Origin of the sequence: Streptomyces sp. NPDC058459 (assembly GCF_042721685.1) — a bacterium.
GTDB lineage: Bacteria > Actinomycetota > Actinomycetes > Streptomycetales > Streptomycetaceae > Streptomyces.
In genome coordinates this window covers 1-45,510 of the sequence record NZ_JBHXLV010000025.1, presented here as the reverse complement: position 1 = coordinate 45,510, position 45,510 = coordinate 1, and the positions used below count along the sequence as shown (strand labels likewise).

Annotated in this window: 44 protein-coding genes, 1 tRNA gene and 2 pseudogenes; 22 read left to right on the top strand and 25 right to left on the bottom strand. The window is 73.0% G+C overall.

Annotation, left to right across the window (positions count from 1 at the left end; translation table 11 throughout):
- The first annotated feature begins 271 nt into the window (after positions 1 to 271).
- Together ACFWN1_RS07795 and ACFWN1_RS07790 are read left to right on the top strand one after the other, a co-directional pair.
- Positions 272 to 814 (top strand): GntR family transcriptional regulator, encoded by a 543-nt coding sequence (locus ACFWN1_RS07795; protein ID WP_384359234.1) that lies wholly within the window; start codon positions 272 to 274, stop codon positions 812 to 814.
- Positions 815 to 957: 143 nt separating this feature from the next.
- Positions 958 to 1,060, top strand: a pseudogene (locus ACFWN1_RS07790) (GntR family transcriptional regulator); the annotation flags it as partial.
- Here the strand turns inward: ACFWN1_RS07790 and ACFWN1_RS07785 are convergent.
- The 4 genes from ACFWN1_RS07785 to ACFWN1_RS07770 all read right to left on the bottom strand — a co-directional run bounded on the left by ACFWN1_RS07785 (position 1,036) and on the right by ACFWN1_RS07770 (position 5,229).
- The gene (locus tag ACFWN1_RS07785; RefSeq protein ID WP_384359233.1) at positions 1,036 to 2,478 is read right to left on the bottom strand and encodes an FAD-dependent monooxygenase; all 1,443 of its coding nucleotides are present in this window, start codon (positions 2,476 to 2,478) and stop codon (positions 1,036 to 1,038) included. The pseudogene ACFWN1_RS07790 and the gene ACFWN1_RS07785 overlap by 25 nt on opposite strands.
- A gap of 104 nt (positions 2,479 to 2,582) precedes the next feature.
- Positions 2,583 to 2,828, bottom strand: a complete 246-nt coding sequence (locus ACFWN1_RS07780; RefSeq protein ID WP_384359232.1) for a hypothetical protein — start codon at positions 2,826 to 2,828, stop codon at positions 2,583 to 2,585.
- A 70-nt stretch (positions 2,829 to 2,898) separates the two neighbouring features.
- Positions 2,899 to 5,001 carry a 4-alpha-glucanotransferase gene (malQ, locus tag ACFWN1_RS07775; protein ID WP_384359231.1) on the bottom strand — a complete coding sequence of 701 codons (2,103 nt, stop codon included), beginning with the start codon at positions 4,999 to 5,001 and terminating at the stop codon, positions 2,899 to 2,901.
- A complete protein-coding gene (locus tag ACFWN1_RS07770) occupies positions 5,002 to 5,229 on the bottom strand; it encodes a hypothetical protein (RefSeq protein WP_384359230.1) in 228 nt (75 codons plus the stop codon).
- 126 nt (positions 5,230 to 5,355) lie between these two features.
- Here ACFWN1_RS07770 and ACFWN1_RS07765 point away from each other — a divergent pair, with 126 nt between their 5' ends.
- The 5 genes from ACFWN1_RS07765 to ACFWN1_RS07745 are packed head-to-tail and all read left to right on the top strand — an operon-like array spanning position 5,356 to position 9,533.
- The gene (locus tag ACFWN1_RS07765) at positions 5,356 to 5,946 is read left to right on the top strand and encodes an RNA polymerase sigma factor (protein ID WP_384359229.1); all 591 of its coding nucleotides are present in this window, start codon (positions 5,356 to 5,358) and stop codon (positions 5,944 to 5,946) included.
- Positions 5,943 to 6,785, top strand: coding sequence for a zf-HC2 domain-containing protein (locus ACFWN1_RS07760; protein ID WP_384359228.1), 843 nt, complete (start codon positions 5,943 to 5,945; stop codon positions 6,783 to 6,785). The genes ACFWN1_RS07765 and ACFWN1_RS07760 overlap by 4 nt, the downstream gene beginning before the upstream one ends.
- A gap of 17 nt (positions 6,786 to 6,802) precedes the next feature.
- Positions 6,803 to 7,573, top strand: a complete 771-nt coding sequence (locus tag ACFWN1_RS07755; RefSeq protein WP_384359227.1) for an ABC transporter ATP-binding protein — start codon at positions 6,803 to 6,805, stop codon at positions 7,571 to 7,573.
- The gene (locus tag ACFWN1_RS07750; RefSeq protein ID WP_384359226.1) at positions 7,570 to 8,889 is read left to right on the top strand and encodes a hypothetical protein; all 1,320 of its coding nucleotides are present in this window, start codon (positions 7,570 to 7,572) and stop codon (positions 8,887 to 8,889) included. The genes ACFWN1_RS07755 and ACFWN1_RS07750 overlap by 4 nt, the downstream gene beginning before the upstream one ends.
- The gene (locus tag ACFWN1_RS07745; RefSeq protein ID WP_384359225.1) at positions 8,886 to 9,533 is read left to right on the top strand and encodes a hypothetical protein; all 648 of its coding nucleotides are present in this window, start codon (positions 8,886 to 8,888) and stop codon (positions 9,531 to 9,533) included. Before ACFWN1_RS07750 ends, ACFWN1_RS07745 begins: the two co-directional genes overlap by 4 nt.
- A 100-nt stretch (positions 9,534 to 9,633) precedes the next feature.
- Here ACFWN1_RS07745 and ACFWN1_RS07740 read toward each other — a convergent pair whose 3' ends face one another.
- A complete protein-coding gene (locus ACFWN1_RS07740; protein ID WP_384359224.1) occupies positions 9,634 to 10,170 on the bottom strand; it encodes an HNH endonuclease in 537 nt (178 codons plus the stop codon).
- 289 nt (positions 10,171 to 10,459) lie between these two features.
- Here ACFWN1_RS07740 and ACFWN1_RS07735 point away from each other — a divergent pair, with 289 nt between their 5' ends.
- From ACFWN1_RS07735 to ACFWN1_RS07690, 10 genes are all read left to right on the top strand, one after another.
- Positions 10,460 to 11,581 (top strand): mechanosensitive ion channel family protein, encoded by a 1,122-nt coding sequence (locus ACFWN1_RS07735; RefSeq protein ID WP_384359223.1) that lies wholly within the window; start codon positions 10,460 to 10,462, stop codon positions 11,579 to 11,581.
- Positions 11,582 to 11,699: 118 nt separating this feature from the next.
- Positions 11,700 to 12,965 carry a 6-phospho-beta-glucosidase gene (locus ACFWN1_RS07730; protein WP_384359222.1) on the top strand — a complete coding sequence of 422 codons (1,266 nt, stop codon included), beginning with the start codon at positions 11,700 to 11,702 and terminating at the stop codon, positions 12,963 to 12,965.
- Positions 12,956 to 13,948, top strand: coding sequence for an N-acetylglucosamine kinase (locus ACFWN1_RS07725; protein ID WP_384359221.1), 993 nt, complete (start codon positions 12,956 to 12,958; stop codon positions 13,946 to 13,948). Before ACFWN1_RS07730 ends, ACFWN1_RS07725 begins: the two co-directional genes overlap by 10 nt.
- A 176-nt stretch (positions 13,949 to 14,124) precedes the next feature.
- Complete coding sequence (locus ACFWN1_RS07720) at positions 14,125 to 15,540, top strand: hypothetical protein (RefSeq protein ID WP_384359220.1); 1,416 nt, start codon at positions 14,125 to 14,127, stop codon at positions 15,538 to 15,540.
- 14 nt (positions 15,541 to 15,554) lie between these two features.
- Positions 15,555 to 16,589 carry a glutamate ABC transporter substrate-binding protein gene (locus ACFWN1_RS07715; RefSeq protein WP_384359237.1) on the top strand — a complete coding sequence of 345 codons (1,035 nt, stop codon included), beginning with the start codon at positions 15,555 to 15,557 and terminating at the stop codon, positions 16,587 to 16,589.
- Positions 16,590 to 16,636: 47 nt separating this feature from the next.
- The gene (locus ACFWN1_RS07710) at positions 16,637 to 17,950 is read left to right on the top strand and encodes a hypothetical protein (protein ID WP_384359219.1); all 1,314 of its coding nucleotides are present in this window, start codon (positions 16,637 to 16,639) and stop codon (positions 17,948 to 17,950) included.
- A 53-nt stretch (positions 17,951 to 18,003) separates the two neighbouring features.
- A complete protein-coding gene (locus ACFWN1_RS07705) occupies positions 18,004 to 20,394 on the top strand; it encodes a tetratricopeptide repeat protein (protein WP_384359236.1) in 2,391 nt (796 codons plus the stop codon).
- A 2-nt stretch (positions 20,395 to 20,396) separates the two neighbouring features.
- Entirely contained in the window at positions 20,397 to 21,698 is a 1,302-nt protein-coding gene (locus ACFWN1_RS07700) for a PP2C family serine/threonine-protein phosphatase (protein ID WP_384359218.1), read from the top strand.
- A gap of 140 nt (positions 21,699 to 21,838) precedes the next feature.
- Positions 21,839 to 23,152, top strand: a complete 1,314-nt coding sequence (locus ACFWN1_RS07695) for a VWA domain-containing protein (protein ID WP_384359217.1) — start codon at positions 21,839 to 21,841, stop codon at positions 23,150 to 23,152.
- 57 nt (positions 23,153 to 23,209) lie between these two features.
- Entirely contained in the window at positions 23,210 to 25,036 is a 1,827-nt protein-coding gene (locus tag ACFWN1_RS07690; protein ID WP_384359216.1) for an FHA domain-containing protein, read from the top strand.
- 13 nt (positions 25,037 to 25,049) lie between these two features.
- Here the strand turns inward: ACFWN1_RS07690 and ACFWN1_RS07685 are convergent, their stop codons facing one another.
- On the bottom strand, positions 25,050 to 26,027 hold the full coding sequence (locus ACFWN1_RS07685; RefSeq protein ID WP_384359215.1) for a methyltransferase domain-containing protein: 978 nt from the start codon (positions 26,025 to 26,027) through the stop codon (positions 25,050 to 25,052).
- Between the two features lie 97 nt (positions 26,028 to 26,124).
- Here ACFWN1_RS07685 and ACFWN1_RS07680 point away from each other — a divergent pair, with 97 nt between their 5' ends.
- Positions 26,125 to 26,529 (top strand): globin, encoded by a 405-nt coding sequence (locus ACFWN1_RS07680; RefSeq protein WP_384359214.1) that lies wholly within the window; start codon positions 26,125 to 26,127, stop codon positions 26,527 to 26,529.
- Positions 26,530 to 26,547: 18 nt separating this feature from the next.
- Here ACFWN1_RS07680 and ACFWN1_RS07675 read toward each other — a convergent pair whose 3' ends face one another.
- The 5 genes from ACFWN1_RS07675 to ACFWN1_RS07655 form a co-directional block, all read right to left on the bottom strand.
- Positions 26,548 to 27,231, bottom strand: coding sequence for a hypothetical protein (locus ACFWN1_RS07675; protein WP_384359213.1), 684 nt, complete (start codon positions 27,229 to 27,231; stop codon positions 26,548 to 26,550).
- Entirely contained in the window at positions 27,228 to 27,644 is a 417-nt protein-coding gene (locus ACFWN1_RS07670) for an acyl-CoA thioesterase (protein WP_384359212.1), read from the bottom strand. The genes ACFWN1_RS07675 and ACFWN1_RS07670 overlap by 4 nt, the downstream gene beginning before the upstream one ends.
- A 7-nt stretch (positions 27,645 to 27,651) precedes the next feature.
- Entirely contained in the window at positions 27,652 to 29,316 is a 1,665-nt protein-coding gene (ettA, locus tag ACFWN1_RS07665) for an energy-dependent translational throttle protein EttA (protein ID WP_384359211.1), read from the bottom strand.
- A 195-nt stretch (positions 29,317 to 29,511) separates the two neighbouring features.
- Positions 29,512 to 29,688, bottom strand: a complete 177-nt coding sequence (locus ACFWN1_RS07660) for a hypothetical protein (RefSeq protein ID WP_384359210.1) — start codon at positions 29,686 to 29,688, stop codon at positions 29,512 to 29,514.
- The gene (locus ACFWN1_RS07655; RefSeq protein WP_384359209.1) at positions 29,685 to 30,101 is read right to left on the bottom strand and encodes an ATP-binding protein; all 417 of its coding nucleotides are present in this window, start codon (positions 30,099 to 30,101) and stop codon (positions 29,685 to 29,687) included. Before ACFWN1_RS07655 ends, ACFWN1_RS07660 begins: the two co-directional genes overlap by 4 nt.
- A 119-nt stretch (positions 30,102 to 30,220) precedes the next feature.
- Here ACFWN1_RS07655 and ACFWN1_RS07650 point away from each other — a divergent pair, with 119 nt between their 5' ends.
- A complete protein-coding gene (locus ACFWN1_RS07650) occupies positions 30,221 to 31,321 on the top strand; it encodes a helix-turn-helix domain-containing protein (protein WP_384359208.1) in 1,101 nt (366 codons plus the stop codon).
- A gap of 13 nt (positions 31,322 to 31,334) precedes the next feature.
- Positions 31,335 to 32,003, top strand: a complete 669-nt coding sequence (locus ACFWN1_RS07645; RefSeq protein ID WP_384359207.1) for a YdcF family protein — start codon at positions 31,335 to 31,337, stop codon at positions 32,001 to 32,003.
- 137 nt (positions 32,004 to 32,140) lie between these two features.
- Here ACFWN1_RS07645 and ACFWN1_RS07640 read toward each other — a convergent pair whose 3' ends face one another.
- From ACFWN1_RS07640 to ACFWN1_RS07625, 4 genes are all read right to left on the bottom strand, one after another.
- Positions 32,141 to 33,490: a Cys-Gln thioester bond-forming surface protein gene (locus ACFWN1_RS07640; RefSeq protein WP_384359235.1), complete on the bottom strand. Its 1,350-nt coding sequence runs from the start codon at positions 33,488 to 33,490 to the stop codon at positions 32,141 to 32,143.
- A 322-nt stretch (positions 33,491 to 33,812) separates the two neighbouring features.
- Entirely contained in the window at positions 33,813 to 34,289 is a 477-nt protein-coding gene (locus tag ACFWN1_RS07635; protein WP_384359206.1) for a single-stranded DNA-binding protein, read from the bottom strand.
- Between the two features lie 351 nt (positions 34,290 to 34,640).
- Positions 34,641 to 36,497, bottom strand: coding sequence for a YfjP family GTPase (locus ACFWN1_RS07630; RefSeq protein ID WP_384359205.1), 1,857 nt, complete (start codon positions 36,495 to 36,497; stop codon positions 34,641 to 34,643).
- A gap of 3 nt (positions 36,498 to 36,500) precedes the next feature.
- Positions 36,501 to 38,111, bottom strand: coding sequence for a dynamin family protein (locus tag ACFWN1_RS07625; protein ID WP_384359204.1), 1,611 nt, complete (start codon positions 38,109 to 38,111; stop codon positions 36,501 to 36,503).
- A gap of 271 nt (positions 38,112 to 38,382) precedes the next feature.
- Here ACFWN1_RS07625 and ACFWN1_RS07620 point away from each other — a divergent pair.
- Positions 38,383 to 38,455: transfer RNA gene (locus tag ACFWN1_RS07620), tRNA-Arg, on the top strand.
- Positions 38,456 to 38,632: 177 nt separating this feature from the next.
- Here the strand turns inward: ACFWN1_RS07620 and ACFWN1_RS07615 are convergent.
- The 10 genes and pseudogenes from ACFWN1_RS07615 to ACFWN1_RS07570 form a co-directional block, all read right to left on the bottom strand.
- A complete protein-coding gene (locus ACFWN1_RS07615; RefSeq protein WP_384359203.1) occupies positions 38,633 to 39,187 on the bottom strand; it encodes a hypothetical protein in 555 nt (184 codons plus the stop codon).
- 13 nt (positions 39,188 to 39,200) lie between these two features.
- Positions 39,201 to 40,604, bottom strand: coding sequence for a replication initiator protein RepSA (repSA, locus tag ACFWN1_RS07610; RefSeq protein WP_384359202.1), 1,404 nt, complete (start codon positions 40,602 to 40,604; stop codon positions 39,201 to 39,203).
- Between the two features lie 88 nt (positions 40,605 to 40,692).
- On the bottom strand, positions 40,693 to 41,007 hold the full coding sequence (locus ACFWN1_RS07605; protein ID WP_356102711.1) for a SpdD-like protein: 315 nt from the start codon (positions 41,005 to 41,007) through the stop codon (positions 40,693 to 40,695).
- A 23-nt stretch (positions 41,008 to 41,030) separates the two neighbouring features.
- Positions 41,031 to 41,186 (bottom strand): hypothetical protein, encoded by a 156-nt coding sequence (locus ACFWN1_RS07600; protein ID WP_199587223.1) that lies wholly within the window; start codon positions 41,184 to 41,186, stop codon positions 41,031 to 41,033.
- Between the two features lie 12 nt (positions 41,187 to 41,198).
- A complete protein-coding gene (locus ACFWN1_RS07595) occupies positions 41,199 to 41,390 on the bottom strand; it encodes a mobile element transfer protein (RefSeq protein WP_199587224.1) in 192 nt (63 codons plus the stop codon).
- A 19-nt stretch (positions 41,391 to 41,409) separates the two neighbouring features.
- Complete coding sequence (locus ACFWN1_RS07590; protein ID WP_384359201.1) at positions 41,410 to 42,072, bottom strand: DUF2637 domain-containing protein; 663 nt, start codon at positions 42,070 to 42,072, stop codon at positions 41,410 to 41,412.
- Entirely contained in the window at positions 42,072 to 42,269 is a 198-nt protein-coding gene (locus tag ACFWN1_RS07585) for a hypothetical protein (protein WP_350900247.1), read from the bottom strand. The genes ACFWN1_RS07590 and ACFWN1_RS07585 overlap by 1 nt, the downstream gene beginning before the upstream one ends.
- 76 nt (positions 42,270 to 42,345) lie before the next feature.
- Positions 42,346 to 43,694 (bottom strand): annotated as a pseudogene (locus ACFWN1_RS07580) (FtsK/SpoIIIE domain-containing protein).
- Positions 43,695 to 43,696: 2 nt separating this feature from the next.
- A complete protein-coding gene (locus ACFWN1_RS07575) occupies positions 43,697 to 44,053 on the bottom strand; it encodes a hypothetical protein (RefSeq protein WP_031182347.1) in 357 nt (118 codons plus the stop codon).
- A 138-nt stretch (positions 44,054 to 44,191) separates the two neighbouring features.
- Positions 44,192 to 44,971 carry a GntR family transcriptional regulator gene (locus ACFWN1_RS07570; protein WP_384359200.1) on the bottom strand — a complete coding sequence of 260 codons (780 nt, stop codon included), beginning with the start codon at positions 44,969 to 44,971 and terminating at the stop codon, positions 44,192 to 44,194.
- An 18-nt stretch (positions 44,972 to 44,989) separates the two neighbouring features.
- On the opposite strand from ACFWN1_RS07570, the gene ACFWN1_RS07565 reads away from it, so the two are divergent.
- Positions 44,990 to 45,454 carry an NUDIX hydrolase gene (locus ACFWN1_RS07565; protein WP_384359199.1) on the top strand — a complete coding sequence of 155 codons (465 nt, stop codon included), beginning with the start codon at positions 44,990 to 44,992 and terminating at the stop codon, positions 45,452 to 45,454.
- Positions 45,455 to 45,510: the final 56 nt, after the last annotated feature.

Below are 45,510 nucleotides of genomic sequence, written 5' to 3'. Positions count from 1 at the left end.
GCCCGGCCTTACGCCGGGCGCCCCTTTCGTCACCTTGACACTGATGGCATGACCCTGAGCGCAACGCTCCCGCCTACCCTAGGGCGCCCGACGAGGAGTCCTCGGCCGGCGCACTCATCAAGTCCGCCCGCTTCGACCACCGGCGCTCCACCGCCTCTGTCACGCACTTCGACGCGGATCGACGCACTGTCTGATCTGTGTGAGCGCGGAACTCGTCACTCGGACGGGTCGCCTAACGTGTAGCCCGGAGAGCCCGATTGAGGAGGACGCCGTGAGTGACAGCAGGTGGGTCAGCGCCTCGATGCCGTATCTGACGCCGCGCAACCAAGGGCAGACCGATGCCTGGGGTGCGGAGGCGGCTGCGCGGGGTGGGAAGGGTGGCCAGCGGATCGTGCATGCCGGTGAGGTGCCCTCATCGGACGAGGTGGCCGCCCTGTTGGGGATGACTGCCGGAGAAGCGGTCGTCACGCGTCGTCGGGTCATCGAACTGGACGGGATGCCGGTTGAGTTGACCGATACCTACTACCCGACTGCCATCGCGCGGGGCACCCCTCTCGCTGAGCGGGGCAAGATTCGTGGCGGGGCGGTGACGCTGCTCGCTGAACTCGGTCATCTTGGCGTCCGTGTGCGCGAGGACGTGACGGCCCGACTGCCTGACCCGGAGGAGCGCGAGGCGCTGCGTCTGGATACTGGCGAACCTGTCCTGTGCTTGAGCAGGGTCACCTTTGACGACGCCGACCGGCCGATTCAGGCGGACCTCATGCTGATGCCCGCCGACCGTCAGCAGCTCCGCTACGAGATTCGGATCGGATGACCGTGCCCATCAACGACACCGGCGCCTCTGATCGACGGTCGCTGCGCGAGCGGATCGGCGCCGACCTGCGCGACGAGATCATGAGCGGCGAGCTGGCGGCGGTAGCCAGCCCGCCCCGACCGTCCAGCTCGAAGAGCGCTTCGACGCTTCCCGGTGTTCAGCGACGACGACCGGCCCATCGAAGCGACCGTCATGGTCAAGGCGGGCCACCTCTACGAGCTTCAGTACGAGTTCTTCGCGGAGTGAGTCAGTCGGTCCGGTGAACCCACGTGTTCGAGCAAGGCCCGCTCCAGCTGCGTTGGGGACGGGGACTTCGCTGTCCACGCGATGTACCCGTCCGGGCGGATCAGCAGGGTCCGGGGGCCCCTCCACTCGGAGGTCGTGAGGTGGGGGTGGGCCGGGGGCTCGTGGGGGCCCTGGGTCAGGAGGACGAAGTTGCCTGTGCGGAGGGCCTCGTAGAGGCGGGTAGCGCCCGGTAGCGGGATGTCCGGGGCTCGTCTGCCGGTGAGGGGGCCGGGGCCGTAGGAGTAGCCGAGGCCCGTGACCTGGTGCATCGCCCTGCGGCGGAGGGCGGGGGCGTGGGTGATCAGGGTCGTCAGGGCGGAGCGGAGTCCCCGCGTCCACGGCCGGTTCGCCATCGCCAGGCGGATCAGCGCACCGCTGCTGCGCAGGACGGTGCGGCCCACCGGGTGGCGTTCGGTGTCGTACGTGTCCAGCAGGGACGCGTCCGCGCGGCCGTCCAGCACCGCCGCCAGTTTCCAGCTCAGGTTGGCCGCGTCCTGGAGGCCGGTGTTCATGCCCTGGCCACCCGCCGGCGAGTGGACGTGGGCGGCGTCGCCGGCGAGGAGGACCCGGCCGGCGCGGTACGAAGGGGCCTGGCGTTCGTCGCTGTGGAAGCGGGACAGCCAGCGTGGGTCGCGCATGCCGTGGTCCCGGCCGAGGGCGGCGCGGACGATGTCCTTGATCTCGGCGAGGTCGAGAGGCGCGTCGTCGGGGACGTCGTGGGAGCGGTGCCAGCCGATCACCCGGTGGTAGCCGTCGCCGAAGGGGATGAGGAGGGCGAACGCGTCCCCCGTGGTGCCGGCGGTGAAGAGGTCGGGCGGGGCCTCGGCCAGGCGGACGTCCGCCAGCACGACGGAGCGGATGACCGACCGTCCGGGGAAGGGGAGGCCCACCGCCTGCCGTACCGCGCTGCGCATGCCGTCCGTGCCGACCACGTAGGAAGCCCGCAGCGGCTCCATGCCCCGCCCGAGGACCGTCACCCCGGACGCGTCCTGGGTCAGTGCGGTCACCTCCGCCTCGTGGACGAACCGCACGCCCGCCTCGCGGGCCCGTCGCTCCAGTGCCCGTTCCACCTCGTACTGCGGGATCACCAGGACGTGCGGGAAGCGGGTGGGGAGGCCGGAGAGGTCGAGGGAGAGGCCGTCGAAGAGGCGGACGCGGGTCAGGGGGTGGCCGAGGGACTCGAGTCCGTCGGCGAGACCCCGCATGTCGAGCTGCTCCAGCGTACGGGCGTGCAGCGCGAAGGCCCGGGTGAGGTTGCTGATGCCGCGCGGCCGCTTCTCCAGCACGGTGACCGGGATGCCGGCCTCGGCCAGATCACCGGCGAGGAGCAGTCCGGTGGGGCCGCAGCCCACTACGGCGACGCCGTTGGTGCCTGCCATCCGCGGCTCCTCGGGGGAACGGGGAAAGAAACACGCCGGGGCACGGTCCGGGCCCGCTCACGCGGGAGGACCGGCGTCCCCGGCGGTCAGGACCTTGAGGTCCGTCAGCTCTTCGAGGCGGACGAGCCGGCCCGCGACTTGTCCAGCGCGATCACCAGACCGGCGATCACGGCGAACAGGGCGAGCGGGATCAGCACGTACAGGCCGATGGTCTGCCACGCGGAGAGACCGGGACCGGGGTCGTCGCCGTCGTCGCGGGCGACCGCGAGCGCGGGGGACGACATGAGCAGCATCATCAGCGTCGTGCCGGCCGCCAGGGCTCCGGCGCGCAGGGGGTTCTTCTTGTCCACGTTCCCCAAGTTAGCGAACCGCCGCACCGGCCGCGCGCCCGGGGTGCCGAACGCGCGGCCGGTGCGGGCCTCAGGTACGGCTGTGTTCCAGCCCCGCCCGCACGGAGGCCAGCAGCGCCCGTAGCCTCGGGGACGCGGTCAGCTCCTCCAGGGGTACCGGCCGCCCCTGGGGGTCGGACACCGGCAGGCGCCAGTTGGGGTACTGGTCCCAGGTGCCGGGCACGTTCTGCGGGCGCCGGTCCCCGATGCCGTCCGGGAGCCACACGCCGACCAGCCGGGCCGGGGTGCGCAGCAGGAACCGGTGGAAGCCCTCGATCTCGGCCTCCTCGTCGCTGCCGGGCGGCCCGGCGGCCGGGAGGTCCAGCAGGCCGAGGCTGCCGAGCAGGGCCAGCCACTCGGCGGTGTCCGCGACCGCGTCCGCCCGCTCCTCGGCGCCCGACTTCAGGAGCAGGCCGAGCTTCTCGCGCAGGTCCACGTGTTCGCCGGTGAGCCGGGCCGCGGTGGGCGGCAGGTCGTGGGTGGTGGCGGTGGCCAGGCAGTCCTCGCGCCAGCTCTCCGGGAGCAGCGGGCGGCCGTCGCCGGTCCAGTCCCGCTCGAACCACAGCACGGAGGTGCCCAGCACGCCGCGGCGCTGGAGCGTCTCGCGTACGCCGGGCTCGACAGTGCCAAGGTCCTCCCCGATCACCAGCGCGCCCGCGCGGGACGCCTCCAGCGCGAGCAGGGCGAGCATCGCCTCGGCGTCGTAGCGGATGTAGGTGCCGTCGGTGGGCGGGCTGCCCTCGGGGACCCACCAGAGCCGGAACAGGCCCATGACGTGGTCGATGCGGAGCGCGCCCGCGTAGCGGAACAGGGCGCGCAGCAGCCGGCGGTACGGCTCGTGGCCGGACTCAGCGAGCCGGTCGGGGCGCCAGGGCGGCAGGCCCCAGTCCTGGCCGCGCGCGTTGAAGGCGTCGGGCGGGGCGCCGACCGACATCCCGGCGGCGAAGTGGTCCTGCTGGGACCAGGCGTCGGCGCCCACCGGATGCACGCCGACCGCGAGGTCGTGCACGATCCCGATCGGCATCCCGGCCTCCTCGGCGGCCCGCTGGGCGGCGCGGAGCTGCCCGTCGGTGAGCCAGGCGAGCCGGGTGTGGAACTCGACCCGGCCGGCGAGGCGGGCGCGGGCGCGCGCGGTCTCCGCCGAGCGGGGGTCGCGCAGCTCCTCGGGCCAGGTCCGCCAGTCGGGGCCGCGCTCCTCGGCGAGGGCGTACCAGGTGGCGTGGTCCTCCAGCGCCTGGCCCTCCTCGGCGCGGAAGGCGTCGTACGCGGCCTGCCGGCCGGGGCCGAGCGGGACCCGTACGACGTGTTCCAGCGCCTCGCGCTTCAGCTCCCACACCGCGTCGCGGTCGATGAGGGCGCCCTTGTCGAGCACGTCGGCGCGCAGCCGCTCGGCCCGCTCGCGCAGCCGTGGGTCGAGCACGGTGTAGGCGTACTCCGGAATGTCCTCGACGCGCAGATGCACCGGGTCGGGGAAGCGGCGGGAGGAGGGGCGGTACGGGGAGGGGTCGGTGGGGGCGCCGGGTACGGCCGCGTGCAACGGGTTGACCTGCACGAATCCGGCGCCGTGGGTGCGTCCTGCCCAGGCGGCCAGCTCGGCGAGGTCCCCGAGGTCGCCCATGCCCCAGGAGCGGTGGGAGAGCACGGAGTAGAGCTGGGCGAGCAGGCCGTAGGAGCGGCCCGACGGGGTGGGGAGGCGCTCGGGGGCGACGATGAGGTGGGCGTGGCAGGTGCGTCCGTCGGGGGCGCCGGCGGTGACGTGGTGGACGCCGGTGGGGAGGTCGTCGATGCCGGTGTGCCGCTCACCCTGCTCGGTGTCGATCTCCAGCCGGGTGCCGGGCGGCAGGACGTCGAAGGGGTCCGGGAGCGCGGGGGTGCCGGTACCGGCGGCGGGCCGGCCCGTCCAGCGGACCACGGTGGGCGGCAGCAGCCGCTCCCGCAGCTCGCGCTCGCGCTCGGCGAGCGCGGCGCGGACGGCGTCCGGGGTGCTCGCGTCGATGTCCAGGGCGGCCAGGGCGGCCGTCACGGCGGCGGCGGGCACCGCGACGACGATCTCCGGGGACGGGGTGTAGGAGGTGGCGACGCCGTGCAGCTCCGCGAGCGCGCGCAGCTCGTCGTCGTCGAGCGCCGCGGCCATCTATTCGGCCGGGCCGAGGCGGACCGGGACGGGGTCGGCGTCACCGGTGAGCGGGACGGTCTCGGCGAGCGGGGGCTCGCTGGTCAGCGGCTCGGCACCGGGCAGCGGGGGCTCGCTGGTCAGCGGGGCCTCCACGCAGGCGCTCTCCGCGCTGAACGCGCGGTCGGCGGGCGTCTCCGCCTCGGGTTTCCACTGGGCGGGCAGGAAAGGACGAGCCGCTGCGGCCACGAGAGCCTCCTTGGTCACGGGGGGCAGGTGCGTTTTGCCGGATTCCCCAGCCCTACCCAGAGACACGGACGCCACTCCCGGGCGCGGGAGTGATCCACCGCTCGGGGACGGGGCGATAGAGGGGGTGTGAGACTGTTCCGCCCCGTGGGGGGCCACCGGGAGAAGAGCGACGGGGCTCTGCTGCGGTCCGTCGCCGCCGGCGACCAGGCCGCGCTGGCCGACCTGTACGACCGGCACGCGGGGTGGCTGCATGCCCGGCTGGCCCGGCGCTGCGCCGATCCGGAGGTGGTCCGGGAGGTGCTCCAGGACACCTTCGTCACCGTGTGGCGTTCGGCCGCCGCGCACCGGGGCGAGGAGGCGGGCGGCTGGCTGTGGACGATCGCGGCCCGGCGCCTGGTCGACACCCGCCGGGCACAGGAGCGTGCCGTACGGGTCGTGCCGGAGCCGGTGGAGCCGGAGGCGGCAGCGCCGTCCGCCGAGGACCGGGTGCTGGCCGCTCTGGAGTACGGCGATGTCGGCACCGCTCTGGACCGGATCTCCCCCGAGCTGCGCGAGGTGCTGCGCGCGACGGTGGTGGACGGGCTGACCACCCGCGAGGCGGCCCGGCTGCTCGGCATACCCGAGGGCACGGTCAAGTCCCGGGCCCGGCGTGCCCGTGCCGAACTGCGGGCCGTGCTCGCCAAGTTGAACCCGTCCCCGCTGGGAGGCCCGGCATGAGCAGGCAGTGGCACGTGAGCGAGTCCCGGGCCGCCCGGTACGCCGGCGGCTCCCTGCCGGAGCCGGACGCCTGGTCCCTGGAGAAGCACCTGGAGACCTGCGCGGGGTGCGCGTCCCGCGTCTCGGGGGCGGTGCGGGGCACGGCCGCGCGGGCCGTGCTGACGGAGGTACGGGGAGCCGTGCTGGCCGAGGCCGGGCGGGAGGTGGCGCCGGTTTCCGTACGGGGGTCGGGAACCGGCGCCTCCCGGCTCACCCGGCTGCTGTGGGCGGTGGGGCCCGCCGTGCGCGGTGCCTGGTCGGGGGCCCTGCTCCTGGTGGCCGGGGCCGCGCTGCTGCTGGGTCAGCTCCGGGGCGGCCCCGAGGCGCGGACGCTGCTGCTGGCCGTCGCCCCGGTGGTGCCCGTGGCCGGGGTCGCGCTGTCCTACGGCCCGCACGCCGACCCCCTGCACGAGCTGACCGTCTCCACACCGGGCGGCGGTCTCCGGCTGGCCCTGACCCGTACGGCGGCCGTGCTCGGAGTGAGCCTGCCCGTACTGACCCTCACCGGCCTGCTGCTGCCCGCCTCCGGCGCCCCGGACGCCGCCGCGTGGCTGCTGCCGGGGCTGGCACTGACGCTGGCCGCCCTGGCGCTCGGGCCGCTCGCCGGATTCCGTACCGCGTCCGCCCTGACGGCGGGCGGCTGGCTGTGCGTGGTGCTCGCGCCGTCGCCGGAACGGGTCGCCGCGCGGCTGGCCTGGTGCCTGGACGGCGTCCCGGCCCAGTCCGCGTGGGCGGCGGCGGCCACCCTGAGCGCCCTGCTGCTGGCGACCCGCCGTACCGCGTACGACCGCACTCACTGAGACCTTGAGGAGTTCCCTTGTCCATCCGCGTCACCGGCCTGTGTGTCCGGCATCGCAGAACCGTCGCCCTCGACTCCGTCGGTCTGGAGCTGGGCACCGGCGTCCATGGCCTGCTCGGACCGAACGGCGCCGGGAAGACCTCGCTGATCCGGGTGCTCGCCACCGTGGCCCGTCCCTCGGGCGGCAGCGTGGAGCTGCTCGGCCGGGACAGCGCCGACCGGCACGAGCTGTCCGAGATCCGCCGGCGACTCGGTTATCTGCCGCAGGAGTTCGGCTACTACCCGGCCTTCACCGTGCGGGAGTTCGTGGCGTACGTGGCCTGGCTGAAGGAGGTACCGGCCGACCGGGTCCCGGCGGCCGTGGAGCGTGCGCTGCGGCGGGTCGGCCTCGCGGAGCGTGCCGGCGCCAAGCTGCGGACGCTGTCCGGCGGCATGGTCCGCCGGGTCGGCATCGCGCAGGCCGTCGTCAACGACCCCGGTGTGCTGCTGCTGGACGAGCCCACCGCCGGGCTGGACCCGGAGCAGCGGGTGGAGTTCCGCGAACTGCTGCGCGAACTCGGCACCTCGGCCACGGTGGTGGTCTCCACCCACCTGGTGGAGGACGTGGCCGCCGCCTGTACGGAGGTCACCCTCCTGGACGAGGGCCGGATCGCCTACCGGGGCACCCCCGAGTCCCTGACCCGGCTGGGCGAGACCTCCGACGGCCCCGGCGACCACCCGATCGAACGCGGCTACACAGCGGCGCTGCGGGCTCACCGGGCCACGCCCCAGCGGGAGACGGCGCGATGACCACGACCACCGGCACGGCCACGCCGAAGACACCGCACCCCCTGCGCGCCCAGGCCGTCCGGGGATTCCCCCCGCTCGCCGGTGCCGCCGTCATGGCGGCGGCCGGGGTGATGATGACCGCCGGCGCCCGGGAATGGCAGGGTGACTGGGCGGAGACCGCCGGCCAGGTGCACGACGGACTGCTGATGGTCCTGCCGATGGCCGCCGCGGTCGGCTGCCTGCACGGCGGGCGGGAACGGCGGCGGCGTACCGAGGAGTTGTGGTGTACGGCCGTCAGGCCGCCGCTGACCAGGCTGCTGGCCCACGCCGTCCCGGTCGCCCTGTGGGTGGCCGTCGGCTATCTGCTCGTCGTCGCCGGCGTGACCGCCGCCACCTGGCCGTACTCCCTGGGCGACCGTCCGCACCTGGTCCTGGTACCGGGGGACACCGCCGCGCTGATGGCGGCGTCCCTGCTGGGACATGTGGTGGGGCGGACCGTGCCCAGCCTGCTCGCGGGCCCGCTGCTGGGCGTGGCCGGGTTCGCGGGGCTCGCCGTGGCGTTGCCGCACGACGGCGTCCAGCCGCTCGACCCGGCCTCGTTCGCCCCGGACGGCAGCCGGCCGGTGTGGTGGCAGCCGCTCGCCATGGCCGCCTGGACGCTCGGCCTGGCCCTCGCCCTCATCCTGGCGTACGCGGCCCGGCGCCGGGTGACCGCCCTGCTGCCGCTGGCCGCCGCCGTCACGGCGGGCGCGCTGCTCGTGCAGGGCGGGAACGCCACCTGGCAGCCCGAACCGCTCTTCCGCCGCCAGGTGTGCGACACCTCCACGACCCCGGCGGTCTGTGTCAACGCCCGGTACGGGAAGCTGCTTCCGCAGGTCACCGCGGCCCTGTCCGGGGTCACCGGCAGGCTCCGGGGTGTACGGGGACTGCCGGTGCGCTGGGCCGACCGGCAGGGCGGACCGCGCGCCGGTGAGGCGCAACTGCCGATCCTGACGCCGCTCGGCTGGTCACTCGTCCGGGGCCGGCTGGTCCGTCCGGACCGGTACTCCTTCGAGGCGGTCGCCGCGCTGACGGGCCGGGGCCGGTGCGAGCGACAGTCCGAGCGCGTGACGCTCGCGGACGACGCCGTGCAGACGTACCTCGCGCCGAGTCCGCTGATGAGCGCTTTCGACGCCGACGAGGCCAGAGGCGACGCGGCCGCGCGTGCCCACCTGCGGGCGAGCCGTGCCGCGCGGGCGGCGCTGGCCGGCCTGGACGAGGAGCGGCGCCGGGTCTGGCTGTCCGCCTACTTCGCGGCCCGCGCGGTCTGCGACGACGAGGGGGTGCCGGCCCTGTGAACCCCGGCCAGCTGCTCTACGCCCGCTCCCGCGCCCTCCCCCCGACCCTGGCGGCCCTGGCCGCGACCACCGGGGCCGCCGTCTGGGGGGCCGGGGCACTGGACGCCTACCTCGACCCCGCCCGCCGGGTGCCCGTCATCGCCCTGGCCCCGCTGGCGGCGGCCACCGTGATCGGCGCGAGTCTGCGCTCCGGCTCCGACGAGCTGGACCGTACGGCCGTACGCCCCTGGTGGCCCCTGCGGCTGGTCTGGCTGGCGTCGCTGACCGCCCTGGCGGCCCTTCTGCTCCCCCTGGCGGTGCTGGGCCACGCCCAGACCTTCGGCCCGCCCGCCATGATCCGCAACACCCTGGGCTGCGCGGGTCTCAGCGCCTCGGCGGCCGTCTTCCTCGGCGCCCGCCTGAGCTGGCTCCCCGCTGTGGCCTACGTCTCTGCCGCCTCCCTCGCCTTCTCGGGAGCCCAGGGCCCCGCAGCCGCCCTCTGGGCCTGGCCGCTTCAGCCGGGCGCTCAGCCGGCCGCCTGGACAGCAGCCCTGACGGCCTTCGCGGCCGGCGCTGCCCTGTACACGGCCCGCGGAGCCCGCCCGGAGAGCCCCGGCCCGCCGTGGACGAACTGCCCTGGCCGGCGCCCACCGCGTTCATGGTGAACGTGGTCGGTGGGCATGACCGTGCCCACGGCAACCGGCCGAAGACATGCGGACGCACACGCTGCAACCCACCGATGGGGGTACGCGAAGGCCCGGACCGTCAGGCGGAGATGCCGTCGATCCGGGCCAGGGCGGCGTCCGCGCCGTAGGGCTGCAGGTAGGGCAGCCAGCGCGGGTCCCTATGGCCGGTGCCGATGATGCGCCAGGCCAGGCCGGTGGGCGGGGCCGGCTGGTGGCGCAGGCGCCAGCCCAGCTCGACCAGGTGCCGGTCGGCCTTGACGTGGTTGCAGCGGCGGCAGGAGGCCACCACGTTGTCCCAGACGTGCTTGCCCCCGCGGCTGCGCGGGATGACGTGGTCGACACTGGTCGCGATGGCGCCGCAGTACGCGCACCGGCCCCCGTCCCGTGCGAACAGCGCGCGCCGGGTGAGGGGAACGGGCCCCCGGTAGGGAACCCGCACGAAACGCTTGAGCCGGACCACGCTGGGTGCGGGGACTGTGACGGACGCGCTGTGCAGATAGGCGCCGGATTCCTCCAGGGAGACGGCCTTGTTCTCCAGGACGAGGACGAGCGCGCGGCGGAGCGGTACGACGCCGAGGGGCTCGTACGACGCGTTGAGGACCAGGACATGCGGCACGGGGGCCTCCTTGGGCGTCGGCGGCGCGTGGCTCGCGCCGGGACGATCTGGTTCAGTCTCCCCTCATGCCTGGTCCGAGCGCCACCATGTGCCGGTAACGGGCTCGAAGTGTTTTCGACCACACGAGCGGCGCCCCGCGCTCGGCACGGCCTGCTCAGGCGCGGTCGGGGCGGGGGGCCTCCGGTGAACCGGCGAGTGCGCGCGCGATGCCCCGTTAGTGTGGTGGTCCGGTCCGTCCGGTGACCCTTCCGTTACCTTGCCCGCCCCCGCCGGAGCGGACCGCAGCACCATGGAGGTACCCGCCGTGTCCCTGCCCGTCGCCCTGCTGGCCGCCGGAGTCTCGCCGTCTCCCTCGCCATCGGGCTCGGACCCGGCCGTGCCCTCGCTCCAGGACGCGCAGCAGAACGCGGCGGACGCGGCGAGCTGGGTGGAGCAGAACTGGTCGACCTGGCTGGCCATGGGCCTGCAGATCCTGCTGATCGTGATCATCGCCGTCGCGCTGCGCGCGGTGGTGCGCCGGGCCATCACCAAGCTGATCGAGCGGATGAACCGCACCGTGCAGGTGGTGGACCAGTCCCCGCTGAGCGGCCTGCTGGTCAACAACGAGCGGCGGCGCCAGCGCTCGGCGGCCATCGGCTCGGTCCTGCGCTCGGTGGCGTCCTTCACCATCCTCGGCACGGCCGCGCTGATGGTGCTCTCCACCTTCCGGATCGACCTGGCCCCGCTGCTCGCCTCGGCCGGTGTCGCCGGTGTCGCGATCGGTTTCGGCGCCCGGAACCTGGTCACCGACTTCCTGTCCGGCGTCTTCATGATCATCGAGGACCAGTACGGCGTCGGCGACACCGTCGACGCCGGGGTGGCGACCGGCGAGGTGGTCGAGGTCGGCCTGCGCGTGACCAAGCTGCGCGGCGACAACGGCGAGATCTGGTACGTCCGCAACGGCGAGGTCAAGCGCATCGGCAACCTCTCCCAGGGCTGGGCCACGGCGGGCGTGGACGTCACCGTGCGCGCGGACGAGGATCTGGACAGGGTCAGGTCCGTGCTGGACGAGGTCGCGGAGAGGATGGGCAAGGAGGAGCCGTGGAACGAGCTGCTCTGGAGCCCCATCGAGGTGCTGGGCCTGGACAGCGTGCTGATCGACTCCATGGTCATCCGGGTCTCCGCCAAGACCATGCCGGGCAAGTCGGTCTCGGTCGAGCGCGAGCTGCGCTGGCGGATCAAGCGGGCCTTCGACAGGGCGAGCATCCCGATCGTGGGCGGTGCCACCGCCGTGGTCCCCGAGGGCGAGACCCCGGATGCCTCGGCCTCGGTCGCCGCGCCCTCGGCGTTCAGCAACGCCACCTCCCCGCAGTCGCTGGCCACCAACCCGCTCACCACCCCGGTCACCACGCAGAAGCCCCCGGCCAAGTAGCACTTCACCGCGCCCCCGCACACCGTCGTGAGCGGGGGCGGGCGTCGTTGACGGACTCTGCCGCCTGCGCCTAGGTTCCTGCTGGCCGAGGAGCCCGTCGCATGCGAGGGAGTCGCCCGTGAGACTGACCGTGGTCGGCGGAGGTTCGACCTACACACCCGAACTCGTCGACGGCTTCGCCCGGCTGCGGGACGCGCTGCCGGTCACCGAGCTGGTGCTGGTGGACCCGGCGGCGGACCGGCTGGAGCTGGTGGGCGGGCTGGCCCGCCGCATCTTCGCCCGGCAGGGGCACCCGGGCCGGGTCGTCACCACCTCCGACCTGGACGCGGGGGTGGCGGACGCGGACGCCGTGCTGCTCCAGCTCAGGGTCGGCGGGCAGGCGGCGCGCGAGTGGGACGAGACCTGGCCGCTGGAGTGCGGGTGCCTCGGGCAGGAGACGACCGGTGCGGGCGGCCTCGCCAAGGCGCTGCGCACGGTCCCGGTGGTGCTGGACATCGCCGAGCGGGTCCGGCGGACCAACCCCGAGGCGTGGATCATCGACTTCACCAACCCGGTCGGCATCGTCACCCGCGCCCTGCTCCAGGAGGGCCACCGCGCGGTCGGCCTGTGCAACGTGGCGATCGGGCTCCAGCGGAAGTTCGCCGCGCTGCTCGGCGCCGAGCCGGGCGAGGTCCACCTCGACCACGTCGGCCTCAACCACCTCACCTGGGAGACCGCCGTACGCCTCGGCGGCCCCGGCGGCGAGGACGTGCTCCCCCGGCTGCTGGCCGAGCACGGCGACGCGGTCGCCGCCGACCTCAGGCTGCCGCGCCCGCTGCTGGAGCGGCTGGGCGCCGTTCCGTCGTACTACCTGCGCTACTACTACCTGCACGACGAGGTGGTGGGCGAGCAGCGGCTGAAGCCCTCGCGGGCGGCCGAGGTCGCGGCGCTGGAGCGGGAGCTGCTGACGATGTACGCCGACCCGGCGCTGGACGAGAAGCCCGCGCTGCTGGCTCGGCGGGGCGGTGCCTACTACTCGGAGGCGGCCGTGGATGTGGCGGCCGCCCTGCTGGGCGGCGGGGGCAGCCCGTACCAGGTGGTGAACACGGTCAACGGGGGCACGCTGCCGTTCCTCCCCGACGACGCGGTGATCGAGGTGCCCGCCGCGGTCGGCCCGGCCGGGGCGGAGCCGCTCCCGGTGCCGGGCGTCGACCCGCTGTTCGCGGGGCTGCTGGCGAACGTGACGGCGTACGAGGAACTCGCGCTGGACGCGGCCCTGCGCGGCGGCCGGGACCGGGTGTTCCGGGCGCTGCTCGCGCACCCGCTGGTGGGCCAGTACGCGTACGCCGAGACCCTCACCGACCTCCTCCTCGCGCACAACCGGGAGCACCTCGCGTGGGCCTGACCGGGACCGTCCTCGCCGTCGACGCGGGCAACAGCAAGACCGACGTGGCCGTGGTCGGCGCGGCCGAGGAGGTGCTGGCCACGGCGCGCGGCGGGGGCTTCCGGCCCCCGGTGGTGGGCGTGGCGCGGGCGCTGGCGGCCCTCGCCGAGCCGGTGGAGCGGGCGCTCGCCGAGGCGGGGGTGCCGTCCGTCTCGCACATCTCCGCCTGCCTGGCCAACGCCGATCTCCCGGTGGAGGAGGAGCGGTTGGCGGCGGCGGTGACCGCGCGCTCGTGGGGCGCCTCGGTTGCGGTGCGCAACGACACCTTCGCCGTCCTGCGCGCGGGTGTGGCGGAGCTGCGGGGCGTGGCCGTGGTGTGCGGGGCCGGCATCAACTGCGCCGGCATGCGCCCCGACGGCCGTACGGCCCGCTTCCCGGCGCTCGGCCGGCTCTCCGGCGACTGGGGCGGCGGCTGGAGCCTGGCGGGGGAGGCGCTGTGGCACGCGGTCCGCGCGGAGGACGGCCGGGGCGGGCCGACCGCCCTCTCCCGCACCCTCCCGGCCCACTTCGGGCTGCCCACGACGGCCGCCCTGATCGAGTCCCTGCACCTGGGCCGGCTCGCTTCCGCCCGCCGCCATGAACTGACCCCGGTCCTCTTCTCGACGGCGGCCGAGGGCGACCCGGTGGCCTGCTCCCTGGTCGACCGCCTCGCGGAGGAGGTGACCCTCATGGCCACGGTCGCCCTGACCCGCCTCGGCCTCCTCACCGAGCCCACCCCGGTGCTGCTGGGCGGCAGCGTCCTGGCAGCGGGCCACGCCCGGCTGGACGAGGGCATCCACACCCGTCTCGCCGTCCGGGCCCCGTTCGCGCGAGCCCGGTTGGTCACCGCTCCCCCGGTCCTGGGCGCCACCCTGCTCGGCCTCGACCACCTGGGCGCGCCCCCCGAGGCACTGGAACGGGCCCGCGAGCACTGGGAGGCGGCCACGGGTCCGACGACCCGCTGACATCTCCCGGTGAATCGACGCCGGGGAACCGCCGGGGAAGGGTACGGCGTGTTTCCGGACAGGGGGGTAGGGCCCGCTTCTCCGCCTGATCCGATCAAGATGCGGTGAAGGCTGGTGCGAAGGGGGGCGGGGGCGGCGATACTGACGGCCAGACGGATGACCATGGGGGAGGTCGGGTGACACAACCGCCGCGCAGCGGTGCCACAGCCGCACCACCGGTCACCTCGGCCAACGCGACCATCCCGGCCCAGCGCGGCCGGGGCGGCCTGCCGCCCGTGCGGCGGACCGCGTTCGCCGAGGGGGCCGAGCGGCTGCGGGACGCCGCGACCACCGAGCCGGGCCGGCTGCGGGTCATCGGGGCCGTACTCGCCCTGCTGGTCGTCGCGTTCGGCGCGGTCACCGCGTGGCAGAGCGGCGAGCGGGCGAGCGCCGCCGACGACGTGCAGACCCGCAGCCAGCCGCTCAGCTCGGGCGCGGCCGCGATCTACCGTTCGCTGGCCGACGCCAACACCGCCGCCTCCACAGGCTTCCTGGCGGGCCCCCGGGAGAGCGCCGCGAACCGGGAGCGGTACGAGGACGACATCCGTACCGCCGCCTCCGGCCTGGTCCGCGCGGCTGCCGACACCGAGCCGGGCTCCCCGTCCGAGGCCACCGTCCGCAAGCTGAACGGGCTGCTGCCCGAGTACAAGGGCCTGATCGAGCGGGCCCGCGTCTACAACCGCCAGGGCTACCCGGTGGGCGGCGCCTACCTGCGGTACGCCGACGAGAAGATGCGCACCGAGATGCTCCCGGCCGCGCAGGACCTGTACACCAAGGAGAACCAGCGGCTGGACGCCGACTACGCGGACGCCACCCCCTACCCCTGGGCGGGGATCGCGCTCGGCCTGCTCGCGCTGGCCGCGCTGGGGCTGGCCCAGTACCGGGACTTCCGCCGGACCAACCGCGTCGTGAACCACGGTCTGGCCGCCGCCTCGGCCGCGACCGTCGTGGTGCTGCTCTGGCTGGTCGTCGGCCACACCGTGGCCCGCTCCGAGCTGTCCGGCTCCTACGACCACGGCATCCGTTCCCTGAACGTCCTGCACAACGCCCAGATCGCCGCCCTGAAGGCGCGCGGCAACGAGAACCTGAGCCTGGTGGCGCGCGGAGCGGAGACCGTCGAGGTGAACGGCAGCAAGAAGGACGCCTACTACTACGCCTTCGACCGGGACGTCGCCACGCTGGACGCCCGGCTCACCGAGGCCCGGCGGCTCGCCGACGACGACAAGGGCGGCCGGCCGGTGGACTCGGCCCTGGGCGACACGGCCGAGTGGAAGAAGCGGCACCGGGCCGCCCGTGACGAGGACGAGCGGGGCAACTACCAGCGCGCGCTGGACCAGGTGATCGGGGCCGACGACACCACCGGCGCCGCCTTCGACGGCGTGGACGGCAGCCTGACCCGCGCGCTCGGCCATGAGCAGACGGAGTTCGACCGGGCCGCCGCCGACGGCCGGGACGCCATGGCCGGGCTGCCCGGGGGCGCGGCCGCGCTCGGTGTCCTGGGCGCGGCGGGCGCGGTGTTCGGCATCGGGCGCAGGCTTTCGGAGTACCGGTGACAGGGGGCCAGGCGATGGAGGCGGCGCGGACGCGCACCTGGCTGCGCGGCTGGGGCGGGGTAGGGGCGATGGCGGTGCTGTGCGCGCTGGCACTGGCGTTCGCCATGCTGCTCCCGCGTACGCAGGCGCACCCGGCGGCCGGCGCCGGACCGGTGGGCCGGAGCCTGGTCAGCGGCAGCCCGGCCCGCGCGGACGACTGCGTGGAGTCGGCGGCGCAGAACCGCACCCCTCCCCCGTCCGGCTCGGACGGCCCGACCATCGACGCCATCAAGGCCCGCAAGGGCGACCGGCGCAAGCTGATCGTGGGCATCGACCAGAACAGCTACCGCTGGGGCTACCGCAACCCCAGCACCGAGGGCGCGGAGCTGGAGGGCTTCGACATCGACCTCGTGCACCGCATCGCCGAGGACATCCTCGGCAGCCCGGACGACGTCCAGTTCAAGGCGATCCCGACCAGCCAGCGCATCCCCGCGATCCAGGACGGCACGGTCGACATGGTGGTCCGGACGATGACCATCACCTGCGACCGGCTGCGCGACGTGGCGTTCTCCGCGCCCTACTTCAAGACCGGCCAGCAGCTCCTCGTCCCCGACGCCTCCACCGTCAGGGGCTACGACGGCTCGCTGGCCGGCAAGAAGGTCTGCACGGCGGCCGGTTCGACCGCCTACGGCAGGCTGAAGGCGGACCGGGAGCGCAAGGCGCTGCCCGCCACCACGGACTTCTCCGCGACCGTGCCCAACCAGCTGGACTGCCTGGTACGGCTCCAGCTGGGCGAGGCGGACGCGGTGGTCACCGACGGCGCGCTGGCCGCCAGCCAGGCCGCGCAGGACCCCACGGTGCGGGTGCTGGGCAAGCCGTTCACCACCGAGTACTACGGCGTGGCGATGAAGAAGGACGCCACCGACCTGGTGCGCCGCGTCAACCGCGTCCTGGTGGGCTACCGGGCCGACGGCTGGCAGGCGTCGTACGACAAGTGGCTGTCGGCCACACTGGGCGAGGACGCGCGCTCCTCCAGACCGCCCGCCCCGCAGTACCTGCGCGAGAGCTGAAGCCGAGCACGCACGGGCCAGACCGACCACACAGCGAGAGGTGATCGATGGGCGTCACGGACCCCGCCGGGCCGGTGATGGACCGGGATGAGGTGGACCGTGCGCTGGCGCGGCTCGGCCAGGAGCACGAGGCCATCGAGACCTCGCTGTTCGCGCTCCAGGACCACGCCGGCCGCCGTCTCCTCGAAGGGGCCGAGCTGACCGGTGTCACCAGGGAGCGGTGGGCCGCCACGGAGGCGTCGATCACCCTGCTGTGGACCTGCTTCGACGCGTACACGGCCGCCGTGCGCGAGGCCCGCGAGATCCGCTCCCGGCGCCGCTGGTCCAGCCGGGAGGACCTGGTGGAGCTGACCGGGCTGCTGCGCGGGGAGTCGGTCACGGTGGCCGGCGGCGTCTCGGGTCCGGCCGTGCTCAGCGAGAGCTTCACGCTGGCCGCCCTGGTGGACCGGATGAACGAGCTGTACGCGTCCTCGCTGGACATGGTGGTGGCCGCCGACGCGGTGTGGTCGGCGCTGCCCGCCCGGATCGACCTGCTGGCCGCCGAACTCCAGCGCACCCGCCGGCTGGCGCACTCCGTCGGCGTCCGCCCCGGCGAACACCCCTCCGGGGACGACCTGGAGGGCATCACCCGCACCCTGACCGGGCTGCGCGAGGAGGTCGTGCGCGATCCGCTGGCGCACTGGGTGCCGGCCGGGGGCGGCTCCGCGCCCGGCGGCGGCCGCCCGGATACCACGGTGTACGACCGGGAGGCGCGGGCGCTGGAGGACGTGCGCCGGGAGATCGAGGCGGTGCTGACCGTCCGGCAGGACGCCGAGGAGCGGCTGATCCGGCTGCGGGACGTGCTCTCCCGCGCCGACCGCACCCTGGCCGAGGCGCGTACCGCGCGCGGTGAGGTACTGGCGAAGATCGCCGCGACCGAGGTACCGGTGGTCAGCGGCCCGCCGACCGTGCTCCAGGAGCAGCTGGCGACGGCGGCCGAGCACCGCCGCCACGCCCGCTGGCACCGCCTGTCCCCGCTGCTGGAGTCGCTGGAGCAGCGGGCGGAGGACGAACTGCTGCGCGCCCGCGAGTCGTTGACGGCGGTCACCGCGCCGCTCGCGGTCCGCGCCGAGCTGCGCGGCCGGCTGGACGCCTACCGCGCGAAGGTCACCCGGCACGGCCTGGCCGAGGACCGGCTGCTGATCGAGCGGTACGACGCCGCCCGCCGGATGCTGTGGAGCGCGCCCTGCGACCTGCGCGTGGCCGAGCAGGCGGTCCTGCGCTACCAGCACGCGGCCGCCGAACTGCTGGCCCCGCCGCGGGTACCGGAGCAGTACGCGCCCGAGGACGCCACGGCGGACGACATGGGGGACGGGGAGTGAGCGAGGAACGGCGCACCTGCCAGCGGCCGGACTGCGCGGGCACGTACGAGGACATGGGCGGCGGCGAGCTGTACTGCGACACCTGCGGACTGGCCCCGGTGGTCTCCCCGAAGGCCCCGGAGCCGGGCGGTGGGGCCGGCTCCGCGCCGAGCGGGATCGACGGCGGTGCCACCCGCGGCTCCTCGCAGTCCGCCCGCTCCCGGCGCTCGGTGTCGGGGCGGCTCTCCCGCTCGCCGGCGGGGAAGCCGGGCGGCCGCTCGGTGTCGGTGCGCGGCTCGGCCTCGCCGTCGGGTCCCTCGGGGCGCGGCCGGCTGGGCGCCGGTCTGGTCGCGGTGCCGCAGGTGCCGAGGCCCGACCCGCGCGCGATGGTGCTGGACAACCCTCAGGTGCCCGAGCGCAAGCGGTACTGCTCCCGCTCGGACTGCGGGGCGCCGGTCGGCCGGGCGCGCGGGGAACGGCCGGGCCGCACCGAGGGGTTCTGCACCAAGTGCGGGCACCCGTACTCCTTCGTGCCCAAGCTGCGCGCCGGGGACATCGTGCACGGGCAGTACGAGGTGGCGGGCTGTCTGGCGCACGGCGGGCTCGGCTGGATCTACCTCGCGGTGGACCGGGCGGTGTCCGACCGCTGGGTGGTGCTCAAGGGCCTGCTGGACACCGGTGACCAGGACGCGATGGCGGCGGCGATCTCCGAGCGCCGGTTCCTGGCGGAGATCGAGCACGCGGGCATCGTGCGGATCTACAACTTCGTCGAGCACCTCGACCAGCGCACCGGCTCGCTCGACGGCTACATCGTCATGGAGTACGTCGGCGGCAGGTCGCTGAAGGAGATCGCCAACGCCCGCCGCGCCCCGGACGGCAGGCGGGACCCGCTGCCGGTGGAGCAGGCGTGCGCGTACGGCATCGAGGCGCTGGAGGCGCTCGGCCATCTGCACAGCCGCAACCTGCTGTACTGCGACTTCAAGGTCGACAACGCCATCCAGACCGAGGACCAGCTCAAGCTGATCGACATGGGCGCCGTGCGCCGCGTGGACGACGAGGAGTCCGCGATCTACGGCACGGTCGGCTACCAGGCTCCCGAGGTCGCCGATGTCGGCCCCTCGGCCGCCAGCGACCTGTACACGGTGGGCCGCACCCTGGCCGTCCTCACCTTCGACTTCCAGGGCTACACCAGCGTCTACGCGGATTCGCTGCCCGACCCGGACACCGTCGAGGTGTTCCGGCGCTACGAGTCCTTCTACCGCTTCCTGGTCCGCGCCACCGACCCGGACCCGGCCCGCCGGTTCGCCTCCGCGCAGGAGATGGCCGACCAGCTGACCGGAGTGCTGCGCGAGGTGGTGTCGCTGAGCACCGGGCAGGCGCGGCCCGCGCTGTCGACCCTGTTCGGGCCCGAAGTCCGGGTGACCGACACCGAGTTGTTCCCGGCACTGGACGGCGAGGTGTCCCGCCTCGGCGCGCGCCCGCTGCCCGGGTCCGGCCGTCCGCCCGGCCTGCCGCCCGCGCTGGTCGGAGAGGTCGACAGCCCGGCCGCCGCGCTGGCGCTGCCCGTACCGCTGGTGGACCCGAACGACCCCGACGCCGGCTTCCTGGCCGGCCTCGCCGCCTCCGCTCCGGCCGAACTGCTCGGCGCGCTGGACGCGGCGCCGGCCCAGGGCGTGGAGACCCGGCTGCGCAGGGTGCGCGCCCTGCTGGAGCACGGCGACCGGGAGGCCGCGCGGGCGACGCTGGCCCGGCTGGACGAGGAACGGCCCGACGACTGGCGGGTGGTCTGGTACCGGGGCGTGGCCGCCCTGGTCGCCGGCGACTTCGAGAGCGCCGCCCTCGCCTTCGACGCGATCTACGACGCGTTTCCCGGCGAGGCCGCGCCCAAGCTGGCGCTCGGCCTGTGCGCGGAGGTGCTGGGACAGCAGGACAACGCCGCCGAGTACTACCGGCTGGTGTGGGCGACCGATCCGAGCTTCGTCAGCGCCGCGTTCGGCCTGGCCCGGGTGCGGCTGGTGAGCGGGGACCGGGCGGGCGCCGTACGGACGCTGGAGTCGGTGCCGGAGTCGTCCATCCACTACACGGCCGCGCGGGTCGCGGCGGTCCGGGCGCGGCTGCGGCGACGCACGGCTGCCGCCGGTGACGTACCGTTCCTGGACGACCTGTCCGCCGCGGCGGACCAGGTCGAGGCGCTGGACGCGTACGGGCTCGACCCGGCGCGGCGCGAGCGGTTGTCGGCCGAAGTCCTCGGCTGCGCCCTGGACTGGATACTCTCCAGGGGTCAGGGCACCGCTCCACCGGCCACCGGCCCACGGGTGCTGCTCGGCAGCGGTCTGGACGAGCGGAATCTCCGCTTCGGTCTGGAGCGCGCCTACCGCACGCTGGCCCGGCTGGCGCCCGGCGGCGAGGAGAGGATCGAACTGGTGGAACGGGCCAACCGTTACCGCCCCCGGACGTGGGTGTAGTCATGTCACAGATGCCCCAGCAGGCCGCACTGCCCAAGTGCCCGAGCTGCGCGGAGCCGCTCGAGGCGGGCGACCTCTTCTGCGGCGCGTGCGGATACGACCTGTCCGCGGTGCCCGCGCCGCCCGCGGACCAGCCGACGCTGACCATGACCGGCGCTCCGGACGGCGACGTCGACTGGCCCGAGCCGGAGCCGGCCACCACCGGCAGCACCGAGCCGCGCGCCCACCGCGCCGCCGACGTGCCGGGCACCGACTCCGCCGGCTCCCCGCTGCCCCGGCCCGAACCGGCCGCGTCCGGGGTGCGCTTCGACCGGCCCGCCGAGCCCGACGAGCCCGACGAGCCTGAGGATTACCCGTTGCAGGCCCCCGACCCGCGTGCCGAGGCCCCCGCGCAGGTGTGCGTGGCCTGCCGCGCGGGCCGGGTGGACGGCGACGGCTACTGCGAGAACTGCGGGCACGCCCAGCCCCGCGAACGTGACCACATGGAGCGGGAGGCGGGCCCGGTGGCCGCCGTCAGCGACCGCGGCCTGCGCCACCACCGCAACGAGGACGACTTCGCCGTGGCGCACACCGCGCTGCCCGACGGCTCGCCCGCCGCGCTCGCCGTGGTCTGCGACGGCGTCTCCTCCGCGACCCGCCCCGACGAGGCGTCCACCGCCGCCGCACGCGCGGCCGGTGACGTGCTGCTGGCCGCCCTGCCGCGCGGCACTCATCCGCAGGCGGCGATGCACGAGGCGATCGTGGCCGCCGCCAAGGCCGTGGACTCGCTCGCGGAGCGGCCCGACGGCGCCCGTGAGCACGCCCCGCACCAGAACGCCCCGGCCTGCACGATCGTCGCCTCGGTGGTCGCCTCCGGCCTGCTGGTGGTGGGCTGGGTCGGTGACAGCCGCGCCTACTGGGTGCCGGACGACCGCTCCGCGCCCCCGGCCCGGCTGACCGAGGACGACTCCTGGGCGGCCCAGATGGTGGCGGCCGGCCTGATGAACGAGGCGGAGGCGTACGCCGACGAGCGCGCCCACGCCATCACCGGCTGGCTCGGCGCCGACGCCTACGAACTGGAGCCGCACACCGCCTCGTTCAAGCCCGACCGGCCGGGTGTGGTGCTGGTGTGCACCGACGGGCTGTGGAACTACGCCGAGGCGCCCGAGGAGATGGCCGAGGTGCTGCCCCCGGACGCGGCGGCCCGCCCGCTGCACGCCGCGCGGGTGCTGGTGGGGCACGCGCTGGACGCCGGGGGCCACGACAACGTAACAGTGGCCGTCGTGCCGTTCCCCGCGCCGCCGCAGGGGGCAGGATCGGCCTGAGGCCGTCTCCGCCCGGGTGACCGCACGCGGACACGGCGGCCTCACGTACGGGGAAGCACGGGCGGACACGGAGGGGACCGGTCCGCCAGAACGCACCGCCTCGCGGGGAGCGGGCGGGTCCGAGGGGGATGTGATCCAGCATGGCCAATTTCGCCAAGCCGGGCGGGCCGCGGTTCTCGGTGGACGTCTACCAGAACGAGTTCCTGCCGGAGGGCGGCCGGGAGGTCAACGCCATCGTGACCGTGACGGCCTCGGGCGGCGGCGCGCCCGCCGGTCCCGGTGCCCCGGCCGCCGTGGTGCTCATGGTGGACTGCTCCGGCTCGATGGACTACCCGCCCACCAAGATGCGCAACGCCCGCGACGCCACGGCCGCCGCCATCGACACCCTGCGCGACGGGACGCACTTCGGGGTGGTCGACGGCACCCATGTCGCGCGCGAGGTCTATCCGGGCGGCGGGCGGCTCGCCGTGGCCGACGCCACCACCCGGGCCCAGGCCAGGCAGGCGCTGCGCAGGCTCAGCGCGGGCGGCGGCACCGCGATCGGCACCTGGCTGCGGCTGGCGGACCGGCTGCTGGCCGGGGCCGACGTGTCGATCAGGCACGGCATCCTGCTGACCGACGGGCGCAACGAGCACGAGTCGGCCGCCGAGCTGAAGGACGCCCTGGACGCGTGTGCCGGGCGGTTCACCTGTGACGCGCGGGGCGTGGGCACCGACTGGGAAGTGAAAGAAGTCACAGGCATCGCCTCGGCGTTGCTCGGCACCGCCGACATCGTCGCCGATCCCGCCCGGCTGACGGCCGACTTCACCCGGATCATGGAGTCGACGATGGGCAAGGAGGTCGCCGACGTCGCCCTGCGGGTGTGGACGCCGGTCGGCACGAACATCAAGTTCATCAAGCAAGTCGCGCCCACTGTCGCGGAGTTGACCGACCGGCGCACCGAGGCGGGTCCCCGCGCCGGGGACTACCCCACCGGTTCCTGGGGCGACGAGTCCCGCGACTACCACCTCTGCGTGGAGGTCCCGGTGGCCGGGCTGGGCCAGGAGATGCTGGCCGCGCGGGTGTCCCTGGTGGCGGCCCGACCGGACAGACAGGTACAGAACCTCGGCGCGCAGGGGCTCGTACGGGCCGTGTGGACCGACGACATGGCGGCCTCGACCTCGCTCAACTCCCAGGTCGCCCACTACACCGGTCAGGCCGAACTGGCACAGGTCATCCGGGAAGGGCTGGACCTTCGCAAAGCCGGTGATGTGGACGGAGCAACGGCCAAACTGGGACGTGCCGTCCAGCTCGCGGGGGTGTCGGGGAACGCGGATACTGCGAAACTGCTTGCGAAGGTGGTGGACGTGGTCGATGCCCCGACCGGTACTGTGCGGTTGAAGGCGAAGGTCGCGGAGGCCGACGAGATGACACTCGAGACCCGTTCCACGAAGACTGTTCGCGTCAAGAAGTGACCCTGGCGACAGGGGCCCTGTAGCCACCGATACCTCAGCAGAAGGGGTAGCACCGACATGCCGACCTGCCCGAACGGACACCAGTCGGGTTCCGACGACTGGTGCGAGGTCTGCGGTCACCGCATGGCCGGTGCCGTGCCTCCGCCTCCGCCCCCGCCCCCGTCCGGCGGCGGCTACGGGTTCCCGCCGTCCCACGACGAGGGACGACCGTCCCCCGGCGGCGAGGCGCAGTTGTGCCCGCAGTGCCGTACGCCCCGCGAGGGCGGCGCACCCTTCTGCGAGGAGTGCCGGTGGAACTTCCTGACCAACACCGCCACCTCGTACACCCCGGCGGCCCCGCCCCGGCAGCAGCAGCCGCGCTACCAGCCGCCGAGCCAGCCGTACGGCGGCGGCGGTGACGGGTTCGACTACCACGGTTCCCGGCCCTCGCAGGTGAACCGGTCCGCCGAGCCGATACCCTCGTTCGACACCGAGCCCTCGGGCCCGACGCCGTTCGGCGCCGAGCGCCGTCCGGCCTCCCCGCCGCCCACCTCCGGCGGACCTTCCCCCTACGGCGAGCGCCGATCCGGTCCTCCGCCGGGGTTCGACGGCGGGCCGGGACAGCCCGGCCGTCCCGGGGGGCCGGGCGGGCCTGGCCCTACCGGTCCTCCCGGTCCTTCTGGCCCTCCCGGTCCTGGTCAGCAGGGAGGGCCGGGGCAGCCCGGCCGTCCCGGTGGGCCTGGGGCTCCGGGTGGTGTCGGGGGTCCAGGGGGCTCCGGGGGGCACGGGCCCGGCTATGGCGGCCCTGGGGGTCCCGGTAGTCCTGGTAGTCCTGGTACACCTGGCGGGCCCGGGGGTCACGGCGGTCAGGGAGGTCCCGGCAACTCCGGCGGCTTCCGTGGCCAGGGTGGTCCCGGCAACTCGGGGGGCTTCGGCGGCCAAGGCGGCTCCGGCAACTCTGGAGGCTTCGGTGCCCAGGGCGTCGCCGGCGGCCCGGCGGGCTCCGGTGGCTCGGGCGCTTCCGGCGACTTCGGTGGCCGACGCGGCCCCGGTCACCAGGGCGGGCCCGGTGCTCCCGGCGACTTCGGCGGGCAGCGCGCCCCCGGTCACCAGGGCGGCTCCGGTGTTCCGGGCGACTTCGGTGGCCGGCGCGGCCCCGGTGCCCCCGGCGCCCCCGGCGGGTCCAGCGGTCCCTCCGGTCAGGGTGGCCCGCCTGGACCCCCGCCCTTCGGGCGTGAGCCGTCGGCCTTCGGGGCGGCTCCCTCCCGGCAGGCTCCCCCGCAGCCCGGCCCGTCCGGCCCGTCCGCGCCGGCCGGCTTCCCGCCGGAGAGCGGGCGTGCCCCGGCCGGCAACCCGTCCTTCGCCGACGACGACTGGGTGATCTCCCCGCCCCCGTCGAACGCCCCCTCCGGCGGTGCCGGCGGCGGTTACGGCTACCCGCAGCCCGGACCGGGCCAGTCGCAGGGCTACGCCCAGGCTCCGCAGGCCCCCCAGGGACCGGCGACCTGGACCGCGACCATCGGCCCGGACCGCGACTACTTCATGGCGATGATGCAGCGCTCCGGCCCGGAGGCAGCGGGGCTCAACCTGCCCGCGTACTCCCCCGAGCAGCAGCGCACGCTCACCGGCAACCAGGTGACCATCGGCCGCCGCCGGCACTCCACCGGCGACACCCCGGACGTCGATCTGTCGGTGCCGCCGGAGGACCCCGGGGTCTCCCACCAGCACGCGGTGCTGGTGCAGCAGCCGGACGGCGGCTGGGCGGTCGTGGACCAGAACTCGACGAACGGCACCACGGTCAACGGCTCCGACGAGCCGATCCAGCCGTTCGTACCGGTTCCGCTCCAGGACGGCGACCGGGTGCACGTGGGCGCCTGGACGACGATCACCGTCCGCCGGGGCTGAGCAACCGGGGCACTCACGGCAGCGGCCAGGCGTGGCGGCCCTCAGGGTCGTCCAGCCAGGCCCAGACGCGGGGGCCGCTGACCGTGACGCCGTACCGTTCGCGGTCCGGCATGCCCGCGCTCTCCCACAGCGCGTACGCCCGCGAGGGCTCCAGCGCGCCCCGGACGAGCCCGAGCAGGAAGCGGAACGACTCCTGCTCGCACGCCCGGCCCGGCAACTCCCGCGTGGACGCCGGCTCGGCGGGCGCCCGGCCGGCCCCGCGCAGCGGCACGAAGTAGGCGCCGGTGCGCAGGAAGCGGCCCTCCGCGCGGCCGGACCCGTCGACGGTGAGGGCGAGCAGTCCGTTGTTGAGCGGGGCGATGATCCGGGCGCCGGGCGCGCACTGGTCGATCCAGGGGCGCGGCACCGTGGGCAGCATGCAGGTGGCGATGATCCGGTCGTAGGGGGCGTGCGCGGGTACCCCGTACGCCCCGTCGCCGGTGATCACCACCGGGTCGTACCCGGCCACGCTGAGGTTGCGCGCGGCCGGCCCGGTGATCTCGTCCTCCATGTCGACCGTGGTGACCAGGGAGTCGTCGCCGAGGCGGTGGGCGAGCAGGGCCGCGTTGTAGCCGGTGCCGGTGCCGACCTCCAGCACCCGGTCGCCGGCCCGGACCCTCAGCGCGACCAGCATGCGCGCCATCAGCGAGGGCTGGCTGCTGGAGGAGACCAGCTCACCGTCGTGCAGCCGGGTGGCCAGCGGGGCGTCCGCGTAGGCGCCGCGCGCCCAGCGCTCCCGGCCGGCCGGATCGGGGTCGTCGGCCGCGTGCCGTTCGTAGCCGCCGAAGACACCGACGTAGTAGTACGGCACGAACAGGTGCCGGGGCACCCCGGCGAACGCCTCCCGCCAGACGGGGTCCGCGCGCCAGGCGCCGTCGCGGTCGATCTGCCGGATCAGCGCGGCCCGCGCCTCGGCGGCCACGGCGGTCAGCTCGGAGTCGTAGGCGCCCATATGTCCACATTAGGGGCGTTTCGGGGGCGCGGCGGCGGCCGGTCGGCCGGGTCCTACGCCTTGAGTCCTGGGCCCCCCGGTCTGAGACCATGGACGGGTGAACGAGATCCGACGTGGCACGCTTCAGGAGCAGACCTTCTACGAGCAGGTCGGCGGGGAGGAGACCTTCCGCCGGCTCGTCCACCGTTTCTACGAGGGCGTCGCGGAGGACCCGCTGCTGAAGCCCATGTACCCGGAGGAGGACCTCGGGCCGGCCGAGGAGCGGCTCACCCTGTTCCTGATCCAGTACTGGGGCGGCCCCACCACCTACAGCCAGGAGCGCGGCCACCCCCGGCTGCGGATGCGGCACGCGCCCTTCGCCGTGGACCGGGCCGCGCACGACGCCTGGCTGCGGCACATGCGGGACGCGGTGGACGAGCTGGACCTGTCCGAGGAGCACGAGCGGACGCTGTGGAACTACCTGACGTACGCGGCCGCGTCGATGGTGAACACGGCGGAGTGAAGCTGTTCGTACGGGGGTTCAGCGCACGCTGACGCCCAGCGCGCCCAGCCCGGCCCGCCGCACGGCGACGGACCCGTAGGGGGTGCGCAGCCGGAGCCAGGCCCCGGAGGAGAACAGACCGGTCTCCTCGGTGCTGTCGGGCCCGGGGGGACGCAGGAAGCCCAGCGAGTGCGCCGCGTGCACGGCCCGCACGGGCAGCCGGGTCGGCCCGACCTCACGGGACCAGATCTCCCGCCCGATCCGGTCCAGCTCGGCCCGGGTACGCAGCTCGGGCGCCAACTCCTCGATACGGGAGCGGAATTCGGCGACCGACCCGGCGACCGTCCGGTGCAGCACCGCCGGTCCGGGCAGCCCCGGCTCGGCCCGCCACCCGGCGCGCGGCGGCAGCACACCGGCCCACGGGGGCCCGGTGACGGCGGCGGGCACGGCGGCGGTGGCCGCGCGTTCGTCCACCGACTCCAGCAGCTCGCCCGCGGAGACGGTCATGTCGAGAGTGGCGTCCAGCCCGTCCTCGTACGGCTTGGCGAGGCGTACCGCGCGGACGGCGAGCACCTCGAAGGAGGGCGGCCGTCCGAACACGGCGAGCGCGGTCCCGGCCGCCTGGAGGCGTACCGCGGCCGCACGGTCGTAGCGGAGCAGCCGGGTGAGGAAGGCGGCGAGGTCGGCCGCTTCCGTCCCGTCGGCGAGGTGGAGCACCGTCATGCGGCGACGGCCTCCTCCTCGGCGGCCTCGTCCCGGTACTCCCGGAGGAACTCCCGCTCCTCCGCGGTGATCCGGCGCGGCCGCTGGGCCTCGAAGTCGAAGGGCACGACGACGGTGGAGGCCCGTACGTACACGAGGTCCGCGTCCTTCACCTCGTAGGTGATGGTGAAGGACGCGGCCCGGATCTCGGTGACCCACAGCTCGACGTCCACCGGATGGTGCCGGTGGACGAGCTGCCGCTTGTAGTCGATCTCGTGGCGCGCCACGACCGACCCCTGCTGGAAGTCCTTGTCCGGGCGGAACAGGAAGTCGATACGGGCTTCCTCCAGATAGCGGAGGAACACCACGTTGTTGACGTGGCCGTACGCGTCCATGTCCGCCCAGCGCAGGGGGCATCGGTAGATGTGGCGCAAGGTGCGATCAGCCCCGGGTCAGCTTCTTGTAGGTGGCGCGGTGCGGACGCGCTGCGTCGGCGCCGAGCCGCTCGATCTTGTTCTTCTCGTAGGACTCGAAGTTGCCCTCGAACCAGAACCACTTGGAGTCACCCTCGTAGGCGAGGATGTGGGTGGCGACCCGGTCCAGGAACCAGCGGTCGTGGGAGACGACCACGGCGCAGCCGGGGAACTCCAGCAGCGCGTTCTCCAGCGAGGACAGCGTCTCGACGTCGAGGTCGTTGGTGGGCTCGTCGAGGAGCAGCAGGTTGCCGCCCTGCTTGAGGGTGAGCGCCAGGTTGAGGCGGTTGCGCTCACCACCGGACAGCACGCCGGTCGGCTTCTGCTGGTCCGGGCCCTTGAAGCCGAACGCGGAGACGTAGGCGCGGGACGGCATCTCGACCTGGCCGACGTTGATGTAGTCGAGCCCGTCGGACACGACCTCCCACAGCGTCTTCTTGGGGTCGAGGTTGGCGCGGGTCTGGTCGACGTAGGAGATCTTGACCGTGTCGCCGACCTTGATGCCGCCGGAGTCCGGGGTCTCCAGGCCCTGGATCATCTTGAACAGCGTGGTCTTGCCGGCGCCGTTCGGGCCGATGATGCCGACGATGCCGTTGCGCGGCAGGGTGAAGCTCAGGTCGTCGACGAGGATCTTCTCGCCGAACGCCTTGTTGAGGTCGTTGACCTCGACGACGATGCTGCCCAGACGCGGGCCCGGCGGGATCTGGATCTCCTCGAAGTCCAGCTTCCGCATCTTGTCGGCCTCGGCCGCCATCTCCTCGTAGCGGGCGAGGCGAGCCTTGGACTTGGCCTGACGCCCCTTGGCGTTGGACCGCACCCACTCCAGCTCTTCCTTGAGCCGCTTGGCGCGCTTGGCGTCCTTCTGGCCCTCGACCTTCAGACGCGTCTGCTTGGTCTCCAGGTAGGTGGAGTAGTTGCCCTCGTAGGGGTAGGCGCGGCCGCGGTCGAGTTCAAGAATCCACTCGGCGACGTTGTCCAGGAAGTACCGGTCGTGGGTGATGGCCACGACGGTGCCCGGGTACTTGGCGAGGTGCTGCTCCAGCCAGTTCACCGACTCGGCGTCGAGGTGGTTGGTGGGCTCGTCGAGGAGCAGCAGGTCGGGCTGCTCCAGGAGCAGCTTGCAGAGCGCGACACGGCGCTTCTCGCCACCGGAGAGGTTGGTGACGGGCCAGTCGCCGGGCGGGCAGCCCAGGGCGTCCATGGCCTGCTCCAGCTGGGCGTCGAGGTCCCAGGCGTTGGCGTGGTCCAGCTCCTCCTGGAGCTTGCCCATCTCGTCGAGCAGCGCGTCGGAGTAGTCGGTCGCCATCAGCTCGGCGATCTCGTTGAACCGGTCGAGCTTGCCCTTGATCTCGGCGACGCCCTCCTGGACGTTCTCCAGGACCGTCTTCGCGTCGTTGAGCGGGGGCTCCTGGAGCAGGATGCCGACGCTGTAGCCCGGGGAGATGTAGGCGTCACCGTTGGAGGGCTGCTGCAGCCCCGCCATGATCTGCAGCACGGTCGACTTACCGGCACCGTTCGGACCGACGACGCCGATCTTCGCCCCCGGCAGGAAGTTCAGGGTGACGTCGTCGAGGATCACCTTGTCGCCGTGCGCTTTGCGCGCCTTGCGCATGGTGTAAATGAACTCAGCCAAGAGAAACCGTCCGGCAGCTTGAAATCAGGCAGTGGGCAGACACACCCATCTTGCCGTACGGCTGGCCTTGGGAGGAAACGCGTGTCGGCGGGGGGCTGTGAGCTGGGGGTTCACCGCTGCCCATCGCCCGGCCTGCCACTTTGGGTAACCATCACTCGGCGCGGGCGGGAGGCCGCCCACCGGAGAAGGCGTCCTTCAGGTCTGGTCGTCGCCCTGCGGCTCGTCCCCGCCGGAGGCCCTGCCCGGGGTCGAGTCGCCGGTGTCCGAGGCCGAGTCCGTGCTGACCCGCAGGCAGCCGTCCATGCCGAACATGTCGATCAACTGGGACAGGTGGGCTCGGGCCATGCTGCGCGCGGGGGTCTCGTCGGTCACCCGTGTCCCTCCAGTTCCGCCCATACGACCTTCCCCCAGCGGCGCTCGTCGGCGCCCCAGTTCGTTGCGAGTGCCGTGACGAGGAAGAGTCCGCGCCCGTCCTCCGCGTCAGCCGTCCGTGGGTTTGGCTCGGGCCGGTCAAGGGAGAAGTCCGCCACAGCAACGCGGACCGTGCGCGGTGTCCGGCGTTCCACCATCACGCGGATCGAGTCCCGCCGGGCGTGCCGTACGGCGTTGGCCACGAGTTCGGAGACGATCAGGAGACTGTCGTCCGTCAGATCGTTCAGCCCCCAAGCGGAGAGGGCGGCGCGTACCAGACGGCGTGCGGTCCCGGCGCTTTCGGGGACGCGCGGCAGCGTCTCGCTGTAACCGGGGTGCCCGGTCGGACGAGGCCGCGTGGTGGGTTGCGACATGGTTCCGAGCATGGATGTCGCCGAACCTGCGGCCAATCACCGGCCGTTCTACTTCCGTTCCACTTTCGTCCCGCCGCCCGCACGCGTTCTGCTTCGATGGTGGTGGAAGGGAGTGACGTGTGGCGACCGTGCACCACTGGACCGGCCTGGAGACCAGAGCGCTCCGTCTCGCCCTGCGGCTGAGCGTGCGGGCCTTCGCCGAGCACCTCGGCGTGGCCGTCGCCACCGTCTCGAAATGGGAGAGCAAGCGCGCTGACACCGCACCCAGACCCGACACCCAGGCCATGCTCGACACCGCCCTCGCACGTGCGGACGCCTCTGCCCACCTGCGCTTCGAGATGCTCATGGCCGAGCTGACCGGTCCGGCGCGGCATCCCGCCCGGCACGTCAACGACACCGGACCCCGTCTCTGGGCGTACGAGTCGTGGGCCGAGGACCTGGACCGGGCCGGAGTCGCGCTCTCCCGTCAGAAGTTCGCCTTCGCGGACAGCCTGCTCAGCCGCTGGCTGGTCCGCTTCGATGTCCGGGAACTGGACGACAAGGGCCTGTACCTCTTCGCCCGCTCGACCGCGCTCCTCGGCGACCTCAAACGCGACCAGGGTCGCCTGCTCGGACCACTGTCCGCCCAGCACTCATACGCCGGGGCTCGCTCGGTCTTCGTCCAGCTCGGCATCCCGCGGCGGATCGCGCAGCTCGACCTCTCCCTCGCCGTGGTCACCGAAATGTCCGGCGAGCTGGAGATCGCCGCCCGCCATTACGAAACCCTCACCGACGACGACCGGCTCTCCCGCCGGGACCGCGCCAGGGCCCGCCTGTGGGTGGGTACCGCGCTGAGCAAGAAGGGCCGGCACGACTACGCGACCCGCGTCATGCGAGCCGCGGTCCGAGACTTCGAGGATCTCGCCGAACCTGACGACTGGTCGGTGGCACACCAGAAGATCGCCCTGGCCCGTCGTGGCGCCGGCGACCTCGGCCAGGCCCTGCACTTCATCGACGTCGCCCGTGGCAGCGGGAACACCGACTCGCCCATGGAAAGAGTCCGGCTGGACACCGCCCACGGCCACATCCTGCTCTCCGACGCGGCGACCCGGGATGATGGGCTCCGCGTCCTCGATCAGGCCACGCGTACGGCCGCGCAGTACGGGCTCGTGCACCAACTGCGCAGTATCGAGGGCGTGAAGGCCATGAGCGAGGGGCCGGCCGGCCCCTCGCGACGGTGACAGGGAGAGAGCCGTGAGCGACGACCAGCAGGCCATCACCGAGGACCAGTGGCACCAGGCCGCGCGGATCTGGGACTACCACCAGCTGCACCATCAGCCGCGCCCCGCCGACGCGGCGATCGGCCTGGGCAGTCACGACCTCGGCGTCGCCACCCACGCCGCCGGGCTGTACCGCGCCGGGCTGTTCCCCACCCTGGTCTTCACCGGCGGCAACAGCCCCACCACCGTCGACGTCTTCCCACGCGGCGAGGCCGTCCACTTCCGCGAGCACGCCATCGAACTGGGCGTCCCCACCGAGGCGATCCTGCTGGAACCGAACGCCGGCAACACCGGGCAGAACATCACCCTCTCCCGCGAGGCCCTCGCCGCCGCCGGCATCACCCCGACCACCGTGCTGCTCGTCTGCAAGCCCTACATGGAACGCCGGTCGTACGCGACCGCCCGCAGGCTCTGGCCCGATGTCGAATTCCTCTGCGCCTCGGAGCCGCTGGAGTTCGACGACTACCTGAAGTCCATCGGCGACGAGAAGCTCGTCCTCGACATGCTCGTCGGCGACCTCCAGCGGATCATCGAGTACCCGAAACTCGGCTTCGCCGTCGACCAGGAGGTCCCGGCCGACGTGCGGGACGCGTATGAATCCCTCGTCCAGGACGGCTTCACAAGCCGCCTCATCACCATGTGATCGACAGTCCCTGGAGCACCCATGATTCGCGTCAACGCTCCAAGAACTCGGCCCTGGTCCGGCCGATGCCCTCCAGGTGGTCGAGCACCACCTCGCAACTTACGAGAAGTCGAGGGCGGCCTCCGCCGGAATACCCCCTACTCCCCCGCCTTGTTCTCCCGCCCCCGGAGAATCACCAGCACAGCCCCGCCGATGACGACCAGCCCGATCGCCGCGCCCGTGATGACCGGCGTGAGGGTGGAGCCGCCCGTCGCTGCCAGATCGGTGCCCGTGGGGGCGTCGCCCGGGAGGGTGATGGGGGTCGGCTCACTCAGGGTCTGGGCCGAGGCCGCCGTCGCCGGGCCCTGGGTGGCGCAGTCCAGCACGCCGGTGAAGCGTTGGGTGAAGCCGTTGGGGCCGGTGAGGGTGAAGTCGTAGGACTGGTCCTCCTTCAGGGGGACCGTGATCGTTTCCGCCTTGCCGGGGGCGACCGTGTGCGAGGTGCCCAGCAGGTCGAAGGTGAACGGTTCGTCGCCCTTGTCGGCGACCGTGACGTCCACCCCGCCCCTGGCACAGTTCTTGCGGGCCGAGACCGCCGGTACGGCACCCTCGGCGGCCCAGGTCGCGTCGACGGTCGCGGAGACCGTGGACTCGCTGGAGCCGGCCAGGATCTGCGTCTGGCTGCGCGACTCGGAGGCGAAGGCGCGGCCCACCGGCACGGTGGTGGACGCCTGCACGCCTATCCGCACCGTGGCGTCCGGCGCGCCCTCGGGTATGTCGAAGTACAGCTGGGTGCCGTCCTGCGCCGAGGTGATCACCTTGCCGGTGCGGTCGATGATCCGTACGCCCTGGGCGGCCGCGTCCGCCGGGGGCGAGACGATCGCGCCGGCGGCGTCGGTGTGTACGGTCACCGGTCCCAGCAGGTCACCGGGGCGGCCGGAGACCGCGGGCGGGTCCAGGGTGAGCGAGGCCCGGGGCTCGGCGGCGGGGCGGGCGGTCTTCTCCAGGTAGTCGGCGAGCTTCTCGGCCTGCGGGTCGACCGCGTCGACCTTCGCCGCGTCCGAGTAGCGCCAGATGGCCACCTGGGTCCCGGCCGCCGCGTCCTGCTCGGTGAGCCCGGTCGCGCCGGCCTTGCGGGCGAGTGCGTCCAGGTCGTTCACCTGCGGGTAGGAGTGCTGGAGTATCCAGCGGATGCGCCCGGCGTTCTTGTTGGCGCCCAGCGAGGTGCCGCTCCAGGGGGCCTCCTGGTACTTGGCGTCACGCTGGGTGGGGTTGTGCAGGTCGACGCAGTACGTCTGCAGGGTGCCGCCACCGTCCACGGACATGTCGAACAGGCCCGCCGGTACCCGCAGGTCGGTGCCGTCCTCGTGGATCACGGCATCGCCGTACGTCTTGAAGCCGTTGACCGTGGCCGTAGCGCCGTTCTGCGTCTGCGGGGTCTCGTCGGCCAGGGCCGTACCGGCACCGGACAGCACACCCGCCGCCGCGAGCCCGCAGGCCAGCGCCATGGCACCGACCCGGACGGGAGCGGTGGACCGGGTGAACCCGGAGAACGCGGAAAGCACAGAATTCCCCTTCGAGCAGGACCCGTTGGACACGGAGGGAGGTCCCGCCAGCAGCAATCACCAACCCCTGGGGGTACGCCTGGGCATCCTATGGATCAACGGACACCACACCTCGCGGTCAGCCGACGGGACGGCTGATCCGAGCCTTAATCGTTATCGCGGGCAAGGTTGTTGAGCTTGGCTTATCGACAAATCCACCGATTTGCAGAGGGCGGTCCAGGCGCATTCACCGATAAGCCGCGTCCCGGTCAGGTGATGTATGACGTCATGTCACCAATACTTCCTCCGTGCTCTGTTGACTCTGCTGCTCCTCCGGCTCCGCAGCCGGTGTCTCCCATTGCGGCTCCGGACGCGTCTCCACCCGAGGTGGTGTCTCCGGTTTCGCCGAGCGCCGGAACGCGGCCGTCCCCCGGGTCAGATCGTGGCCGATCGTCACCGCGTCGATGTCGGCCGACGCCCACGCCTGCTGCTGCCCCTCGCGCATCTCGGTGCGCACCTTCAGCCGCCCCTGCACCACGAGCGGCTGCCCCACCTCCACCGAGGCCGCCACGTTGACCGCGAGCTGACGGTTGGCCCACACCGTGAAGAAGTTGGTGTGCCCGTCGGTCCAGAGATTCTTCTCCCGGTCCCAGTACCGCGCGGTCACCGCGAGCCGGAACCGGGCCGACGGGCCGTTCGGCAGCTCCCGGTACACCGGACGCGTCGCCACATTGCCCACCACGCACAGCACGGTCTCGTTCATCCTGAACCCCTCCCTCGCCCCGCGCTCACCGCCGGGCAACCGGTGCCGGTACGGGCCTGTCCCGTACGGCTTCCTGTGCCGTGCGGCGCGCACCGGTCTCACTCGTGGCGCGCCGCACGACCGCCGACCGCGAAGCCCGCCCGTCCCCCCGACCCCGTGATCCGGGTCGGGCAGGCGGTGCGATCGCCGTGGCACCAGACTGCGCCCCACCCGCCCCACCCCGCCGAGCGCTGTGGACAGCCCCCCACTTGTGGACAACTCCGTCACCCGATCAGGTGGCCGCGCCGTCCACAGCCCAGCTCGGTCCAGCCCAGCTCGGTCCGGCCCAGCTCGGTCCAGCCCAGGAAGCCCCTACCGCCCGACCCCCACCCCCGCGATCCGCCCGTACTGCTCCCGTACCTCCCGGTACCGCAGCAGCTCCGCCGCCACCGGGTCCAGCACCCGCGCCCGTCCACAGCTCGCCGCCGCTTCCCGCAGCCGGCGCTCCGCCTCCTGCCCGTACCGCCGCGCCGGCCCACGCGCCGCCAGCCGGCAGCCCCACTCCACCAGCGGGCCGCCCACGATCCCGCACAGCATCAGCAGCACCGGCACGCCCAGGTTCGGCGCGAGCACCCCAGCGATCTGCCCGACCAGCCACGCGCCGCCCACGATCTGCAGCAGCGTCATCGCCGCTTGCGCCAGCACCGCCAACGGCCACCAGCCCGGCCGGGGCGGACGGCCCGATGGCAGCCCGGCCTGGCCCGCCAGCTCGTCCAGCGACTCCGACAAGCCCTGCGACCCTCGTACCGCCGCCTCGCGCACCGCCTGCGCCCAGGGCGTGGGCAGCTCGGCGGCGGCCCGGTCGGAGACCGTACGGACCGCCTGCTCGACGCGCTGGCGCGCGGTCGCCTCGGCGTCCGGCTGCCGGCGCACCGGAAGACTGCTCGTCTGCGGGCCGCCCCGGTCCTCATACCAGCGCCACAGCCGCAGCCAGGGCGTGCCGCAGGCGCGGTTGGCGCTGCGCAGCCAGGCGCGTTCGGCGGCCTCCCCGGCGGCGGTGGCGCCGACCGCGTCCGCGAGCCGGCCGGAGAACTCCTCCCGCGCCTCCTCGCTGAGCCCGACACCCTGCCCGGCGGCGTACACCGGCCGCAGATCCGCGGCTGCCGCGTCCACGTCGGCGGAGACCCGGCGGGCCGCCGCGCCCCGCTCGGCCACGAACGCGCCGAGCGCCTCGCGCAGGTCGCCGACGCCGTCGCCGGTCAGCGCGGACAGCGCGAGGACGGTGGCGCCGGGTTCGTCGTACTCGCCGAGCGCGATGCCGTCCTCGTCCAGCAGGCGGCGCAGGTCGTCGAGGATCTGCTCGGTGGCCTCCGGGGGCAGGCGGTCGGTCTGGTTGAGGACGACGAACATCACCTCGGCGTGGCCCGCCATCGGCCGCAGATAGCGCTCATGCAGCACGGCGTCGGCGTACTTCTCCGGGTCGACCACCCAGATGACCGCGTCGACGAGCTTGAGGACCCGGTCGACGTGCTCGCGGTGCCGCACGGCGGCCGAGTCGTGGTCGGGCAGGTCGATCAGGACCAGCCCGCGCAGCTGGGCCTCGGCCTCGGCGCTCTGCAGCGGGCGGCGGCGCAGCCGGCCGGGGATGCCGAGGCGGTCGATCAGGGTCGCGGCGCCGTCGCTCCAGCTGCACGCGATGGGCGCGGCGGTCATCGGACGGCGTACGCCGGTCTCGGAGATCGGTACCCCGGCGAGGGTGTTGAACAGCTGGGACTTTCCGCTGCCGGTCGCGCCCGCGATGGCGACGACGGTGTGCTGCCCGGACAGCTTGCGCCGCGCGGTGGACTCGTCCAGGACGCGGGCGGCCTCAGCGAGGGTCTGGTTGTCGAGACGGGCGCGGGACAGACCGACGAGTTCGCGCAGCGCGTCCAGGCGGGAGCGCAGGGGGCCGTCGTACGCCAGAGGCGCCGGGGGGCCGCCGGTCAGGGCGCCACGGGCGGGCGCCTCCGGGGGTGCGTCGTCCTCGGTGGCGCGCCGGGCGATGAGGCCGTCGTCCCAGACCTCGCCCTCGGCGGGAGCCTCGCCGCCGTCCTTGGGACGCCGGTCGCCCGGACGCCGGTCGCCGTCCTCGGGATGCTGATCGCCCTCCACGCGCGCGCGTGGCCCCTCAGCGGCGGGACCCGGGTCGTCGACGTGATCCATCTGGTCCTTCTGGGCGGCGGCGGTCACCGGTCACCTCTCCTTCTGCAGTACGGACAGCGCGGCGATGAGTTCGGCCTGCGACTCGGCGTGGATGTCCAGGGCGTCGATGGGGGCGAGCCGGCGTTCGCGTTCGCCGTGCAGGACGCGGTCGACGTGCTCGGTGAGCAGGCGCCCGGCGCGGTCGCGCAGCCGCAGCGCGCCGTGCGCCCCGATCCGCTCGGCCAGCCCCTCACCCGCCGTACGCGCCCGGCGTCCGCCCAGTACGACGGCGGCGGCCAGGGCGGCGACCGTCTCGGCGTCGGGGGCGTTGCCGCGTTCCAGCTCGCGGACCTCGTCCTCGGCGTACTCCTCCAGCTCGCGCCGCCAGCGCCGTACCGCGAGCCCGATGCGGTGCTCGGCGCCTTCAGCGGCGGCGTCGCGGTCGGCGAGTTCCGGGGCGCGGGCGGCGGGCTCGCGGCGCCACGCCTCGTCCACGCGCTCGTCGGCGGCGGTGACGGCGCACAGCAGCAGCGCGCCGAGGCTCTCGGTGAGCGCGTCGAGCAGTTCGGCGGCGGTGCAGTCCAGCGGGTAGGCGCGCCAGCGCTTGAGGGCGTCCCCGGCGAGGACGGTGCCGGACTGGAGCCGGCCGCGCACGCGCGCGTGCTCGCTGTCGTAGGCGCCGTCCACGGCGGCGATGAGGCGGAGGGCGGCCGCGTACTGGGCGGCGGCCGCGCTCGCCAGCTCCGGCACACGGGCGCCCAGCGAGTCGAGCAGGCCGTACGCCGTACGGGTGAGGGCGCTGCGACGGGCGCCAGGGTCCTGGGCGTGGTGGTGCAGCCAGGTGCTCAGCGAGGCGACGGCGGATGCGGGCAGCAGTCCACCGCCCCACGCGGACTCGGGCAGCTCGGGCACGGTGAACCGGGGCACCTCGCCGAGCCCGGCCTTGGTGAGCAGGGCGCCGTACTGGCGGGAGACCTCGGCGACCACCTGGTGCGGGACGCGGTCCAGGACGGTGATGAGGGTGGCGCGGTACTCCTTGGCGGTGCGCAGCAGGTACCAGGGGACGGCGTCGGCGTACCGGGCGGCCGTCGTGACCATGATCCAGATGTCGGCGGCGCAGATCAGCTGCGCGGCGAGTACGCGGTTGTCGGCGACCAGCGAGTCGACATCCGGCGCGTCGAGCAGGGCGAGCCCGCGTGGGAGGGTTTCGGCGGTCTCGACGCGGAGCACGCGCGCGTGGTCGTCGACGGGCGTGTCGCTGTCCCTGCCGGGTTTCTCCTGGTGCGGCTCCCAGCGGCGGGTGAGGTCGGGCAGTACGCGCATGCCGCTGAACCAGTGCTGGTCCTCCGGATGGCAGACGAGTACGGGGGTACGGGTGGTCGGCCGGAGCACGCCCGCCTCCGTGACGCGTTGCCCGACCAGGGAGTTCACCAGGGTCGACTTCCCGGTCCCGGTCGATCCGCCGACCACGGCCAGCAGGGGCGCGTCGGGCGAGCGCAGCCGGGGTACGAGATAGTCGTCCAGTTGGGCGAGCAGCTCGTCCCGGTTGGCGCGCACGCGCGAGGCCCCCGCCAGGGGGAGCGGAAAGCGTGCGGCGGCGACACGGTCGCGCAGAGCAGCGAGTGCGTCGAGTAGCTGAGGGCGTACGTCCAAGGTCACCACATGCGAAGAATGCCCAATTTTAGGGGAATTCTGAAGCATATGGACATGCCTGCGCGCCGAAAGGACAGACCGGACGGAGGGGACGACCGGGACGCGGGCCCCCTCCCGGCATAACGAGTGCACAACACCCGGCGCGTCAGGGCGCAAAAGCGATGCATGATTCGTACCCGCCTGCGATTATCTTGACCGCTTCACCGAACCTCCACATCGAGCCACGGAGGCGCGGCGACAAGGTCAAGGAACGGGGAGCTTTATCCTTGACCCGCACCAGGCCCCCGTAGCTCAGTGGATAGAGCAGGCGCCTTCTAAGCGCTTGGCCGCAGGTTCGAGTCCTGCCGGGGGCGCATCTGCTGGCCCTTCCTCCGGGAAGGGCTTTTTGCTGGTCAGGCGCCGTTTCAGCAGGCACGCCGAAGACCCGTCCTCCTCCCTCACATCATGGGAAGACTCCGGGGCTGTCCGGCTGTCACCGGGTTTTGGCGGGTGGCCGTGTCGAATACGTGTCGAAGTTTTCGGGGGCTCCGTCAGCCGACATCCGGCCGCTCGGGCAGATCCCCCGCAGCCTCCAGTCGCCGTTTGAGATCGGGAAGCTGTCCCTCGACGCACCGGGCGTAGGTGGCCAGAAGCACGGGCACGCTGTTGCCGGCCCAGTCGGCCACTTGGGCGGGCGGGATCCCGTCGTCGAGCCACTTGGTCAGGCGCGTGTGCCGGATGTCGTAAACCCGCTTGCCGGTGGGTGACGCGAAGACGTGGGCAGGCAGTACGGCTTGGCGGGCGCTGCGCCAGGCTCGGCGGATGACGGAACCCGCCAGGACGCTGCCTTTCTCTCCCTGAAACAGCAGGTCGCCGGGCCGAAGCTCCTCGTTCTCGATGTGCCGCCGCAGGATGCGCGTCAGGGCCGGATGACCCGGAACGGTGCGCGTCTCCCCCTCGGCACGACCCTTGAGGTCCCGCTCCTCATGGATCTTGCCGGTGTCGGTCCACTGCTTGCCCACCTCCGGCGTGGCTGTGTGGATCAGCAGCTCGCACCACTGGTCGCGGCTGTCGGGGACCGGCAGCGTCACGTCCTCCACCCGCATGGCCACGGCTTCCTCAGGGCGCGGCCCGCAGTAGTACAGCGTGGCGAAGAGTCTCGCGGTTGGTCTGGAGATCGCGGGCGATGGTGGCCGCGAGGGCCGCTTCGCCGGGAGTGTGGCCGTGGCCGGCGTACTGCCAGTCGGCGAGGACGAGGACCGTGTCCGGTTCGCGGTCGGCGAGGCCGACGACAGCGGCTTCCTGTGCGGCTCGGTACTCCGTGCGTTCCTGGCGGAGGCTGCCGAGGGTGGTGGAGTAGGTGCGCGACTTGGACGAGAAGTGCCCGCGGAATCCGAGCATGTGCGCCCAGGCCCAGAGCCGTCGGTCGGGGTACAGGGCGTCCAGGTCGCGGCACGCCGTGATGAGCCGCCGAGCGTGGTCGGGAACGCGGTGGCGGTCGAGTTCGGCTAGTTCGCCGATACGGCGGTCGAGGGTGCCGGTGTTCTCGGCGGCCTTGGTCGCGTACTTGGCGACGTACGAGGCAACGGCCTGCTCGGTGATGTCGGAGCCGTCCCCGAAGGCTTTGACCGGGCGGACGTCGAGTTGTCGGCCCCAACGGAAGGTCCGCGCCGGCTGGTCGTCGGCGGCCGCGACCGAGACAGACGTGTACGAGTGCGAGGTGGCAGCGCGAACCGCGTCCGTAAGCAGATCAACCGTGGCCCAGGCGGGCGGCTGCGCTCCTGGACCGTCGGGGCCGTCGAGCCGCACGACGCCGTGGAAGTGCAGGGCACCGCGCTTCTGTAATTCGGCGACCTTGCTGTACGAGACGCGCAGGTGCTCAGCGAGTTCCCTGCGCGGCAGGCCGGCGCGGGCGGCGAGTTCGCGGCGGAGGCGCGTGGTGAAGCGCTGCCAGAGCTGACCGGCGTGGTTGTTGAAGAGGACCGCACCCGCGTAGTCGTAGGTGTCCGGGTCGAGCGGTGTGCCCAGTTCGGGGCTGTCGGGGGCGTGCGGGGTCCCGCAGTGGCACGCGCCACGATCGGGGCGGTTGTGGACCGGGCCGAAGGAAGGGGCCGTGAGGGTGGCGAAGACGCGCGGGTGTTCGCGGACAGTGGCGGGGATGTCCCGTCGTTCGTCTCCGGCGAGGCCCGCAGGGATCAGGTGGTACGTGTCACCTGCGTAGGTCCAGGCGCAGGCGGGGCAGCGGGACGCACGGCGGTTGCCGCAGGCGAGGCGGAGGCGGCCGCCCGGCTCGTTGGCGGTGGAGTAGTGGTGCAGCGTCTCGCCGGTGGTCTTGTCCTTGTGGAGGGTCCAGCCGGCGAGGTGGACCGGGTCGGAGCAGCCACCCGTGCTACGGACCTGGTCTTCCCAGCGGGCGTAGTCGGAGGCCGAGGCGACCCGGAGGACGTCTCCGAGGGTGATCGGGTCGAGTCGTTGCGCGGACGTTGCCGGCTTTTGTGTCCTGGGTGTGGCCCGGTAGGCCATGCTGGAGGTTCCTTCCGGTTGCGAGATCGGACAGGGACGGCTCCTGGGCGGCGGATGCTTGGCGGTATCGAGGCCGCCCAGGAGTCGGTCAGCGGCGCTTGGCGCCGGAGGCGAGCAGGGAGCGCAAAACGACCGCGCAGACGGCGACCGAGGCACCGGTGATCGCGACTGCCAGGAGCAGCGAGACCAGGACGGTGCCGAGGACCAGGACGACGGCCGTACCACCGCCGACCATGGCGAGGGCGGTGCCAGGTGTGAGCTGGACGACGGGGCGGGACGGCACGGGGGCTACAGGCGCCGAAGGGACCTGGGGGTCCTGGCTGCCGGTAGTGACGGTGGTCGGCTCGATCACGACGGGCAGGCTGGTCGGCTGCGGCATGGTCGGGAGCTTGGGTCGGAACATGGCGTTTCTCCTTTCTCGCCGGGCTACTTGACGGCGGTGTCGATGACGGGGGCCAGCACGCTGTCGGCCAGGAGGTAGCCGCCGAGGAGGAGCACGGCGATGAGCCACCAGGGCGGGCGGATGAGCTTGACGCCGAGGCAACCGACGGCCAACAGGGCAAGCCAGAGAGGGACGTTCATGGACGGTGTCTCCTAGCGGACGTGGCAGCGGTGGGTGCGAGCGGCGAGCTGGGCGGCCGTCTGGCTTGAGTAGTCGGCGGACCAGCCGCAGCGGTCGGCGGTGCAGACGGCGGCGTGCGTGGTCCGGCCGTGACGGTCGCGGTGGGTACCGATCTGCACAGGACCGATCCGCATCACAGAGTGGAAGTTCTCGCGGGCAGGCATCGCGGGGATCTCCTTCCGGTCAGACGAGCTGGGCGGCGATCGCGTCGGCGAGTTGGGACGGGACGCCGAGGCGGGATCGGAGGGTGTCCGGGTCGATCGGAGCTCCGGTGCGAGCGCGGTACTCGTCGGCGACCTTGCGGGCGTGCTCGATGAGGACGGCGGGGACCTGCGGTGGGGGTACCACCGGCGACGATGAAGCGGGGTCGTCCGTGACGGGAGTGGTGACCACATCGGGCTCAGGCACCGCTTCCGGTACCGACTGATCAACTTCCGGAACATCGGCGACGGCTGCCGGTCGAGCCTGCTCCGGCTCTGCATCGGGCGAATGGGCGAGAAGCGTTCCACCGAGAAACGCGACCGCGGGCCAACCGGCGATGCCAAGACGGAGCAGTGCGGGCGGGTTCGCCAGGTCGAGGAACCCAGCGGTGGCGACGTTGGCTCCGAGCGAGGCGAACAGCGCGACGACGAACCAGCACCAGGCCAGCCGGGAGGGTCCTTCGCTGCGCAGGCGCCGCCAAGCGGCGACCAGGAGCAGGTCGACGCTGACCGGATACGCCCACGCCTTCCATCCACTCTGTCCGGCAGCGGCGGCCAGGTCGTGCAGGTGGGCGAAAGAGAGGGCGCCGGCGATGACGGCCTGGACCAGGATCGCGTCGACCCGGAGACCGCGACGGGCTCCCATCAGGAATCGCCGGGGTCGGCGGAGGCGCCGTCGGAGTCGTCGGGGAACATGCCGGGCGGCGGCTCGGGCAACGACACGGCGAGGGCCGGGCTGACGACCTCCACGAAGTCGAGGTCGGCGCCGTCCATGTCGGCGTACAGGGCGAGTTGACCCAGCAGGAGCACGGTTCGGGCGAAGTCCTCGCAGGCGGGGCACATGACGGTTCTCCCTTGTTCGGGCATGGCGGGGGTAGGGACATGGCGCGGGGGTGGTCGGCCGAAGGGGCCGGACGAGTCAGGCAGTGGCCGAGGACGCCTTGGCCAGCGACACGGGCGCGGCGGAGGCGGAGAGAACGGGCCGGAATGCGGCCAGCTCAGGCAGAATCGGTGTCCGTTCGGAGTACCGGTTGCAGATGTTCACGGCCTGGCGGAGCGACGTGTGCGGGGCACGGATGCGATGCCAGCCTCCGGAGGAGTCGCCCGCGATGGCGAGTCCACGCTTTTCGGCAGGGATCTGGATGGCGGCGAGAACAGCGTCCGGGGCGATGTCGCCGAAGGCCATGTTGGCGGATGTCTCGTCGTTGACACGGTGGGCGGTGCGGGCGGTGAGCTGGGCACGGAGCATGGTGATGCCCTTGCCGAGTTCAGAACCGAAGCGCTGCCCGCAGATTTCGAGGTAGATGCCGGCCGCGCGGCCGAGCTGGGCGAGACGGACCAGAGCGGTGATGATCCGGTCTCTGCGCTTCTCCTCGTCCTTGCTGGCGTACAGGGCGAGTTCCGCGACCTCGTCGACCAGGACCACGACCGGGACCGGGCGCAGGTCGTCGGGGAGGTCCCAGATGTCGGCGGCGATCTCCGCATCCGGCACGTCAGAGGTGATCCGCTGCTGAGACCGTATGAGCTGGTAGACGCCTTCCATACGGCTGACCAGCGCATCGAGCACTTCAGCGGCGGTGTCGGCGTCGTCCGCCAGCGCGGAGAACCGACGGGCCAGGGGGTACAGCTCCACCCCTTGCTTACAGTCGATACCGACGAGGGCGACGTCCATCGGCGCAAGTCCGGCGACCAGGTTGCGTTGGTAGACGGACTTCCCTGACTCCGTGGCGCCGAGGGTGAGGGCGTGGGGTATCGCCCGGTAGTCGCGGTAGTGCACCGAGCCGTCCTGCCGCAGGGCAACTGGGACCCGCATGGGCCGTGGGTCGGTCTCGGCCGGCATCTGCACCCGCTTAAGCACGTCGTAGCCGGTCATCCGCAGCTGACGCCGGACCGGACCTCCCGCGAGGCGACGCCGTACATCGAGAACGAGTGCCGTAACCGGTCCGAGGCGGCAGCGACGTCGAAGGCGTCCTGTCCGGGGCGCAGCTTGAGCCGTAGGACCAGGCCGGTGCGGGTCGGCCGCATCCGCAGGACGCGCGGCGAACGCGGTTCCGGTATCGGCCGGTTGGTGGCTCGCGCCAGGGCAAGGCGCCACCGCGCGGCCGGAACCGTCAGCCCGCAGGCGTCCATGACCGACCTGTACCGAACCAGGACTCGCACCACGGCCAGCGTGACCCCGAAGGTCAACCAGTACCAGGCGGGGCGCCGCCACCGCAGAACGCCTACGGCAGCGGCGACCACCACCAGGGAGACCGCGTAGACGGTCATGATCAGGCCGCCTCAGCGCCTGCGGCAGCGCCCGCGAGGGACGTGACCGCGACCGCGCGGAACGCGATGCCGTGCCGCTTCTGCCCGTTGAAGTCGTTCTCCCAAGGCCGGGCGATCAGACCGGTGAGCGCGACGGGCGTGCCCATGGCCAGCTCACCGGAGATGCCGGGCTCCGGGACGGTGACGGAAAGGATCTCCACCTCTTCGTTGGCCGCGAACATCACGTCCACCGTCATGAGCTTCGCCCCGGTTTCGGTGTCGGTGGCGATCTCACCGGTGCGGCGGTCACGGACCTTGACCTGCGGGGACTTGGCGACCATGACGACGGCGCCGGAAGTGTCGACGGGGATCTGACGCACAGAGATCACTCCTCTATAGATGCCTAGCTCCTGCACTTATGTACATGAGTGACATGAAGAAGAGTGCATGACTCCTGTACATGAGTCAACCCGCCGCGAGGAGGAACTCACGACGGGTTGAGCAAAGTTGAGCGACCGTCAGTCGTCAGCAGGAATCCGGTACTCGAAAACGAACTGGTCAGCGGCCATGAGGGTGTCGCACACCTCGACTACGAGACCCGCGGTCGTACGGGCTTCGCGGATCAGGTGAACTACGGGAGCCCCTGTGCTCAGGGCAAGCTCTGAGGACTCCGCCTTGGAGGCCGGCCGCGCTTGCAGCGTCTCGACGAACTCCGCGAACTCGTGGCCGTGATCTTCGAGTCGGGCATAGATACCACCGCCGCCCGGGTTCTCGGCGAACAGTTCTGGGATGTCCTTCACTACGCCCCAAGGCAGGTAGGACGTCGCGGACTCGACGGGAGTGCCGTTGCGGAAGTAGAGACGCCGACGGGCCAGCACCTGCGCGCCGACAGGGACGCCCAGACGCTGGGCGGCGTCCTCAGGCGCGTCCATGGGGCCGATGTAGAGAACGCTGACCTTGGCGGTGGCGCCGGACTGTGCCGACTCGGCGAGGTAGGCAGCCTGGCCTCCCTGGCGGAGCGAGCGCCGGAAACGGTCGGAGGACCGGTGCCGTACCGGAGGCCGGCTCTTCACGATCGAACCCTTGCCGTGCCGGGTCTCGACCAACCCGCTGGCCCGCACCTCGACCATGGCCTTACGGATCGTCCCCCCAGAGACGCCGTACCGCTCCACCAGCTCGGATTCACTCGGCACCATGTCACCGGGCTTGAGAATCCCCGCCCGGATCTGCTGCACGATCTCGTCCGCGATCTGCACGTACCGAGGCCCGGAACCGACCCCTCCCGCCGCAGTTCCCATAGTCCTTCTCTGCCTCCTATGCTCCTTTACATGAGTCAACCACAGGAAGCGAACCCGTCTCCCCTGCACTCCGTGTCCGTGGCCGGAGTGGTGGTGCGCGAGGACGGCCGCCTCCTGGCGATCCGCCGAGCCGACAACGGCGCCTGGCAACTCCCCGGCGGCATCCTCGAACTCGACGAGACCCCCGAGGCCGGCGTAGCCCGCGAGGTCCTGGAGGAGACGGGCATCCACGTCGAGGTGGCCGAACTGACCGGCGTCTACAAGAACTTGCCCCGCGGAATCGTGGCCCTGGTCTTCCGCTGCAAGCCGTCCGGCGGCATCGAGCGCACGTCTAGCGAGTCGACGGCTGTCTCGTGGCTCACGCCGGACGAGGTCAGCGAGCGCATGTCGGAGGTCTTCGCGGTCAGGTTGCTGGATGCCTTGGACGGCAACGGGCCTCACGTGCGGAGCCATGACGGCAAGCGCCTGATCCCAGCGGGATAAGACTTTCTCTACTTCATCAAGGCGGCTCGCTCCGCTCCCCGCGCGCGGCCCGGCCC

What these genes read in the sequence shown, in the direction of transcription:
- repSA (WP_384359202.1), bottom strand. Translation starts at nt 40,604, where the DNA reads ATGGCCTACCGGGCCACACCCAGGACACAAAAGCCGGCAACGTCCGCG.
- malQ (WP_384359231.1), bottom strand. Translation starts at nt 5,001, where the DNA reads ATGGCCGCGGCGCTCGACGACGACGAGCTGCGCGCGCTCGCGGAGCTG.
- ACFWN1_RS07690 (WP_384359216.1), top strand. Translation starts at nt 23,210, where the DNA reads ATGCCGACCTGCCCGAACGGACACCAGTCGGGTTCCGACGACTGGTGC.
- ACFWN1_RS07565 (WP_384359199.1), top strand. Translation starts at nt 44,990, where the DNA reads ATGCTCCTTTACATGAGTCAACCACAGGAAGCGAACCCGTCTCCCCTG.
- ACFWN1_RS07635 (WP_384359206.1), bottom strand. Translation starts at nt 34,289, where the DNA reads ATGAACGAGACCGTGCTGTGCGTGGTGGGCAATGTGGCGACGCGTCCG.
- ACFWN1_RS07700 (WP_384359218.1), top strand. Translation starts at nt 20,397, where the DNA reads ATGTCACAGATGCCCCAGCAGGCCGCACTGCCCAAGTGCCCGAGCTGC.
- ACFWN1_RS07675 (WP_384359213.1), bottom strand. Translation starts at nt 27,231, where the DNA reads ATGACGGTGCTCCACCTCGCCGACGGGACGGAAGCGGCCGACCTCGCC.
- ACFWN1_RS07615 (WP_384359203.1), bottom strand. Translation starts at nt 39,187, where the DNA reads ATGCGGGTGGAGGACGTGACGCTGCCGGTCCCCGACAGCCGCGACCAG.
- ACFWN1_RS07590 (WP_384359201.1), bottom strand. Translation starts at nt 42,072, where the DNA reads ATGGGAGCCCGTCGCGGTCTCCGGGTCGACGCGATCCTGGTCCAGGCC.
- ACFWN1_RS07655 (WP_384359209.1), bottom strand. Translation starts at nt 30,101, where the DNA reads ATGTCGCAACCCACCACGCGGCCTCGTCCGACCGGGCACCCCGGTTAC.
- ACFWN1_RS07600 (WP_199587223.1), bottom strand. Translation starts at nt 41,186, where the DNA reads ATGAACGTCCCTCTCTGGCTTGCCCTGTTGGCCGTCGGTTGCCTCGGC.
- ACFWN1_RS07705 (WP_384359236.1), top strand. Translation starts at nt 18,004, where the DNA reads ATGGGCGGCGGCGAGCTGTACTGCGACACCTGCGGACTGGCCCCGGTG.
- ACFWN1_RS07750 (WP_384359226.1), top strand. Translation starts at nt 7,570, where the DNA reads ATGACCACGACCACCGGCACGGCCACGCCGAAGACACCGCACCCCCTG.
- ACFWN1_RS07640 (WP_384359235.1), bottom strand. Translation starts at nt 33,490, where the DNA reads ATGGCGCTGGCCTGCGGGCTCGCGGCGGCGGGTGTGCTGTCCGGTGCC.
- ACFWN1_RS07570 (WP_384359200.1), bottom strand. Translation starts at nt 44,971, where the DNA reads ATGGGAACTGCGGCGGGAGGGGTCGGTTCCGGGCCTCGGTACGTGCAG.
- ACFWN1_RS07695 (WP_384359217.1), top strand. Translation starts at nt 21,839, where the DNA reads ATGGCCAATTTCGCCAAGCCGGGCGGGCCGCGGTTCTCGGTGGACGTC.
- ACFWN1_RS07595 (WP_199587224.1), bottom strand. Translation starts at nt 41,390, where the DNA reads ATGCCTGCCCGCGAGAACTTCCACTCTGTGATGCGGATCGGTCCTGTG.
- ACFWN1_RS07605 (WP_356102711.1), bottom strand. Translation starts at nt 41,007, where the DNA reads ATGTTCCGACCCAAGCTCCCGACCATGCCGCAGCCGACCAGCCTGCCC.
- ACFWN1_RS07710 (WP_384359219.1), top strand. Translation starts at nt 16,637, where the DNA reads ATGGGCGTCACGGACCCCGCCGGGCCGGTGATGGACCGGGATGAGGTG.
- ACFWN1_RS07785 (WP_384359233.1), bottom strand. Translation starts at nt 2,478, where the DNA reads ATGGCAGGCACCAACGGCGTCGCCGTAGTGGGCTGCGGCCCCACCGGA.
- ACFWN1_RS07735 (WP_384359223.1), top strand. Translation starts at nt 10,460, where the DNA reads ATGGAGGTACCCGCCGTGTCCCTGCCCGTCGCCCTGCTGGCCGCCGGA.
- ACFWN1_RS07685 (WP_384359215.1), bottom strand. Translation starts at nt 26,027, where the DNA reads ATGGGCGCCTACGACTCCGAGCTGACCGCCGTGGCCGCCGAGGCGCGG.
- ACFWN1_RS07585 (WP_350900247.1), bottom strand. Translation starts at nt 42,269, where the DNA reads ATGTGCCCCGCCTGCGAGGACTTCGCCCGAACCGTGCTCCTGCTGGGT.
- ACFWN1_RS07715 (WP_384359237.1), top strand. Translation starts at nt 15,555, where the DNA reads ATGGAGGCGGCGCGGACGCGCACCTGGCTGCGCGGCTGGGGCGGGGTA.
- ACFWN1_RS07760 (WP_384359228.1), top strand. Translation starts at nt 5,943, where the DNA reads ATGAGCAGGCAGTGGCACGTGAGCGAGTCCCGGGCCGCCCGGTACGCC.